At 60.6% G+C, this 48,617-nt stretch carries 44 protein-coding genes and 1 pseudogene; 23 read left to right on the top strand and 22 right to left on the bottom strand.

Annotation, left to right across the window (positions count from 1 at the left end; translation table 11 throughout):
* The first annotated feature begins 41 nt into the window (after positions 1-41).
* Entirely contained in the window at positions 42-572 is a 531-nt protein-coding gene (locus WC811_RS17725; protein ID WP_372646678.1) for a hypothetical protein, read from the top strand.
* 13 nt (positions 573-585) lie between these two features.
* Here WC811_RS17725 and eno read toward each other — a convergent pair whose 3' ends face one another.
* Complete coding sequence (gene eno / locus WC811_RS17730) at positions 586-1,872, bottom strand: phosphopyruvate hydratase (RefSeq protein WP_372646679.1); 1,287 nt, start codon at positions 1,870-1,872, stop codon at positions 586-588.
* A 290-nt stretch (positions 1,873-2,162) separates the two neighbouring features.
* Here eno and queC point away from each other — a divergent pair, with 290 nt between their 5' ends.
* Positions 2,163-2,864, top strand: coding sequence for a 7-cyano-7-deazaguanine synthase QueC (queC, locus tag WC811_RS17735; RefSeq protein ID WP_372646681.1), 702 nt, complete (start codon positions 2,163-2,165; stop codon positions 2,862-2,864).
* Positions 2,865-2,885: 21 nt separating this feature from the next.
* Here queC and WC811_RS17740 read toward each other — a convergent pair whose 3' ends face one another.
* The gene (locus WC811_RS17740) at positions 2,886-3,593 is read right to left on the bottom strand and encodes a queuosine precursor transporter (protein ID WP_372646683.1); all 708 of its coding nucleotides are present in this window, start codon (positions 3,591-3,593) and stop codon (positions 2,886-2,888) included.
* A 50-nt stretch (positions 3,594-3,643) separates the two neighbouring features.
* Between WC811_RS17740 and queE the strand changes: the two genes are divergently transcribed.
* The 3 genes from queE (at position 3,644) to queF (ending at position 5,217) form a co-directional block, all read left to right on the top strand.
* Positions 3,644-4,276, top strand: a complete 633-nt coding sequence (gene queE, locus WC811_RS17745) for a 7-carboxy-7-deazaguanine synthase (protein ID WP_372646684.1) — start codon at positions 3,644-3,646, stop codon at positions 4,274-4,276.
* Between the two features lie 86 nt (positions 4,277-4,362).
* The gene (locus WC811_RS17750) at positions 4,363-4,749 is read left to right on the top strand and encodes a 6-pyruvoyl tetrahydropterin synthase family protein (RefSeq protein ID WP_372646685.1); all 387 of its coding nucleotides are present in this window, start codon (positions 4,363-4,365) and stop codon (positions 4,747-4,749) included.
* Between the two features lie 6 nt (positions 4,750-4,755).
* Positions 4,756-5,217 (top strand): preQ(1) synthase, encoded by a 462-nt coding sequence (queF, locus tag WC811_RS17755; RefSeq protein ID WP_372646687.1) that lies wholly within the window; start codon positions 4,756-4,758, stop codon positions 5,215-5,217.
* Between the two features lie 53 nt (positions 5,218-5,270).
* Here queF and WC811_RS17760 read toward each other — a convergent pair whose 3' ends face one another.
* From WC811_RS17760 to WC811_RS17770, 3 genes are all read right to left on the bottom strand, one after another.
* Positions 5,271-5,561, bottom strand: a complete 291-nt coding sequence (locus tag WC811_RS17760; RefSeq protein ID WP_372646688.1) for a hypothetical protein — start codon at positions 5,559-5,561, stop codon at positions 5,271-5,273.
* Positions 5,562-5,800: 239 nt separating this feature from the next.
* The gene (locus tag WC811_RS17765; protein WP_372646689.1) at positions 5,801-6,724 is read right to left on the bottom strand and encodes a pirin family protein; all 924 of its coding nucleotides are present in this window, start codon (positions 6,722-6,724) and stop codon (positions 5,801-5,803) included.
* A gap of 43 nt (positions 6,725-6,767) precedes the next feature.
* Positions 6,768-7,229, bottom strand: coding sequence for a thiol-disulfide oxidoreductase DCC family protein (locus tag WC811_RS17770; RefSeq protein ID WP_372646690.1), 462 nt, complete (start codon positions 7,227-7,229; stop codon positions 6,768-6,770).
* Between the two features lie 192 nt (positions 7,230-7,421).
* On the opposite strand from WC811_RS17770, the gene WC811_RS17775 reads away from it, so the two are divergent.
* The 3 genes from WC811_RS17775 to WC811_RS17785 all read left to right on the top strand — a co-directional run bounded on the left by WC811_RS17775 (position 7,422) and on the right by WC811_RS17785 (position 9,329).
* Positions 7,422-7,847, top strand: coding sequence for a lysozyme inhibitor LprI family protein (locus tag WC811_RS17775; RefSeq protein ID WP_372646692.1), 426 nt, complete (start codon positions 7,422-7,424; stop codon positions 7,845-7,847).
* A 276-nt stretch (positions 7,848-8,123) separates the two neighbouring features.
* Positions 8,124-8,621: a DUF992 domain-containing protein gene (locus tag WC811_RS17780; RefSeq protein WP_372646693.1), complete on the top strand. Its 498-nt coding sequence runs from the start codon at positions 8,124-8,126 to the stop codon at positions 8,619-8,621.
* 321 nt (positions 8,622-8,942) lie between these two features.
* Positions 8,943-9,329 (top strand): hypothetical protein, encoded by a 387-nt coding sequence (locus tag WC811_RS17785; RefSeq protein ID WP_372646694.1) that lies wholly within the window; start codon positions 8,943-8,945, stop codon positions 9,327-9,329.
* Between the two features lie 20 nt (positions 9,330-9,349).
* On the opposite strand, the gene WC811_RS17790 is transcribed toward WC811_RS17785, so the two are convergent.
* The 3 genes from WC811_RS17790 to speB form a co-directional block, all read right to left on the bottom strand.
* The gene (locus WC811_RS17790; RefSeq protein WP_372646695.1) at positions 9,350-10,048 is read right to left on the bottom strand and encodes a ParB-like protein; all 699 of its coding nucleotides are present in this window, start codon (positions 10,046-10,048) and stop codon (positions 9,350-9,352) included.
* Positions 10,049-10,181: 133 nt separating this feature from the next.
* Positions 10,182-10,493, bottom strand: a complete 312-nt coding sequence (locus WC811_RS17795; protein ID WP_372646696.1) for a hypothetical protein — start codon at positions 10,491-10,493, stop codon at positions 10,182-10,184.
* Positions 10,494-10,620: 127 nt separating this feature from the next.
* On the bottom strand, positions 10,621-11,649 hold the full coding sequence (gene speB, locus WC811_RS17800; protein WP_372646697.1) for an agmatinase: 1,029 nt from the start codon (positions 11,647-11,649) through the stop codon (positions 10,621-10,623).
* 206 nt (positions 11,650-11,855) lie between these two features.
* On the opposite strand from speB, the gene WC811_RS17805 reads away from it, so the two are divergent.
* On the top strand, positions 11,856-12,155 hold the full coding sequence (locus WC811_RS17805; RefSeq protein ID WP_372646699.1) for a hypothetical protein: 300 nt from the start codon (positions 11,856-11,858) through the stop codon (positions 12,153-12,155).
* A gap of 171 nt (positions 12,156-12,326) precedes the next feature.
* Here the strand turns inward: WC811_RS17805 and WC811_RS17810 are convergent, their stop codons facing one another.
* The gene (locus tag WC811_RS17810) at positions 12,327-12,578 is read right to left on the bottom strand and encodes a hypothetical protein (protein ID WP_372646700.1); all 252 of its coding nucleotides are present in this window, start codon (positions 12,576-12,578) and stop codon (positions 12,327-12,329) included.
* Between the two features lie 133 nt (positions 12,579-12,711).
* Between WC811_RS17810 and WC811_RS17815 the strand changes: the two genes are divergently transcribed.
* Entirely contained in the window at positions 12,712-13,059 is a 348-nt protein-coding gene (locus WC811_RS17815; RefSeq protein ID WP_372646701.1) for a DMT family protein, read from the top strand.
* Positions 13,060-13,095: 36 nt separating this feature from the next.
* Here the strand turns inward: WC811_RS17815 and WC811_RS17820 are convergent, their stop codons facing one another.
* Positions 13,096-14,088 carry a hypothetical protein gene (locus tag WC811_RS17820; protein WP_372646702.1) on the bottom strand — a complete coding sequence of 331 codons (993 nt, stop codon included), beginning with the start codon at positions 14,086-14,088 and terminating at the stop codon, positions 13,096-13,098.
* 239 nt (positions 14,089-14,327) lie between these two features.
* Between WC811_RS17820 and WC811_RS17825 the strand changes: the two genes are divergently transcribed.
* A complete protein-coding gene (locus WC811_RS17825; RefSeq protein ID WP_372646703.1) occupies positions 14,328-14,717 on the top strand; it encodes a YidB family protein in 390 nt (129 codons plus the stop codon).
* Between the two features lie 85 nt (positions 14,718-14,802).
* On the opposite strand, the gene WC811_RS17830 is transcribed toward WC811_RS17825, so the two are convergent.
* A complete protein-coding gene (locus tag WC811_RS17830) occupies positions 14,803-16,428 on the bottom strand; it encodes an isovaleryl-CoA dehydrogenase (protein ID WP_372646704.1) in 1,626 nt (541 codons plus the stop codon).
* A gap of 155 nt (positions 16,429-16,583) precedes the next feature.
* On the opposite strand from WC811_RS17830, the gene WC811_RS17835 reads away from it, so the two are divergent.
* Together WC811_RS17835 and hspQ are read left to right on the top strand one after the other, a co-directional pair.
* On the top strand, positions 16,584-17,645 hold the full coding sequence (locus WC811_RS17835) for a CoA ester lyase (protein ID WP_372646705.1): 1,062 nt from the start codon (positions 16,584-16,586) through the stop codon (positions 17,643-17,645).
* Positions 17,646-17,695: 50 nt separating this feature from the next.
* Positions 17,696-18,028, top strand: a complete 333-nt coding sequence (gene hspQ, locus WC811_RS17840) for a heat shock protein HspQ (protein ID WP_372646706.1) — start codon at positions 17,696-17,698, stop codon at positions 18,026-18,028.
* Between the two features lie 99 nt (positions 18,029-18,127).
* Here the strand turns inward: hspQ and WC811_RS17845 are convergent, their stop codons facing one another.
* Complete coding sequence (locus tag WC811_RS17845; protein WP_372646707.1) at positions 18,128-18,937, bottom strand: invasion associated locus B family protein; 810 nt, start codon at positions 18,935-18,937, stop codon at positions 18,128-18,130.
* A gap of 341 nt (positions 18,938-19,278) precedes the next feature.
* On the opposite strand from WC811_RS17845, the gene WC811_RS17850 reads away from it, so the two are divergent.
* Together WC811_RS17850 and WC811_RS17855 are read left to right on the top strand one after the other, a co-directional pair.
* Entirely contained in the window at positions 19,279-21,069 is a 1,791-nt protein-coding gene (locus tag WC811_RS17850; RefSeq protein WP_372646708.1) for an extracellular solute-binding protein, read from the top strand.
* Positions 21,066-22,601, top strand: a complete 1,536-nt coding sequence (locus tag WC811_RS17855; protein ID WP_372646709.1) for a class I adenylate-forming enzyme family protein — start codon at positions 21,066-21,068, stop codon at positions 22,599-22,601. The genes WC811_RS17850 and WC811_RS17855 overlap by 4 nt, the downstream gene beginning before the upstream one ends.
* On the opposite strand, the gene mfd is transcribed toward WC811_RS17855, so the two are convergent.
* Both mfd and WC811_RS17865 read right to left on the bottom strand, forming a co-directional pair.
* The gene (gene mfd, locus WC811_RS17860; RefSeq protein WP_372646710.1) at positions 22,598-26,086 is read right to left on the bottom strand and encodes a transcription-repair coupling factor; all 3,489 of its coding nucleotides are present in this window, start codon (positions 26,084-26,086) and stop codon (positions 22,598-22,600) included. The genes WC811_RS17855 and mfd overlap by 4 nt on opposite strands.
* A 9-nt stretch (positions 26,087-26,095) precedes the next feature.
* Positions 26,096-26,371 carry a succinate dehydrogenase assembly factor 2 gene (locus WC811_RS17865; protein ID WP_372646711.1) on the bottom strand — a complete coding sequence of 92 codons (276 nt, stop codon included), beginning with the start codon at positions 26,369-26,371 and terminating at the stop codon, positions 26,096-26,098.
* A gap of 200 nt (positions 26,372-26,571) precedes the next feature.
* Between WC811_RS17865 and recG the strand changes: the two genes are divergently transcribed.
* Positions 26,572-28,686 carry an ATP-dependent DNA helicase RecG gene (gene recG / locus WC811_RS17870; protein WP_372646713.1) on the top strand — a complete coding sequence of 705 codons (2,115 nt, stop codon included), beginning with the start codon at positions 26,572-26,574 and terminating at the stop codon, positions 28,684-28,686.
* 10 nt (positions 28,687-28,696) lie between these two features.
* Here recG and WC811_RS17875 read toward each other — a convergent pair whose 3' ends face one another.
* The 4 genes from WC811_RS17875 to glmU all read right to left on the bottom strand — a co-directional run bounded on the left by WC811_RS17875 (position 28,697) and on the right by glmU (position 34,361).
* A complete protein-coding gene (locus WC811_RS17875; protein WP_372646714.1) occupies positions 28,697-29,524 on the bottom strand; it encodes a DUF502 domain-containing protein in 828 nt (275 codons plus the stop codon).
* Between the two features lie 45 nt (positions 29,525-29,569).
* Positions 29,570-30,940, bottom strand: coding sequence for an SPOR domain-containing protein (locus WC811_RS17880; RefSeq protein ID WP_372646715.1), 1,371 nt, complete (start codon positions 30,938-30,940; stop codon positions 29,570-29,572).
* Positions 30,941-31,054: 114 nt separating this feature from the next.
* On the bottom strand, positions 31,055-32,875 hold the full coding sequence (gene glmS, locus WC811_RS17885) for a glutamine--fructose-6-phosphate transaminase (isomerizing) (protein ID WP_372646716.1): 1,821 nt from the start codon (positions 32,873-32,875) through the stop codon (positions 31,055-31,057).
* Positions 32,876-33,002: 127 nt separating this feature from the next.
* The gene (gene glmU, locus WC811_RS17890) at positions 33,003-34,361 is read right to left on the bottom strand and encodes a bifunctional UDP-N-acetylglucosamine diphosphorylase/glucosamine-1-phosphate N-acetyltransferase GlmU (protein ID WP_372646717.1); all 1,359 of its coding nucleotides are present in this window, start codon (positions 34,359-34,361) and stop codon (positions 33,003-33,005) included.
* 370 nt (positions 34,362-34,731) lie between these two features.
* Between glmU and WC811_RS17895 the strand changes: the two genes are divergently transcribed.
* A complete protein-coding gene (locus tag WC811_RS17895; protein ID WP_372646718.1) occupies positions 34,732-35,541 on the top strand; it encodes an SPOR domain-containing protein in 810 nt (269 codons plus the stop codon).
* A gap of 197 nt (positions 35,542-35,738) precedes the next feature.
* Here WC811_RS17895 and WC811_RS17900 read toward each other — a convergent pair whose 3' ends face one another.
* Positions 35,739-36,707: a neutral zinc metallopeptidase gene (locus tag WC811_RS17900; RefSeq protein ID WP_372646719.1), complete on the bottom strand. Its 969-nt coding sequence runs from the start codon at positions 36,705-36,707 to the stop codon at positions 35,739-35,741.
* A gap of 139 nt (positions 36,708-36,846) precedes the next feature.
* Positions 36,847-38,289, bottom strand: coding sequence for a malonyl-CoA decarboxylase (locus WC811_RS17905; protein ID WP_372646720.1), 1,443 nt, complete (start codon positions 38,287-38,289; stop codon positions 36,847-36,849).
* A gap of 87 nt (positions 38,290-38,376) precedes the next feature.
* Between WC811_RS17905 and WC811_RS17910 the strand changes: the two genes are divergently transcribed.
* The 3 genes from WC811_RS17910 (at position 38,377) to WC811_RS17920 (ending at position 41,743) form a co-directional block, all read left to right on the top strand.
* The gene (locus WC811_RS17910) at positions 38,377-38,871 is read left to right on the top strand and encodes a hypothetical protein (protein ID WP_372646721.1); all 495 of its coding nucleotides are present in this window, start codon (positions 38,377-38,379) and stop codon (positions 38,869-38,871) included.
* 389 nt (positions 38,872-39,260) lie between these two features.
* Positions 39,261-40,709: a YcjX family protein gene (locus WC811_RS17915; RefSeq protein WP_372646722.1), complete on the top strand. Its 1,449-nt coding sequence runs from the start codon at positions 39,261-39,263 to the stop codon at positions 40,707-40,709.
* Complete coding sequence (locus WC811_RS17920; RefSeq protein WP_372646723.1) at positions 40,706-41,743, top strand: YcjF family protein; 1,038 nt, start codon at positions 40,706-40,708, stop codon at positions 41,741-41,743. Before WC811_RS17915 ends, WC811_RS17920 begins: the two co-directional genes overlap by 4 nt.
* A gap of 41 nt (positions 41,744-41,784) precedes the next feature.
* Here the strand turns inward: WC811_RS17920 and mdoH are convergent, their stop codons facing one another.
* Both mdoH and WC811_RS17930 read right to left on the bottom strand, forming a co-directional pair.
* Positions 41,785-43,758 carry a glucans biosynthesis glucosyltransferase MdoH gene (gene mdoH, locus WC811_RS17925; protein ID WP_372646724.1) on the bottom strand — a complete coding sequence of 658 codons (1,974 nt, stop codon included), beginning with the start codon at positions 43,756-43,758 and terminating at the stop codon, positions 41,785-41,787.
* Positions 43,743-45,317, bottom strand: coding sequence for a glucan biosynthesis protein (locus WC811_RS17930; protein ID WP_372646726.1), 1,575 nt, complete (start codon positions 45,315-45,317; stop codon positions 43,743-43,745). Before WC811_RS17930 ends, mdoH begins: the two co-directional genes overlap by 16 nt.
* 300 nt (positions 45,318-45,617) lie before the next feature.
* On the opposite strand from WC811_RS17930, the gene WC811_RS17935 reads away from it, so the two are divergent.
* The 3 genes and pseudogenes from WC811_RS17935 to WC811_RS17945 form a co-directional block, all read left to right on the top strand.
* The gene (locus WC811_RS17935; protein ID WP_372646727.1) at positions 45,618-46,055 is read left to right on the top strand and encodes a hypothetical protein; all 438 of its coding nucleotides are present in this window, start codon (positions 45,618-45,620) and stop codon (positions 46,053-46,055) included.
* 360 nt (positions 46,056-46,415) lie between these two features.
* Entirely contained in the window at positions 46,416-47,690 is a 1,275-nt protein-coding gene (locus tag WC811_RS17940) for a porin (protein WP_372646728.1), read from the top strand.
* Between the two features lie 396 nt (positions 47,691-48,086).
* Positions 48,087-48,617 (top strand): annotated as a pseudogene (locus WC811_RS17945) (porin); the annotation flags it as partial.

The following is a 48,617-nucleotide window of genomic DNA, read 5'->3' on the forward strand; positions in this document are numbered from 1 at the left end:
GAGTTCCCGCATGAAAAAGGCCCCGAAAAACGGGGCCTAAAATGTCGATGACTTTGTTTTTCTTGCTTACGGATGAGAACGCGGTCGCGGATGCAGACGTTCCGCAGATCGAGGCAGGCGTCGATCATAGTCTGGCGTTAATTCGCCGCGCGCTGCCAGCGGCGTACAGCCCGATAAAGAAACCAAATACCGAAAAACGGCGACGCCAACGTCAGCACGATCGCATCCGACATCAATCCGATGCCACGACGCAGAGGAGCGATCGCCGCCCAACGCGACGGCTCGTCGAACTCCCCAGGAATGTATTCACGCGCTATCAAAATTTCCTGCGGGTTCGGCCTGTGAACGCGCCGAACCGTCCACGCCCTGCGGCGAAAGTGATCAATTCGACGCGGCCGGTTGAACACCTGCTGAACCAACAACCTCGACTGCCGCATTATTCCACCCTCTTACTCAATACGGAAATGCTCTTGGCGGCAGTTTGTTCCGACATCAGATTAGTGTCGAGGGTTGCAGACGATAGTGACCGAAAGTCGATGAGGCATTTTGCAATTACGCGTTCGCGCCTTTAAGCCCCCAAATTTCCTATGTCAAAGATTGTTTCATTACTGAACGGCCAGCATAAACCGCGACATCGCCCAGTTCTTCCTCGATCCGGATAAGCTGATTATACTTCGCTAAACGGTCGGAGCGTGAAAGCGATCCCGTCTTGATCTGACCACAATTGGTCGCAACGGCGAGATCAGCAATGGTTGAATCCTCGGTCTCGCCGGAGCGATGCGACATCACGGCCGTATAGCCCGCGCGCTGCGCCATGCTGACGGCGTCGAGCGTTTCCGACAGCGAACCGATCTGATTGACCTTCACGAGGATTGAATTTGCCGTCGCCTTGGCAATGCCATCCGCCAAGCGCTTCGTGTTCGTGACGAACAGATCGTCGCCGACGAGCTGCACGCGCTTGCCGATAAGATCGGTCAGCAGCTTCCATCCGGCCCAATCGTCTTCCGCCATGCCGTCCTCGATAGAGATGATCGGAAAGCGGTTGACGAGATCTTCGAGATATTTCGCGTTGGCCGCGCTGTCGAGCGACTTTCCCTCGCCGGCCAAAACATACTTGCCGTCCTTGAAATATTCGGTCGACGCGCAGTCGAGCGCCAGCATCACATCTTCACCCGGCTTGTATCCGGCTTTCTCTATGGCCTTCATGATGAAGCTCAACGCTTCGTCGGCGCTCTTGAGGTTCGGCGCGAAACCACCTTCATCGCCGACTGAGGTGTTGTGGCCCGCGTCTTTCAAATTCTTTTTCAAGGTATGAAAAATTTCAGCGCCCATCCGGATCGCATCGGCGCACGTCTCAGCCGAAACCGGCATGATCATGAATTCCTGAATGTCGATCGGATTGTCCGCGTGCGCGCCGCCGTTGATGATGTTCATCATCGGCACCGGCAGGATATGAGCGTTGACGCCGCCGACGTATCGGTAGAGCGGCAGACTGTTCGATGTTGCCGCCGCCTTCGCGACCGCCATCGACACGCCGAGGATCGCATTCGCGCCGAGCCGGCTCTTGTTGTCCGTACCGTCGAGCTGGATCAACGCCGCGTCGATGCCGCGCTGTTCTTCCGCGTCCATTCCGGACAGCGCGTCGAAGATCTCGCCGTTGACCGCGTCGACCGCCTTCAGCACGCCCTTGCCCTGATACCGGGACTTATCGCCGTCGCGAAGTTCGATCGCTTCGTGGGCGCCGGTTGAAGCACCTGACGGTACGGCAGCGCGCCCCTCCGACCCGTCTTCGAGCAGCACGTCCACTTCGACCGTCGGATTGCCTCGGCTATCGAGGATCTCGCGGGCAATGATATCAACGATGGCGGTCATGAGCGTTTCCGATATTTTCTGGTTGGCTTGTGCTGCTTGGCTTGTCGAGACGCAACGGCTGTGACAGGTTCGGGCGGGTTTTAGCCGCAAACTCTCTTAAGGCAAAGTCCTCGCGGGCAGTCGACGCCCTACCCGATAGGACATTTACCCAATAACCAAGGTAGACCAATGTCGGAAACGAAGATGTGGACCGGAGGAGCGACCCCGGTGGCGGTCTATATCGGCTGCCTGGATGGCGTCGACGCTACGGCGCTCTCTACCATACTTTATGACGGCAAGAGCCTCTGATCGTGTCAGAAACGTCAGCACTCGTTCTCTTCTCCGGCGGCCAGGATTCGACCGTCTGCTTGTCCTGGGCGCTGTCCCGCTACGCTCGCGTGGAGACGATTGGCTTCAAATACGGACAGCGCCACAGCGTCGAACTCGCCCAACGTGACATTATCCGCGAAAAGCTTGCGGGCCTTGGCGCAGCCGGAAAACACCTCGGCCCAGACGCCGTACTCGATCTCCCGGCGCTTCAAAGCATCAGCGACACGGCTTTGACGCGTGAAACGGAAATCACGTTCGCCGCAACGGGCCTGCCGACGACCTTCGTACCGGGCCGCAACCTCTTGTTTCTCACTTACGCCGCGGCGCTCGCCTATCGTCGCGGAATAACCACGCTGGTTGGCGGCATGTGCGAGACGGATTTTTCAGGCTATCCCGATTGCCGCAACGAAACCATCCAGACTCTCGCGCAAGCGATCTCGCTCGGCCTCGCCACCCCTGTCGCCATCGAAACGCCGCTGATGTTCATCGACAAATCCGCGACATGGGAATTGGCATCGAAACTCGGCGGCAACGATCTCATCGACATCATCATCGAAGACACGCACACCTGCTACATGGGCGACCGCACGAACCGTCACGACTGGGGCTATGGTTGCGGCATCTGTCCGGCGTGCGAACTTCGCGCCAACGGTTGGACGCAATGGCGCGCGCAAAAGACCTGAAGCACGCCGTCGACCTCATCCTTAAGCATCAAGCTTGAATGGATTGAAGTCCGTTTCACGATCGAAATAATCCTCGTTCTCCGCTCGCTTCAGCGCAGTGACGATACGCACCGTGATCGGCAGGAAGGCGATCTCGACAAGCGTTTTCACCACGAACTGCGAAATCATCAGCGTCACGACGAGATCGTTCGGCATGATCCCGGAGTTGAGGAATGCGAGTGGATAGAACAACGACGAGTCGACCGCCTCTCCCGCAATGGTCGAAGCCACGAACCGCCAGCTCATATTGCGGCCTTCGCTCCGGACCTTCATCTTCGCCAGCACGTAGGAATTGATGAACTCGCCGCAAAAATACGCAATCATCGAAGCGCCCGCGATGCGCCACGTGTTACCGAACGCAACCTCGTAGATATGTTGGTTGGGCCATGTCGGCGCCGGCGGGAGCGCCACGACGACGGCCGCCATGACCGCCGCGAAGATGAGTGCCGCAAAGCCCGTCCAGATCACACGCCGGGCGCGGGCATAGCCGTATACCTCGGTCAGAATGTCGCCGAAGATGTAGGAAATCGGAAAGAAAAGAACGCCCGCCCCGAACGTCACCGGCCCGATGATCGGCAGCGTCAATGTCGCGGCCTTGGCCGGGCCTATCAAATTCGAGCATATCAGGATGACCACGAACGCGACCATCACCAGGTCGAAATAGCGGTAGTTTCGCGGTTCGGTCACCATTACCTCCAGCCAGACTTGACTCGCGCGACGCGCCCCGTAGGTATCCCGGCATGTATGCCATCAAGGAGATGTTTTATACGCTTCAAGGCGAGGGCGCGAATGCCGGGACGCCTGCGGTGTTTTGCCGGTTCGCCGGGTGCAATCTCTGGAGCGGCCGCGAGAAGGATCGCGCCAGCGCCACCTGCCAGTTCTGCGACACCGATTTCGTCGGGACGAACGGCGTCGGCGGCGGCCGCTTCGAGACAGCCGAATCCCTGGCCCGCGCCTGCCGCGCAGCTGCCGCCCCCGCAACGGACGCACCGAAGTTTGTCGTCCTGACCGGCGGAGAACCGATGCTCCAGGTCGACCAGGAATTGATCGATGCGCTTCACGCTGAAGGCTTTCGCATCGCCATCGAGACCAACGGCACGCTTCCGGTTCTCGACACCATCGACTGGATTTGCGTCTCGCCGAAGGCCGGTTCGGACCTGAAGCAGCGCCACGGGCACGAGCTGAAACTCGTCTTTCCGCAAGTCGGCGTCGACCCGGCCAAATTCCTCGCTCTCGCCTTTGAGCAGCGCTTCCTCCAGCCCATGGACGGGGCGGCTCAGCAGGCGAATACCGAGGCGGCCATCGCCTATTGCAAGGCCAATCCGGCGTGGCGACTGTCGGTTCAGACCCACAAACTTCTCGGAATCCCTTAACGAACAGGGTTTCCGCGCCGGTTTGGCGCGGATTAAGGCCTCGACCGGGGGTGGCGCAGAGGTCTGAAATCCCCTATTTGAGCGCCATGCAAATTTATAAGGATTTCCGGTTCGAGGCGGCCCATTTTCTGCCGTCGGCACCTCCAGGCACCGCGAACGCTCGCGTGCATGGCCATTCTTTCCGCGCGCGCGTCGTCGTCGAGGGCGAGCCAAACCCAAGCACCGGCTACATCTTCCATTTTGACGAACTGTCTGCGGCGATCCACGAGACCGAGGAAGCGCTCGATCATCGCATGTTGAACGAGATCGACGGCCTTTCGGCGCCGACACTCGAACGCATCGCCATGTGGATCTGGAATCGGCTCTCGAACCGCGTGCCGGGGTTGACTCAAGTCGAGGTCCATCGCGACAGCTGCAACGAGGGATGCATTTATCGCGGCCCCGCACCTGACGTTCGCTTGGCTGCGGAGTAACGAGCCATGACGGCAGGCAAGCCGGACATCACGCAGCTTGGCAAGCAGGTCGGAATTCCCGAAAGCCCCGAAAAGGCCGAGCTTGAGCGTGTTCCCAATCCGCACGTCGATACGGACTATGTCGCCCGCTTCACCGCTCCGGAGTTCACGTCGTTATGCCCGGTGACCGGTCAGCCCGACTTCGCGCACCTCGTGATCGACTACGTGCCGGGGAAATGGCTGCTCGAAAGCAAGTCGCTGAAGCTTTACCTCGCAGCGTTCCGCAATCACGGCGCTTTTCATGAGGATTGCACCGTTGCGATCGGAAAACGGATCGCGGAGCTGATCAAGCCGAAGTTTCTGAGAATTGGTGGCTACTGGTATCCGCGCGGCGGCATCCCGATCGACGTCTTCTGGCAGACGGGAACGCCGCCCGGCGACGTCTGGCTGCCCGACCAAGGCGTTCAGCCCTATAGGGGACGAGGCTGAGCCCGTCCCCCTGATGGCAAGCGCACCGCTACACCTGAACGGTGGAGCAGATCTCAGTAATAGTGACGGCGGCGCCAATACCGGTGACGATAACCGTAAGGGCGACCGTAGTACGGACGGCCATAACCATATCCGTAGTAAGGGCGATACCCGTAGCCCCGACGCCAATAGCGGCGATGATAGCCATAGCGGCGGCGATAGTAGGTCTTTTCAACAACACTGTGGCCGCTCTTTGCAGCCGCATCGACGGCGGCAACGTTACCACTAACCGCAGCGGCCTGAGCACCGGTGGCGGCGAAGCCGATACCCAACGCCAGGGCGGCGGCCAAAAACAGATTTCGCATTTCGGTCTCCCAAGATTTCTGTCGCTTCACGAGTTTCGCTTGGTCCGCTCATTCGCAGCCGACACGGCAACGGGGGAGAGCGAACCGTGTGATCCGCACCCACCGCGGACCGCCAGCTTGCCTCTTTATATGTGGGTCGTACACGCCGGATTTGCGACGCCTAGCTGAACCTAAGCTGCAAGCGGTCAGATAAAGCCTCCGGAACCCCCGGGCTTGCGACTAAGGAACGAGCCAGCCGGTCAGCGATCTTCCGGTAGCGGAATGAATTCCTTGTCGTCGCCCGGAACGATGTCGAAGCGGCCCTGGCGCCAATCATTTTTCGCGGCGTCGATTCGATCCTGCGAACTCGACACGAAGTTCCACCAAATGTGGCGCGGCCCGTCCATCGGCTCGCCGCCGAGCAGCATCAGTCGCGCATTCGATTCCGCGAGAATGGAAATACGATCGCCGGGCTTGAAAACGAGAAGCTGGCCCGCTTCGAACGCCTGGCCCGCAACGTCGATGCGACCTGAGGCGATATAAATCGCCCGCTCGTCGTAATCGGGGTCCAACGGCAGAACGGCGCCCGGCGCGAGTACCGCTTCGGCATAGAAGCAATCGTGTGGAAACGTCGCCGGAGACGTCTCGCCGTAAAGGCTGCCCATGATCACCCGCACGCGCTTCCCGTCGCCCTCCAATCTCGGAAGCACGCTGACGTCGTGATGCGCGAAGCTCGGCGCGCTCTCTTCATGCGATTTAGGAAGCGCCATCCACGATTGGATGCCGAAAAGATTTTGCCCGGTGGATCGTACGTCCGGCCCTGTCCGTTCGGAATGAACGATGCCCCGCCCGGCTGTCATCAGGTTGACCTCGCCGGGACGAATGGAGAGCGCTGAGCCAAGGCTGTCGCGGTGCGTGATTTCCCCGTCGAAGAGGTACGTGACGGTCGCAAGCCCGATGTGGGGATGTGGCCTGACGTCCATTGCCTTGCCGGCCAGGAACTGGGCCGGTCCCATCTGATCGAAAAAGATGAACGGCCCTACCATCTGCCGCTGCGCCGAGGGCAGCGCGCGCCGCACTTCGAAACCGCCAAGGTCCCGGGCTCGGGGCACGATCACCTGCTCGATCGCATCGCAGGATTGCCTATCGCCTGGAATGGGATCGTTGTGCGTCAGCCAGCTCATAAAGATCTCCAGAATAAGAAATGCCCGGGGTATGCGGCGCGCATCATGACTCGACGAGAAAGCGCTGCGCCTCGCCCCCTTCCGGACGGCGACACGTCGACCGTTGCCCAAACCACGTCAGCCTGTTGCGCTGAACCCAATCGTAAACCCGATCGCCGATTGCGTCGGGCACGATACGTCCCGCGACTCCCAAGGCCCGCCACGGTTGCGGCATCGACTTGGCCGCCGCAAGAACACCGGCCCATCGGGTGTGCGGTAAGCCATCAGTCAACACCATGAACGTATCGAACGCCTCGGCGTCGAGACCGTAATGGCCGTAGAGCGCCCGTGCCAGCGGATCCTGAATGACGGCGAAACGGCTTTTACCCATCGGATCGCGATCGAGCATCCATTGCACGCCACGCGAGCAGAGCACGCACAGGCCGTCGAAAATGACGATCGGGCGCGCGTCATCAAATGCGGGAACTGCCGGATCGTTGCGATAGCTGTAAGCCGTGGCTCGCATGATGTCCCGAAATCCTAGCCGTCATCGCCACACGCCGGCAAACCGCGTTAGCATGGATAAAAGATAGCAATTGCCGGCAAAATTTCCATTCGCCATGCTTCCGAAAGCTACCCCAACGCCACCTACCGATAGAGTGGCGCTCCATCTAATCAGTCTCCTCGATCCACCCGTCCCGTTTGCGGAGTTCCCCCAATGCCTCGCCTCGCCCTGAAATATCGAATGATTCTGCTATTCGCCGGATTGGCCAGCCTGACTTTCGCCCATCCCGCTGCCGCCGAAACAATCGACTGCGCCAACGCGATGGCGACCGTTGAACTGAATTTCTGCGCCGACAAGGAGTATCAGGCGGCCGACAAAGCACTGAATGCCGAATACGCCTTGGCGCTGAAATCCGTCCGCTCCCGCACTCTCGAAAGGCCTTACGATGCGAAAAGCGCCGAGGATGCCCTGAAGACCGCCCAACGTGCCTGGATCGCCTATCGCGATGCCGACTGCAAAGGCGTCGTGGCCCAAGTGTGGACCAACGGCACCGGTGCAACCTCCGCGATACTTATGTGCATGACCGACAAGACGCAGCAGCGCACCAAAGAGTTGAATGCACAATTCCAGGAAAACTAGGACGACCGAATCGCGACGCGCCTCCTGATGAAAGCGTCTGCTCTCGTCAATTATCCAAGACGTTCATCCCATAGTTGATAAGCATCAATTGAGCCCCACTTCCGACGCGGATATTCCTTCACCACATGTGTTGCCGTGGTTGGGCCTCCAGTTTAGGAAGTTAAGTCGCGGTATCCACACGGGGCATGAAACACCCAAATCCATTCGGCTTTTTATCCACGTCGTTCGGCGCCAATGGTGGCTTCGCACGACCGAGCGATGTCAGGAGAGACGACCATGAGCCTTTCGACAACCCGCCAGCGCCTGCTAACGGGCGCTGCCGCCCTGCTCGCGACGGCCGTGGCGGCTATTTCGCCGGTGCTTGCTGACCCGCCGAAGATCGCAGTTGGCACCTTGACCTGCCACGGCCACGGCAGCGTCGGCCTCATTTTCGGGTCGAAGGAGAACATGCGCTGCGAATTTCAGACTGCACTCAGCGGCCGGGTCTTCCCGTATAACGCGTCAATCACCAAGGTCGGCCTCGACATCGGCTTCACGGGTGCCAGCACGCTCGTTTGGACTGTTCTCGGCTCGACGACCGATATGCCCGGCAGCGCCCTCGAAGGCGGCTACGGCGGCGTCACCGCCGGCGTCGCAGTCGGTATCGGCGCCAACGCGAACGCGCTCGTCGGCGGCTCCAATCAGTCCGTCGTTCTGCAGCCGGTCAGCGTCGAAGGCCAAACCGGTCTCAATCTTTCTGCAGGTGTTGCCGGCTTGACGCTCACTCGCCTGTAATACGTTTACAGATCATCCGTATCGCCCTCCCGTCAGAGCGTTCGAGCAGACTCTGGGAATGGAGCGCTGAAAGATCAGCGCTTCACCCAAAGCGAGCACCGGCCCGATTGATCTTCCCCGCCAAATCAGCGCTCCGCACCCCGTGTGCGGGGCGTTTTTCATTTGGGCCGCCATTTGCTGCTCCTACCCAGACGAAAGTCGGAATTGTCACGACTCAAGCTGTGCATACGGCAGCAAGTGAGCATATCCGCAACATTTTTTAGCCATGCGAATCAATTGGTTTGGTCTAGGAAGACTCCCTAAGCTGCGAGGAGAGAAACGATGACGGACCTATCCAAAAACGTCGAAGAAATGTTGAGCCGCCTTGCGGACAACGCCCGCACCGAACAGGATTTCGTCCAGACTCTCTCTGACGCTCTCCGTCGCGTCGACGAGCAATTGCTGCGCGATGTTCGCAACGTTTCGCTTCAGCACGAGCTTCGCCGTGAGGCCATCCTCGGCGAACTGCAAGAACTGGCGACACGTCTTTGCGCTCTCCCCGTCAGAGGTCCTGCACCTCATGTCGAGACGATCGACCAACATGGCCACCCGTCCCAAGCCGAAATCGAACCCCCGCACTCCATGACCGCGGGCGCGGATTGGCGTCAGGCCGCCCAGAACATCAACAACGATGAGTTTGACTTCCGGTTCGCCACACCGCGGCACTGATCGAACGACCAGCCGCAGCCTTACCGGCTGATGTATCCGGGCATCCGGACAGCCTCACGCGACCGGGCAAGCCACATGGCTCGGTCGTGGGCATAATCGAAATCGCGCCGCACCGTCGATCTCGGGATTCGAGTGCGGAAGAAATCCGCCCAGCGGAATTCAGCGAAGGGCTTTCCCGTTTTCGCAAACCCACCGGCCTCCCGTACCGACCACGCAAGGTCTCGGTATGGATCGCAGCGCAAGTCGTCCAGCCGTTCGGGAAGCTTCGTCGGCGGGACGGCACGGCCGTGTCCATCATAGGCGTGCAGCAGTCCAAGACCGGCCATCTTCTCCAGGAACGGCCTACGCGACAGATGCGAGAGGTCGCCGACAACCATAATGAAGGCCTCATCGACGTCGCTCCGAAGCAGCGCGAGGCCCAAATGATGATGATCGATGATGAAGAAGTCGTCGTTCGGCCCCCGAACCGCAGGTATTGGCCGATTTTCAAGAAAACGCCGCAGCTTCCGTGAACTCCGGGCGCGCCTCTCCACCTTTTCGCGCTTGGCCGCGACTGCCCGCATGCCGACCGCCATCTGAGTTGGCCGCAGATCTTCGAGGGGAACGCTCAGGAGTTTGCTCCTGCGTGGTTCGGCTCGAAGCGGCCGAAGAGAGAGTTGTAGGCCGGGAATAACTGACGGCCCGAACGCCGGTTCACGCGAGGCGGCAAGTAGAGACATGACTTCCCAAAGGCGAATTGAACGGTGGCCTATAATTTCGCCGCGATGGTTAAAATTTCATTGCCATCCGTTCGCCGTCCGGGTCTCGGGACCTGTCAAACACCCGAGAACACGATTGAATTATCGAAAGAATTTATCTTGCCGCAGTCTCGGAAACACCGCCTCGGCGTGCCACTTCCTTGGCCGAAACTTCACCGGCCGCGACGAGCGCGTCGACGCATCTTTTCGAGAGACCGGCACCGACGCCGCGCATACAAGACCTCACCTGCGAACCGTATGGGCTGTAGGAGCTGCAGTGGGCGTAATAGTCGCTCGCACAGGCCATCTGAACCTTCAGGCTAAGGGCGAAGGCATTCCCCGCCATCGGCACCGTGGCCGCTACTGCAACGATTGCGAAGATGGCTGAGCGCGAGGCCGCCCGGGGTACGCTTTTCAAAGAGGCCATGTGAGATCTCCTTCTCTTCTCCGAGGAGAGCCCCACCCGGGCCCTCGCTGCGAAGAGAAATAGCGGGAGACCACAACCTCCCGCTGTTCCCGAGGAAACCGATGCTCAGTCCAGGAATGATGACGCGTTAGTCGCCGCCCAGTTGGCCGTCGCGCGGCAACGGGTAGAAGACCGGCTCGGCACCGTTCTTCCGCGCAACCCGGCACACCTGGTCGTAAACGACCGTCGCGGCCGCGAGTGCCGTAATGCCACCCTGATCGTAGGCTGGCGCCACTTCGACGACATCGCAGCCGACGATTCTGAGGCTGTCGAGCTTGCGCAGCATCGTCAGCAATTCCCGCGTCGCCAATCCGCCCGCCACCGGCGTGCCGGTTCCGGGTGCAAAGGCCGGGTCGAGGCAATCAATGTCTATGGTCAGATAGCACGGCGTATCGCCAGCCAGTTCCGTGACCATCGCCGCGACTGCGGCCGCACCCTTCTCAGCAACCACCATGTTGTCGAAAATGTTCATGCCCTTCGCATCGTCGACCCATGTCCGGATGCCAACCTGGCTCGACGTGCTTGGAACGATCAGCCCATCGTCGATCGCCTGCGCGAACATTGTCCCGTGGTTGATTTCGATGCTCCCGTCCTTGCCGACGCGCGGTGTCCAGGTATCGGTGTGCGCGTCGAAATGGATGAGTGTCAGGGGGCCGTGCTTACGAGCGTGCGCCTTGAGCAGCGGATAGCTGATGAAATGATCGCCACCCAACGAACAGAGGAACGCACCGTCCGAAATAGCATTGGATGCCGTCTCTTCGATAGCGGCAGGGATCGTCTGCGGAAACCCATAGTCGAGCCACGCATCGCCGAGATCGACGAGATGCACATAGTCCAGCGGATTGAAGCCGCCCGGATAGGCTTTGAGTTCCGCGAGCTGTGCTGACGCACTTCTAACCGCGTCGGGACCGAGCCGCGCACCGGGCCTGTTCGATGTCGCGATGTCGAGGGGAACGCCAAGAATGGCGAAATCGCCCGCCTTCGCTTGCTTGACGCGAGCGGCCCGCAAAAATGTATGCGTTCCTGAATATGTCTGTTCTGAAGAGAGGCAGGCTGGAGACGGCGAAGCGGAGCTATAGCTCGCATGCGCGCCGCCGGGCGTGTTCCCGGGAAGCATGACGACCTCGATTGTATACGATGTCGTCCGGCCGACACCTCCACAATCCACCCGGCTGAACCGGTGCCTCCGTTTCGCGGCGAACCCCAGAATGCCTGACCCAATAACCCAGTCAAGCCCGGAAACGCATGGCAGCCCTTCGAGCCCTGAACCCATCCTGCTCCGGCCGCGTTAGGGCAAAGTACAAGTCTCAATAGGTACGGATCATGCCCCACATTATCGATCTCAATTCCGAACGAAGCCTGCGAGCCGACCGCGAGGCAGAGCTTTTACGCGCGGATCTGCTTGGCAAATGCGCGGCCGCCATCGATGCGATGGGCGACGCTGTGGCGGGCTTCGCTTTGGTTGTGTGGGACAAAAATGGAGAGATGCGCACTGCATATGACGCATCCAAAGGCCCGATTGGACCGGCGCTTCTGCCGACACTCGCATCGGATGCCTTGAATCGCCACGTCGCGGTTATGTTGGCAAGGGCCGAAGACATCGACGACAGCGGAGCGAACTGACAATCATCAGGCGCAAAAAAAAGAAAACCCAGAGCTTGGCTCTGGGCTTTGGCACTGAGTTTGAGTGCCCGCGAGATCAGTGCAGAAATCCGAACAGATGCAAGCCAACGATAACGACCAGCGGAACACCTGCGAGCCAAAGAATAATATCGCGAGTCATGCGTCTCTCCTTCAATGTTTGAAATATTTGGTTGGCGGCAGAATGGGAGGGTCTTCGGGTGTCTCGTCGCGAGCCTCTTTCGAGTTCGCTGCCTGAGCGAGCGCGAGCAGTGCATCGAGATGACGACGGGCATCCGATAAATGCCTTTTGGCTTCATCCCGGCGCAAAACGACACTATTTTGCGCAGCTCCACGCAATTCGTTCTCTAATTGCCAAAGCGTTTTGAGCAGCTTCGGAACTGACTCCTTGATGCTCTGGGACATCCGGCAACCTCCTCAATGTCACTTGAAGGGTAAACGCACGCCGATAATTTCCGGTTCCGTTTCCCAATGATCCGTCGTAGGCGCTTGTTTCCGATCGAACGATCGCCTTGGAACACCCACAAACGGACCTCAGATGATCCCTCAGTCGATACTGCCCATCGTTCTTTTGACGTTGTCGAACGTCTTCATGACCTTCGCCTGGTACGGTCACCTGAAATTTACCAACAAGCCGCTCTGGCTGGTCATTATCGTCAGTTGGGGCATAGCGTTCTTCGAATATTGCTTGGCTGTCCCGGCCAATCGCTACGGGAGCGCCGTCTATTCACCTGCCGAGTTGAAGACGATGCAGGAGGTGATCACGCTCACCGTGTTCGCGATTTTCTCGGTCGCATATCTCGGTGAAACGCTCACCATCAACCACGCGGTCGGATTTGCGCTGATCGCATTCGGCGCCTTCTTCGTTTTCAAAGCGCCGCTGTAAGAACGATCGCAGCAGCACGGCGGCGTCGCTTCGGCCTCACTTGCTAAATGGCACGCTTAGCTGGAACTTGCTGCTGAGACTTTGGCTGTCGTCCGTTGCACCGAAATTATCGACATCCGCCGAGACGCTGAGCGAATAGGCGTCCGGCTTCGTATACGTAACGCCAGCACCCGCCGATTGCGCGGGATCGAAGCCCGGATCGACACCCTCCTTGTGAGAGGTCGAGATATCGAACTCTCGCTCGTAGGTGAGAAACGGAGAGAACGTCGTCCCGTCATCCATTTTGAAGGAATGATTGATCTTCGGCGCGAGAACGACGGCCCCTCTTTCGGACGCACCGGAGCTGGCCGCAAATTCGCTGTTTCCGGCCTGCCATTCCGTGCGCGCATCCAGACTGAGCAAGGGCGTCGCTTGCAATGTCACGTACGCCGAAGCTTTCTGATCCTGTTCGACGCCAGACGTCGACGCAGACCTCGCGTCACCATGTTCCACCGACACGCCGAACGTCGTCGTCTTGTTGAATTTGTAATCGGCGCCGACACCCGCCCGCGTCGACTGATCGCGCGCGCCGTCATAACCCTCGACGTCGATATTGGTCCACACATCGACCGGCGTTTTCCGAGCGACGGGCGCTTGCGGTAAATCGAAGTTTGTAGCCGCGGGCGCATACTCGGGCTGCTGAATGGTCGGTGACGCACTCCGCGCATTGTAATCGCGCCAAGTACCGAGGCTTGTTCGCACTGAAACGCCAGTGTCGGTCGTGCTGAACTGGGCCGGCAGATCCTGAGGGTTGGTCGCGATCCACGGCAGGGCGTCCGATTGCGCCGAAGACGCCTCGCTCGCCGATTGCTCCAAGATGGCCGAGTTAAAATCGATCTCGGGTTCGACCGTCTCGCAAGTTGTGAAATCCGGCGCGTCGGATGTCGACAAGACATCGATGCAGCCTTCGGCTTTGACGGCCGCCGTAACGGCAAACACAGCGGCGAGGCTCGCAAAACCGAGGCGAAGGCCGCGGTGCCCCAAAGCCATTTGTTGAGCTTTTATGATCATCACTGCGGGTTAACCAGGAACTTTGATGATCATGTGGCGGTCAGGTGAATCGCCGCGCGTGGAAGACCTGCTATGTCCTTCGTTAATAGATCGTTTCACGCGCTGTCATTTAAGCGGTCACTGGATGTTCCCGCGAAAATCGCTACAATGAACCGGCGGCCGCAGCGGTTTACGCGCGCGCAATCGGCGCCGAGTTTGATGATAGGAAAGGGCAGAACATGACGTGGAGCGACGCACTCAAGGGCGCTGTTGGAAACCTCGTCGGACAAGCCGAGCAAGCCGCTCTGCCCGACCTCGTGAAAGGCGTCCTCGGAACCGAAGGTCTGCAAACGATCCTCGCCAAGCTGCAAAGCGCTGGCTTCGAAGATCAGGTCCAGTCGTGGTTCAACAAGAATAAGGACAGTCTTCCGATCACCGCCGATCAGATCAAGACGGCGCTCGGCGACCAGCACGTTCAACAGATCGCCAAGTCGCTCGGCATTCCCGTCGATGCAATTCTTGCCGCGTTGGCCGCGAAACTCCCGGAGATCGCCGACGCCGCTGGCCCTGCCGCAAATCCGTCGGCTCCCGCCAACACCGGAGCCGTCGCGGATCCCAAGGCCAGCTGATCGTAGTCATAATTGGCGTCGTGCTCGATCGAAGTGTTGAAACCTCGACGGTCGGCACGACGCACGATAACCATCGCTCGCCGCATCATTCCAACACCGGTGCCGCGCGCTCGATGATGGCCCTGGTGTTTGTGCCTGATGGCAGAAGCCCGAAAGCTCCTCCCATATCGCCGGAAAGTCTCGTCCCACAAAAGGCGTCCGATACCTCACTCGGTGCGTGCCTGATGAGAAGCGACGCTTGCAGTGCAACGACGAGGTTTCGAACGAACATTCGAGCCTGCGATTCATCGAGGCTTTGCACGCTCTCCTGAAGCTTTCCAACAAATGCGCCAAGCCGTCGATCCGCTTTCGCGGATTCGCTCAATTCGTCGGCCAGCATACCCATCGCCGATTTCGACCGCGCAAGCGCCCTGAGAACATCAAGGCACATGATGTTGCCCGATCCTTCCCAAATCGAATTGACCGGAACCTCGCGGTAGATCCGCGCCAGATTGAAATCTTCGACGTAGCCATTGCCGCCGAGTACCTCCATCGCCTCGGCGGCGAATGCCGGCGCGCGCTTGCAGATCCAGAATTTCGCCGCTGGCGTCACGACCCGCCGAAACGCCAGCGACGCCTCGTCGTCTTCGTCATAAGCACGCGCGAGACGCATCGTCAGAACGGTAGCGGCTTCGGACTCGATTGCGAGATCGGCGAGCACATTGGCCATCAAGGCTTGATCGACGAGGAATTTCTGAAACGTGCGTCGATGATGCGCGTGCTGGATGGCCTGCGCCAATCCCTGCCGCATCAGTCCCGATGATCCGATGGCGCAATCGAGCCGCGTATAATTTCCCATCTCGATGATGGTCGGAATTCCTCGGCCCTCTTCGCCGAGAAGCTCTCCATGAGCGCCATCGAGTTCGACTTCGCTCGATGCGTTCGAGCGATTGCCAAGCTTGTCCTTCAAACGGCGAATGTGAATTGCGTTGCGTTCGCCCTCGGGCGTCCATCTCGGAACCAGAAAGCACGTCGGTCCCGCGGGCGTCTGCGCCAGCATCAGGAATGCGTCGCACATCGGCGCCGACATGAACCACTTATGGCCCGTAAGCCTGTAGAAGCGCCTATCGCCCGCTGTCCTGTAATGGTCCGCCCGCGTGACGTTGGCACGCAAATCCGAACCGCCCTGATTTTCCGTCATGGCCATGCCGATCAGCGCCGACGTCTTTTGCGCAGCGGGCCGGAAGCTCGGATCGTAATCGCGGGAATAAATTCGCGGCAGCCATTCGGCCGCGATCGACGGCGCTTGCCTCAGCGTCGCGACCGCCGCGTAGGTCATAGATACCGGGCAGTAAACACCGCTCTCGATCTGCGCCAGCATGTAGCCGCCAGCCGCCCGCGCGACATGCGCCCCCGCCCGAGGCGCGGCCCATGGCCCGGTATGCAGGCCTGATTTGATCGCCAGCCCCAAGAGGGCATGCCAGCTCGCGTGAAATTCAACCTCGTCGAGCCGGTGTCCGCAGCGATCGAATGTCTTCAGCACGGGGACATGGCGATTGGCATCCGCCCCCGCCGCGATCATCTCCGCTGTCCCGAGGCGTTCCCCGAGCAGCTTCAGATCTCCGGATGCCCACCCCGCATTCTCCCGTTTCAGGGCATCCTTCAGGACCGCATCGCTCGAAAATAGATTATAATTCTCAAGCGGCGGCGGCTGGTTGGTGACCTCGATCATCGGCCCTCTTCATTGTTGACCGGAGCCCATTGTAGAACGATCGCACGAGCCCCGCGAGCCGCACCCGCCGGGCGAAAAAGGCGCCCCCGTTGACAGCGGCCACCCGTCCCATAAAGGTGCATGATCTTCCAACCGTTTGAATAGGATAGCAGCTGATGGCTTCGACGCGTACGCCCGCCAAGCACTTTTCGCCTCTCGCCATCGGCGCACCCGAACCCTTCCGCACCCTCCCCGTCAAGCTTGAGCGCATGATCCACTTCGTGCCGCCCCATAACGAAAAGATCCGCGCCAAGATCAAGGACCTCGCGACCCAGGTCGACGTCGTTCTCGGCAATCTCGAAGACGCTGTCCCGCTCGACCAGAAGGAGAACGCCCGTAAAGGCTTCATTCAGATGCTGCGCGACAACGACTTCGGCTCGACCGGCGTCTGGACCCGCATCAACTGCCTGAACTCACCTTGGGTTCTCGACGACGTCACCGAAATCGTCTCGAACGTCGGCAACAAGCTCGACGTCATCATGCTGCCGAAGGTCGAAGGCCCCTGGGACATCTACTATCTCGATCAGCTCCTCGCGCAGCTCGAAGCCAAGCACGGCGTCACGAAGCCCATCCTGATCCACGCCATTCTCGAAACCGCCGAAGGCGTCAATAACGTCGAAGCCATCGCTGCGGCATCGCCCCGTATGCACGGCATGAGCCTCGGCCCTGCCGATCTCGCCGCATCCCGCGGCATGAAAACGACGCGCGTCGGCGGTGGCCACCCCGATTACGGCGTTCTGGCCGACGCCCAGAAAGACAATCCCGCCGCGCAGCGCGCCTTCTACCAGCAGGACCTCTGGCACTATACCGTCGGCAAGATGGTCGACGCCTGCCTCGCCTATGGTCTGAAGCCTTTCTATGGCCCGTTCGGCGACTTTTCCGATCTTGCCGCCTGCGAGGCACAGTTCCGCAACGCCTATCTTCAGGGGTGCCTTGGGGCGTGGACATTACACCCGACGCAGATCGAAATCGCGAAACGCGTGTTTTCGCCCGATCCGGTCGAAGTGAAATTCGCCAAGCGCATCCTCGACGCCATGCCGGACGGCACCGGCGCGGTGATGCTCGATGGCAAGATGCAGGACGACGCCACCTGGAAGCAGGCGAAGGTCATCGTCGATCTGGCCAAGATCGTGGCTTCGAAAGACGCCGAGCGCGCTGCACTTTATGGCGATCTCTAGGAGGCCGGCATGGACTTGCGCCTTTGCCTCAACCGCCACACATTCACGCCATGAGTGACATCAAGCACGCGAAATTCTCGATCGGTCAGGTCGTCCGCCATCGTCTTTATCCGTTCCGCGGACTGATTTTCGATATCGATCCCGAATTCGCTAACACGGAAGAGTGGTGGCTTTCCATTCCGGAGGATCTCCGCCCCCGGAAGAACCAGCCCTACTATCATCTCTACGCGGAGAACGCGGAATCGACCTATCTCGCCTATGTCTCCGAGCAAAACCTGCTGCTCGACGAGAGCCAACAGCCGTTACGCCATCCCGATATCGAGGATCAGTTCATCGTCGACGGTAACGGCGGATATCGCCTCCGTCCCGAAGCCACCAACTGACCTCGTACGCCCCGCATCCACACCGGAAATAGAAAAGACCGCCCCGGCGAAAACCGGGACGGTCCAAATCTCGAAGCCGAACGGCCTCGTAAGATTGCCTTACTTGCTCTTCGTCGAGCCTGTCGTTGTCGGCGGCGCACCAGGACCGTCGAGCGGCAGGTTCTTCAGTTCGTTGGCCTTCCACTTGTCAGCCACCTGTTGCTGACGCGCCCGGATCTGCTGCATCAGAGAGCTGCGAGCTTCGGCATATTTCTTGTTGTCGACGGGCGGGCCGGCTGCAGCCTCGTTGTATCCGTCGAGCGGAACCGGGAAGCCGATCGGCTGCGCCGCAGCGTTCATGGCGAGAACCATAATGCCGCCGCCCTTCGCCATTTCAGCGAGGATCTCAGGTGTCGCTTCCGTCTCGGCCGTGCAGCCTGCCGGGTGGCAAAGTGCGTAACGGAGTTCGATCGGGTGCAACTGCTTTTCGTCGATCTTGTCGCCCTTCGCGGCGGCGTCCCACTGCGGCTTCGTGTAGACAGCGGCACGGATGCCCGGCGGTATTGCCATGCCGAGGGGAACCATGATCATCAGCGATTTCTTGTCGGAGCCTTCGACGGTGCGAATGGCCGCGGAGACGAGAACCATGCCCGTATTGCCGTCGAGACGCTCGTGATGCGTGAGACAAAGCGACTTCTCACCCTTGACCTCTTTGCCGTCGGGTCCCTTCGTGACGACCGGAGCTTTTTCGCAAAGCTTGACCCAGGCGCTCTGGGGCTTTGCGGCTGCCGTTTTGGCGGCGGGCGCGGCGGCGGCTGGAGCTTTCTTATCCGCGGCCTGTGCCCCGACCGGAACGGTGACCATAGCCACCGCGATCGCAACGGCTGATACCAGCGCCCTGTTCCTCGCGCGCAATACTGCGTTTGCCATCAACGTAAAAATCCTCGCTTGTTTTGAACCGGCCCTGCCAGCTCGTCCCCTCATAGACGCCGCGCCAAATGCTCAATACTAAGCCGGCGCAGGCGCGGCATATTCCTCTGCCACTCCAGAGGCCGAGTAAGGCTCCGAATACGGCAATCCCGTGGCCGGAGCGAGCCCCAATTGGGGGCTTCTCAGCACCTTGCGCCAACGTGGCCCGCGTGCAACTGCGACAAGCTGGACAGCAGCAGGAGACCGCCGCTAGAACACCCCTATTGCCCGGACAACAGGCGCCTTAGTCCCAGGATTATCACGTGATACCAACCCGATGGACGAATCTTCAGGTGCCGGCGATGTCATTCGGGAAATTTTCGCTCATCGTACTGCTCCTGGTCACGTGTGGCTGGAGCGTCAACGCGGAGCCCGTTCGCGCCATCGCGCTGCACGGAAAGCCACTCTTCGCCGACGATTTTACAGCGTTTCCTTATGCCAATCCAACGGCGCCAAAGGGCGGCAGCCTGACGCTCGGCGTTCTCGGTTCCTATGAGAACGTCAATCCGCTGATCGTCGGCGGAACACCCGCATCCGGCATTCGCGAATTCGTCATAGAGGGGCTGATGGCGCGCAGCCTCGACGAACCTTTCACCCTTTATGGCCTGCTCGCCGAAACGATCGACATCGCCGACGACCGTAAATCCGTGACCTTCACCCTCAATCCCGCCGCCCGCTTCTCCGACCGCACACCGGTCACGCCCGACGACGTCATCACATCGTTCGAGCTACTGAAAGAGAAGGGTCGCCCCAACCATCGCACCTACTTTGCGAAAGTCACGAAAGCCGAAAAGATCGGAGATCGCGGTGTTCGCTTCACGTTCGAGGACGGAACCGACCGCGAGTTGCCGCTGATCCTTGGCGTCATGCCGGTTTTCGCCGTTCACGCAACGACGCCCGAGAAGTTCGCGTCCGCATCGATGACGCCGCTCGTTGCGTCCGGCCCCTACACGGTCTCGAAAATCGATGCCGGTCGCTCGATCATCTACAAGCGCGATCCCGATTATTGGGGCAAGGACCTTGCCGTCAATCGCGGCCGGTTCAATTTCGACGAGATCCGCTTCGACTATTATCGCGACGCGTCGTCGATGTTCGAGGCCTTCAAGGCCGGCAACATCGATTTGCGCCTCGAAGAAGATCCTGGCCGCTGGGCCACCGGTTACGATATTCCCTCCGTCCGCGATGGCCGCATCATCAAGGCCGAATTCGACATCGGCCTTCCTGCCGGTATGACGGCGCTGGTCTTCAACACCCGCCGGCCGATCTTCGCCGATCCGCGCGTCCGCCGCGCCTTGATGACTCTCTTCGATTTCGAATGGTGCAACCGCACGCTCTACAACGGCCTTTACAAGCGCACGGAAAGTTATTTCGAGCGCTCGTATCTCGCTTCGACCGGACGCCCGGCCGACGCCTACGAACGTGCGCTTCTCGCACCCTTCCCCGACGCCGTGCGGCCGGAAATTCTCGAAGGGACCTATCGCTTTCCGACTAGCGACGGCAGCGGCCAGGATCGCCCCAACCAGAAAGCGGCATTCGCGCTTCTGAAAGAGGCGGGCATGGTCTTGAAGGGCGGCCGTATGGTCAACGGCAAGACTGGCGAACCGCTGACGTTCGAAATTCTCGCCAACAGCAACGCCCAAGAAGCCTTGCTATTAAGCTATGCGCGCAGCCTCGCGCCACTTGGCATTGTCGCACGCGTCCGCGTCGTCGATAGCGCGCAGTACCAAGGGCGCCTGACCGACTTCGACTACGACATGATCCAGAACACCTGGCCGTCGTCGCTGTCGCCCGGCAACGAGCAACTTTTCCGCTGGTCGGCGAAGACCGCGGACTCCAAGGGCTCGTTCAATTTCGCCGGCGTCAAAAATCCGGCAGCCGACGCCATGATCGACGCGATGCTTGCGGCGAACGGCGAGACCGATTTCATTTCCTCGGTTCGCGCCCTCGATCGCGTGCTTCTTTCAGGCGACTATGTCGTGCCGCTCTTTTACACGCCGCGACAATGGGTGCCCTATTGGGCGCGCCTCAAACATCCCGACAAGACACCGCTCTTCGGCTATTCCGTCGATACGTGGTGGAGCGAAACCAAATGACGCCCGCCGACATCACCGCCTTCAATATGGCGGAGTATGCCATCGGCCGTGCGGCACACCGAACACCTGATAAAACCGCACTGCTGGTCTACGACACCTCGACGCCAGAGCATCCGCAAGAAAGCTGGACCTTCGCCAAACTCGAAGACGCCATTCTCCGCTTGGCGGCTGGACTCTCGGCGCACGGCATGAAGCGCGGTGACCGCATCGCCATTCGGCTCGGAAATTCGAGTCAGTCAGCGTTGCTGTTCTTCGCCGCGATAGCCGCAGGCTTCGTCGCCCTCCCCTTGTCCGATCAATTGACGCCGCCCGAATTGAAATCGCTGCTCGAAGACAGCGGAGCCGCTGCAATCGCAACATCAACGCCCCTCGCCGCCGATGTCATTCCACCGGACATTGTCGTTCTCTCGCCAGACGATATCGCGGCGCTGATGCGCGGTTCAGTAAAAGCGGATTACGCAACGACCAACGCCGACGATCCTGCGTTCTTGATCTACACATCCGGTACGACATCGCGACCGAAAGGCGTGCTGCACGCTCAGCGTTCCGCCAGAGGGCGAAAGCCGATGTATCAAGGCTGGTACGGTATCACGGCCGACGACCGGATGCTGCACGCGGGCGCCTTCAACTGGACCTTCACGCTCGGCGTCGGCCTGACCGATCCGTGGGCCAACGGCGCCACCGCCATCGTCTGCACCGGCGACAAAGCCCCCGAACTTTGGCCAAGCCTCATACGCGCGACCGGCGCCACACTTTTCGCCGCCGTACCCGGCGTCTATCGCCAGATTCTGAAATACGCTTCCCCCGAACAGGGCAGCCTCGGCGATCTTCGCCACGGCTTGATGGCCGGAGAAACACCGCCGCCGGGATTGATAGAGGAATGGACCGCCGCCACCGGACTTCCCCTCTATGAGGCCCTCGGCATGAGCGAAATCTCGACCTACATCTCGACCGGACCATCCGTGCCCTACCGCGCCGGAACCATCGGCAAGGCCCAGGCCGGACGCCGCGTTGCCATCCTTCCTGCCGAAGGTGGAAACCAGCCGCTGCCCACCGGCTCAGAAGGCCTCATCGCTGTTCACCGGTCCGATCCGGGATTGATGCTCGGCTATTGGAACCGGCCAGCCGAAGAAGCGGACGTGCTGCGCGGCGACTGGTTCGTCGGCGGCGACTTAGGCGCGATCGACTCCAACGGCTATGTTACGCATCTCGGACGTGCGAACGAACTCATGAATGCAGGCGGCTATCGCGTATCACCACTCGAAATCGAAGCCGCGCTTGCGGGTTGTCCCGGCGTCGCCGAAATAGCGTGCTCGGAAATTCGCGTTCGCAGCGATGTCTCCGTTATCTGCGCGTTCATTGTCAGAACTGAAGGCGGAACGATTGACGCCGATGCGGTCAAAGCCTTCGCCGTCGAAAACCTCGCGGCCTACAAGGTCCCGCGCGAGATTGTTTTCGTCGCCCACCTGCCGCGAACGCCCAACGGCAAGGTGCAACGCAAAGCCCTCGCTGCATTGATGTTTAAAGCCTAAGCAGCTTTCTTCGTCTTCGCCGCAAGGTCGGCAAACTGCTGCACAAGCGCACGCACGCCCTTGAGCCGCGCCTCCGGCAGATCCCAATTGGATCGATAGACCAGTCGCTGATCGGGCTGCACCTTCAGCAGGCCGCGCGAATTCTGCACGAACGCGATAAGCCCTTCTGGGTTGGCGAACTTGGCTTTGTGAAGCGTGATGACCGCGCCCTTCGGCCCAGCATCGACCTTCGCAATCCCCGCCGCGCGGCAAAGCCCTTTGATCTCCATGACATCGAGCAGATGCTCGACTTCCGGCGGCAAAGGTCCGAAGCGATCGACCAGTTCCGCCGCAAACGCATCGATCTCGGACCGCGTCTCAAGACTCGATAGTCGCCGGTAGAGGCCAAGACGAAGCTGCAGATCGGCGACGTACGTCTCCGGGATCATGATCGACGTTCCGAGCTGGATCTCAGGGCTCCACTTGTCGTCGGCTTCGAGGTCGCCGCCCTTCATCGCCGAAACGGCCTCTTCGAGCATCGATTGATAAAGCTCGAATCCGACCTCGCGAATATGCCCTGATTGTTCTTCGCCCAACAGGTTGCCGCCGCCGCGAATATCGAGGTCGTGCGACGCCAGCGAAAAACCGGCGCCGAGCGTGTCGAGAGATTGAAGAACTTTCAGCCGCTTCTCCGCGCCCTCCGTCAGCTTCTGGCCCGGCGGCGTCGTGATGTAAGCATAAGCTCGCGTCTTCGAACGTCCGACGCGACCGCGAAGCTGATAGAGCTGCGCCAAGCCGAACATATCGGAGCGGTGAACGATCAGCGTGTTCGCATTCGGCACGTCAAGACCGGACTCGACGATCGCCGTCGAAAGCAGAATATCGTACTTGCCCTCGTAGAATGCCGTCATGACATCTTCGAGCTCGGTCGGCGACATCTGCCCCGTCGCTCGCGAGAAGGCGAGGTCCGGCACGGCCTCGCGCAAAAACTCCGCAATGTCGTCGAGATCGGAAATACGCGGCGCTACGTAATAAGTCTGACCGCCACGGAACCGCTCGCGCCGCAGAGCTTCCTTTAAAATCACAGGATCAAATGGCGAAATGAACGTGCGCACCGCAAGCCGATCAACCGGCGGCGTCGTGATCAGCGAAAGCTCGCGCACGCCCGTCAATGCCAATTGGAGTGTTCGCGGGATCGGCGTCGCAGACAGCGTCAGGACATGGACGTCCTCGCGCATCTTCTTCAAACGCTCTTTGTGATTAACGCCGAAGTGCTGCTCTTCGTCGATGATCAACAGCCCGAGACGCGCAAACTCGATGGACTTGCCAAGCAACGCGTGCGTGCCGACGACGATATCGATATCGCCGGACTTTACGCCGGCCTTGACCTCGGCCAGTTCCTTCGTGCCGACCATCCGAGAGGCCTGCGCGATCTTCACCGGCAATCCCTGAAAGCGTTGACTGAACGTCCTGAAGTGCTGCCGCGCGAGCAACGTCGTCGGCACGACGAGCGCAACCTGCAATCCGTTCATCGCCGCGACGAAAGCGGCGCGAATAGCAACTTCCGTCTTGCCGAAGCCGACGTCGCCGCAGACGAGCCGATCCATCGGCTTGCCCGACGCCATGTCTCCAAGCACCGCGTCGATGCTCGCCGCCTGGTCTTCCGTCTCTTCGTAGGGAAAACGCGCAACGAATTCGTCGTAAGCACCTGTCGGTGGAATAAGGACCGGTGCTTCCTTCAGCGCGCGCAGCGCCGCGATCTTGATCAGCTCATTGGCAATCTCGCGCAGCCGTTTCTTGAGCTTAGCTTTGCGAGACTGCCAGCCGACGCCGCCAAGCCGATCGAGTTGCGTATCGCCCTCATCGTTCGAACCGTAGCGCGACAGCAATTCGATGTTTTCGACGGGTAGAAACAGCTTGTCACCGCCCGCATAGTGCAGCTCCAGACAATCATGCGGCGCGCCGAGCGCGGTGATCGTCTGCAGACCGGCGAAGCGGCCAATGCCGTGGTCGCTGTGAACGACGAGATCGCCGACCGAAAGGCTCGTCGCCTCGGTCAGGACGTCGGCGGCCTTTTTCGCACGCCGTCGCTGGCGCACCAGCCTATCGCCCAGAATATCCTGCTCGGCGATAACGGCGAAGTCCGGCGTCTCGAAGCCTTCCTCGATGCCGAACACCGCGAACGCCGTCTCCTGCGGACGCATCGCCTGAACGTCGGCGAAACTCTCGGCCTTCACGGTGTCTTTGAGGCCGTGATCTTCGAGCAGCGTAATCAGGCGCTCGCGCGCGCCAGGCGTCCAGCACGCGAGTAAGACGCGTCGATTTTCACCGTGAATGCGCCGGATATGTCCGACGACCGCATCGAAAACATTCGCGTCCGGATTGGCGCGCTCGGCGGCGAACGTGCGACCCTGCTTGCCATGCATCGCATAGACGTTCGCCGAACCCGGATCGTCGAACGGCGTCAGCCGCGAGACCGTCCGCGCATTGAGAGACGCCGACCAATCTTTGCCGTCGAGAAACATCCGATCCGGCGGCACGGGTTTGTAGGGCGGCGCGCCGAAGCGTTGACCTTCGAGGGAATCGACGCGCGCCTCGTAATGCTCGCGGACCTGTTCGAAGCGCTGCTGCACGGCTTCGTCCGCGTTATGATCAAAGCTGACGCCTACACCCGGTAAATAATCGAACAGCGTCTCAAGGCTCGGATGAAACAGCGGCAGCCAATGCTCCTGCCCCACATAACGCCGCCCGCTGCTCACCGCTTCGTAAAGCGGATCGTCGCCCGTATTGCCGCCGAACAGTTCGACATAGCGCGTGCGAAACAAAGCTGTCGCCGCTTCGCCATACGCCACTTCACTGACGGGCATGAGCGAGAACTTCGGCACGGCTTTCAAAGAACGCTGCGTCTCGGCGTCGAAGGCCTTCACGCTCTCGAGTTGGTCGCCGAAGAAATCGAGACGGATCGGATTGCTCCGCCCCGGTGGATAGAGATCGACGATGCCGCCACGCTGCGCATATTCGCCTGGCTCCATCACCGTGCTCGACCGGTCGTAGCCGTAGGATTCGAGCCGCTTGATGAGATCGGCGGGATCGAGGCGCTGGCCCGGCGCGATGGTTCGCACGGCACCTCGGATGAAGCTCCGCGGCGGCACGCGCTGCAAAATCGCGTTAACGGTCGTCAGCACCAGCGTCGGCTTCTTGCGCCCGCCAACGGCAAGCCTGCCGAGCGCCATGATCCGCTTCGAGACGATCTCGGGGTTCGGGCTCGTCCGGTCGTAAGGCACGGTATCCCACGAGGGGAACGGCACGATCGCGATGTCGGGCGCGAAGAATGTCACCGCCGCCTGCAACTCGTCGAGCCGCCGGTCGTCGCGCGCGACATGCAGATGAATGCCCGGCTGATCGTCGAACCGCGCGGCCCTCGTGACGTCGGCGATCACCCGGCCGTCGAACCCTTCCGGAACGCCTGAAAATATCGCGCGTGAATTTTGAACTTGCGTCGCCATCAAATCGTCTTAGCTCGCCTCGGCCCGCAGACCATGAAAGGCGCGAATGTCATTCAAAAGATCTTCGAACTCGATGCCGCCGAACCCCTCACCCGAAAAGATCCATTGCTGCAACGACGGATCGGGCATGGTCAGGAAACGCTCGAAGCGCTCAATCTCGTCCGCAGAATAGCCTGGAAGCCGGGCATCCGCATATCGCCCGACGAGCACGTCCATTTCCTTGGTGCCCCGGTGGTGGGCGCGGTAAGACGCACGCCGCCTGCGCGTATCCAGATCGTCGGTCATGGGCAGTCCGGGTTGTATGGCAATGGTATAAAGCCTCGCTGGCAGCTTGACTGAGCGCCGGCTGGCCGTCACGGTGCGCTATTCGCGAAAGGCTCATATAGCGCCCGCCGCTCGCGGCGCATAGCGCGCCCAGCGATGCTTATTGCCGCGACCTTGGGTAGCGGCCGCGAAACCGAGCAACCGCGAGCCCTTTTTCACCGATGCGACCAGCCTTCCTGAACCCGCTTTTCGCATCGGCGCAGACCCTGGCCGGCATCGGCCCGCGCCTCATCCTGCTTTTGAAGAAATGCCTGGTGCTGCCACCGGGCGTATCCGAGCCCCGCGTCGTCGACGTCCTGTGGCATATGCCGACTGGCGTCATCGACCGGCGCAGCCAACCGACGCTGTCGGAAGCCATCCCCGGAACCATCGTCACGCTTGAGCTTCGGGTCCTGAAGCACAAGCCTTCACCCCGAGGCAACACCAAAGCGCCCTACAAAGTGACGTGCGAAGATGATACCGGCCGCATCGACCTCGTCTTTTTCCACGCCGAGCACAAGTTTATCGAGCGTCAGCTTCCGGTCGGCGAAATACGCTTTGTCTCCGGCCGCATCGAGCGTTACGGCGACAACTTGCAAATGTCGCATCCCGATTACATCGTGTCACCGGACGCGCGAAACGAGATGCCGCTGCTGGAACCCGTCTATCCGTTGACGGCCGGGCTCTCCGGAAAAATCGCGGTGAAAGCCGCGCGTCAAGCCGTCGATCGCGTTCCCGAGTTTCCGGAGTGGCAGGAAACCCAGTGGCTCAAGGCGCGCGACTGGCCGCCCTTCAAGGATGCCATTTCCCGCGTCCACCAGCCGGCAGACGCTCAGGATGTTTCGAGCGGCGCTGCACCCTGGCAGCGTCTTGCCTTCGACGAGCTTCTGGCCGGGCAGTTGGCCTTCGCGCTTGTCCGGCGAACCCTGAAAACCGAACGTGGGCGACGTCTCTCCGGCAATGGCGATGTCCGCGCTCGCATCGCAGCCGCATTGCCATTCTCGCTCACGGGATCACAAAAAACGGCGCTCGAAGAAATATCGGTCGATCTTGCGGCTTCACACCGAATGCTCCGCCTCCTTCAGGGCGACGTCGGCTCCGGCAAGACCGTTGTCGCGCTGATGACGATGGCAATTGCGGTCGAAGCTGGAGCGCAAGCGGCTCTGATGGCTCCGACCGAAGTCCTCGCTCGTCAGCACATCGAAACCATCGCGCCGCTGGCGGAAGCCGCTGGCTTGCGTCTCGCGCTTCTCACGGGCCGCGAAAAAGGCAAGGCTCGTGACGCTGTGATCTCGCGCTTGGCCTCGGGCGAAATCGATATTCTCGTCGGCACGCACGCGCTCTTCCAATCGGATGTGCTGTTCAAGGATCTCGCCGTTGCCGTCATCGACGAGCAGCACCGCTTCGGCGTGCATCAACGCATGGCGCTGCAGGCGAAAGGTGCGAATGGCGACACAAACGTGCTCGTCATGACCGCGACGCCGATCCCGCGCACACTTTTGATGACGCACTACGGCGATCTCGATGTTTCCAAGCTCACCGAGAAGCCCGCCGGACGAAAGCCCGTCGTCACCAAGGCCGCGCCGATCGAACTGCTCGAACGCCTGATCGACCGCATCCGCGTCCAGCTCGAAGAGGGCGCACAGGTGTATTGGGTTTGCCCGTTGATCGAGAGTTCCGAAATGATGGATCTCGCCGCAGCCGAAGAGCGCTTCGCCTATCTGCGCCAACTTTTCGGCGATGTCGTCGGCCTGCTGCACGGCGGGATGGCCGGGAAAGACAAAGACGAGACGATGGCCGCGTTCGCCGCCAACAAGCTGAAAATTCTCGTCGCGACGACGGTCATCGAAGTTGGTGTCAACGTGCCCAACGCCAACATCATGGTCATCGAGCACGCCGAGCGCTTTGGACTGGCCCAACTCCATCAGTTGCGTGGCCGTGTCGGTCGCGGTTCGCGTGAATCGTTCTGTATGCTGCTCTACAAGGCGCCCCTCGGCCTGACGGCAGAGCAACGCCTCAAGATGATGGAAGACACCGAAGACGGTTTCAAAATCGCCGAGAAAGATTTGGCGCTACGCGGCGGCGGTGAAATTCTTGGCGCCCGTCAGAGCGGCGCCCCCGGCTTTCGTATCGCTGAGGTCCCGGGCCGGGAGGCCCTACTTGAAGCTGCGCACGACGACGCTGTTCTGATACTCGAACGCGACCCGAACCTTATGTCGCCGCGGGGGCAAGCGCTTCGGACCCTGCTCTATCTTTTCGAGTGTGACGAAGCCGTCCGCCTTTTCCGCGCTGCCTAGACTGCGGGCCTTAAGTCGTGGGTTTGTCTCCGCCGCGCCGGAAGCGCGACGACTTTTGCTGCGCCGCTGCCAGCAGCTTCAGCTTCTCCTGCTCGGTATTCGGCATGACAATGCCGCCCGAAAGAATGATCTTCGCCGCCTCCTCGACCGTCATATTGAGGAACACGACGTTGCTGCGCGGCACGAAGCAGATGAACCCCGTCGGCGGCACGATGCCCGTCGGCATGAAGACAGTCAGAAGATCGCCTTCACCGCCCGGCTGGATATCCTTGATCTCGCCCGTCGTCTCACCCGTAACGAACACTAGGCTCCAGATTTCCTTCGAGGGAAATTCGATCATTCCCACCTTTTGGAAACTCGGATTCGATCCCGTCGTCGATATGACGCTCTCAAAGATCTGCTTCAGCGCGCCGTAGACGTTCCGGACAATCGGTGTCCGTGACATCATCAGCTCGCCCGAAGAAACGAGCGTGCGGCCGAGAAGGTTCGCGGCAAGTGCCCCGATCAACGTCAACCCGACGACCGCGATCACCAAGCCTAGGCCCGGCACTGGAAACGGCAGATAGGTATCGGGATTGAAGGACAACGGCAGCAGCGGCTTGATCCAGGCATCGATCCAATGGATCACGCCCCACATGATCCAGAGCGTGATCGTCACCGGCCCAACGATGACGAGGCCCGTCAAGAAGGCGTTTCGGATTCGCGAACCGAGCCGCCAGCCGGTCTTGCCGCTTTCACTGGCGAGCCGCTTGAGGCCCGCCGTCAACTGCGCTTCGGATTGAGGAACACCCGGCGTACGCCGGGGTACGGGTTCTGGATCGTCCGGGGGAGGAACCATACTCTCCTACTCGAGCATCATGCCCGACAGAGGACCGGGCTCCCCTCAGTTTGTCACGACCAAGCAGTCAAGGCCACTGGTTCTAAGTTGGTTGCAGAGACTACGTGGTTCATCTTGCGAGGCATAACCGCCGATCCGCACCCGGTAAAACGTGCCCATGCTGCCGATAACGGCTTGATCGACGATTGGCACATGATTGCCGAGTTCCGCGCCGTGTTCCGCAACAAGCTTCTGCGCCAAGGCCTCGGCTTCCGCCTTCGACCTCACGGCCGCGATATGAATCTTAAATTTGCCCTTCGTCAGAGCTGCCGCCTTCGGTCCGGCTTCAGGCGCATAGGACGCCTTCTCGGCCTTGACGACTTCCGGCTTCGTGCGAAGTGCAATCGACGTCCCGCTGCTCCAGCTCGATGTCTCTGGCACCGACACCGTCACCGTCGTCGATGCCGTCGTCACGGTGACGGGTTGGCTCGCGTCGGGCGCGGGAGCCGATGATCCGCTGCTGAACATATTGGAGAAGAAGCCCGACACGTTGCCTGGAATAGCCGTGACGGACTGTGTGAATGACGATCCGGTGCTGGGCGCGGGTGCCGCCGCCGGCTCAGGAGCCTGCGCCGACTGGCCCCAACCGAAAAATCCCCCGATACCCGATGAAGCAGGCTTCGCGCTTTCGCTCGCGACACCTGCCGCCGCAGCCGACTGCAGCGTCGTCTCGCCATTGACCGCTGGATTGCTGATCGCCGCCGAAGCCCCTTGCGCACCGCTGGCTTTCTGTGCGCCCGCTGCCTCCGCGATGGCCGCGGCCGAAAGTCCCGCCGATCCAGCGTTCGGACCTGAAGCGGAATTTGCAGCAGCCGGTGTTGCTGTTGCGTCAGCAGTCGCGGTCGGCGTCGTCGGAGTTCCAATTGCGCGTTGATCCGGCATGCTGCCGGTATCCTGAAGACCAGCCATCCGATAGGCCTCGGCGCGCTCAGCGATTGCCGACTTCTGGTCGTTGGGGCTCAAGCCGTTCTTCAGCCAGATCGCGCCGGTGAGATCGGAGATCGACTGACCTGGCTTGTTGTCCTTCTTGTAGGCGAGGCCGCGCGTCATCAGCGCCTTGGCCATCTCCGAGGATGTCAGCGCGCCGGACTTCACCGCAGTCGAGAGTTGAGCAATCGAAGATGGATATCGGCCTGCAGCAAAATCCTTGAGACCGCTATCATAGGCTTTTTTCGCGGCATCAGCCGCTGCAGCCTTTTGGGCGCCGTCGTTACCGGCTCCAGGTCCTTGAGCAGATGGTCCGGAGGGTGTTTGTTTGCTCGCTTTTGCTTTTGCTGCTTCGCCAGCGGTTGGCACAGCCGAAAGGACGGCTGCAAATACGCACGCCACAGTGGCAGCGGGCACCAACCGGCGCGCGAGCACATGGAATTGCGTCATTTCCCCTACCTTCCCCATTGGTCGCGTTCTTGAGTGGCGTAACCCTCCCCCGTCGCTATCGCACCAGCGGAAGGCGGCAAATTGAGGGCCCCATCCCCAATTTACAGCTTTGGGCTATTCCACCGTCACGGACTTCGCCAGATTTCTTGGCTGATCGACGTCGGTGCCCATCAACACCGCCGTTTGATAGGCGATGAGTTGAGTCGGTACAGCATAGATCATCGGTGCGACAAAAGGGTCAACCTTTGGCATACGGATATACCCGGTAAGTTTGCAACCGGCCTTCTCGGGATCGGCATCCGAGATCAAAATCACCTGCCCGCCGCGCGCCGCAACTTCCTGGAGATTCGAAACCGTCTTTTCGAACAGCTCGTCCTCCGGCGCCACCACAACCACCGGCACGGTCTCGTCGATCAGGGCGATCGGCCCATGCTTCAACTCTCCCGCCGCATATCCTTCGGCATGGATGTAGGAAATTTCCTTGAGCTTCAACGCGCCCTCAAGCGCGATCGGGAAGCTCGCACCCCGCCCGAGGTAGAGCACATCGTCGGCCTTCGAAAGATCATGGGCGACGGCCACATAAGCCTCATCGCTTCTGAGAATGGACGCGACGTGCCGCGGCACCTCCATCAGAGATTTGACGAGCGCCGATTCCTGTTCCGCGGTGATCGTCTCCCGGGCGCGGGCAATTGCGATTGCCAAGCATGCCAGAACCGAAAGCTGGCAGGTGAAGGCTTTTGTCGAAGCCACGCCGATTTCAGGTCCTGCCAGCGTCGGCAGCACAGCGTGCGATTCACGCGCTATGGTCGAGGTCCGGACGTTGACGATGGACGCGATCCGCTGCTTGTTGGCCTTGGCATACCGCAGCGTCGCCAGCGTATCCGCCGTCTCGCCCGACTGCGAGACGAAGACGGCGAGGCCGTTCTCGGGCAGCGGCGCTTCGCGATAGCGCATCTCCGACGCGACATCGATTTCGACCGGAACGCGCGCGAATTTCTCGATCCAGTACTTCGCGACCAAGCCGGCGTAATAGGCCGTGCCGCACGCCGAGATCGTGATGCGGCTGATCTTCGACAGATCGACGCCGAGGTCAGGGAAGCGGACGCGCGCCGTCGTCATATCGAGGTAATTCGCCAGCGTGTGCGAAATGACCTCCGGCTGCTCGTGAATTTCCTTCGCCATGAAGTGGCGATAGTTGCCCTTGTCGATCAACAGCGCGCTCGCGACGGCTTTGACGAGAGGCCGCTCAACCCGGACCCCGTCGAGATTGAAGATCTCGGCTCCCGAGCGATGCAGAACGGCCCAGTCGCCTTCTTCGAGATAAGTGATCGTATCGGTGAACGGTGCCAGTGCAATGGCATCCGAGCCGAGATACATTTCGCCCGATCCATGCCCGATCGCGAGCGGCGAGCCCTTGCGCGCCGCGATCATCAGATCGTCCTCGCCCGCGAAGATGATTCCGAGCGCGAACGCGCCCCGGAGATGCTGCAAAGCACTGCGGACGGCCGCGACCGGTTCCGCGCCTTGATCCATCTCGTCGGTGATCAGATGGACGACGGCTTCCGTGTCTGTGTCCGTCTCGAACTTGTGCCCTTTGGCTTCAAGGCTCGCCCGAAGTTCGCGAAAATTCTCGATAATGCCGTTATGGACGACTGACACCTTTCCCGTCATATGCGGGTGGGCGTTTCGCTCCGTTGGCCGCCCGTGGGTCGCCCAGCGCGTGTGCCCGATCCCGGTCCGCCCCGCGAGAGGCTCGGTCAGCAATCGCTTTTCGAGGTTCCTGAGTTTGCCCTCCGCGCGTCGGCGTTCGATGGCAGGTCCCTCGACCGTCGCGATGCCAGCCGAATCATATCCCCGGTATTCAAGCCTCCGGAGGGCATCGACCAGATTGGTCGAAACCGATGATTTCCCAAGAATTCCAACGATCCCACACATTTTGGACCGGCTCCCCAAATGCGTTCCCCAATCCGACGATGGGGCCGGATAAGGTACTTCTCAAATCAAAGAATATTTCAAAGCAACGCACGCGACTCGCAGTCTATTTTACTGTCTTGGTTAACAGTTATTTCTTTTGCGCCGCTTTGCGTCGAGACATCATGATGCGGAACTTGTCCGCCCATCCCGGACGCTCGTCCTGGGCGGATCGCGACAAGGCCAGCGCTCCCGGATTGACATCCTTCGTGATGACGCTGCCCGAGCCGATGTAGGCGCCCTTCCCGATTGTGACGGGCGCCACCAGCGACGAGTTCGAGCCGATAAAGGCCCCCTCGCCGATCACGGTCTTCTCCTTGTTGAAGCCATCGTAATTGCAGAAAATCGTCCCCGCACCGATGTTGGCCCCCGCGCCGACGTTGCCGTCGCCCAGATAGGAAAGGTGATTGGCTTTTGCGCCCGTGCCCAGCGTGGTCTTTTTCACCTCCACGAAGTTGCCGATGTGGACGTCAGCCCCGAGGTCCGCGCCGGGGCGGAGCCGCGCGAAAGGCCCGACGCGCGCACCCGTCCCGATTGTTGCACCTTCGAAGTGACAGAAACCGAGAATGCGAGCGCCAGCCTCCACCGTCACGCCGGGCCCGAAGATAACATTGGGCTCAAGGATGACGTCCCGCCCGATCTTCGTGTCGAAGCTCAGCCAAACCGTCTCCGGCGCGATCATCGTCACGCCCTCGCGCATCATGTCCACCCGCGTTCGTGCTTGCCAGACGGCTTCCGCCTGCGCCAATTGCTCGCGCGTGTTAATCCCGAGAACGTCGTCCTCGTCACACACAACCACAGCCGCGCGGATGCCGAGCTCCCGTCCGATCGCAACCACATCTGTCAGGTAATATTCGTTTTTGGCGTTCGCGCAGCCGATGCGCGACAGAAGACCGGACAGGTCCGGCACCCGGAACGCCATGACGCCGGAATTACACAATCCGACTTTCTTCTCGGCGTCGCTCGCGTCCCTTTCCTCGCGTATCGCCATCAGCGCGCCGCCGTCATCGATCAGCAGCCGCCCGTATCCGGTCGGGTTCTTGGAACGGAAACCCAAGACCGCGATCCCAGCGCCATCATCAAGCGCCGCGCGGAGTTCAGCCAGCACGTCTGGCCGGACGAGCGGCGTGTCGGCGAAAAGCACGATGACGTCGCCGGTGTGCTCCTGAAGAGCCGGTTTTGCCGCTAGAAGGGCGTCAGCTGTGCCTCGCTGGGTCGCCTGCTCGAAGATTTTCGCGTCCGGCACGATCCGCAATGCTTCTGCCGCAACCGCTTCGCTATCCGGCGCCACCACGACGGCCATCTTGCCGCCACCCAGTGACGCCGTTCCAAGAACATGCGCGAGCATCGACTGCCCGGCGATCGAGTGGAGCACCTTCGGCAGCGATGATTTCATCCGCGTGCCCTTGCCGGCGGCAAGTACGACATACAGACAGAGCCCGGCACTCATGGATGACCTTGCGTTCCAATTGCTACAGGAGCCGAAGCGCGAACGCCGAGTGAGCGTTGCCAGCGGCTGAACCTTGCCATACCGCCTGCGCTCCGTCTGCCGCAAGACCCAGAACCCAGGCGGCCTTGTCGCGTCATGTGCAGCGGCCCGGGCGAGGGGCCCACCGATACGCCAGGTCGCGTCTTTGCCCAAGAGTTACCGGCAGATAGCCGTTTTGCACCATCTCGGCGTCCGTCCACAGCTTCCCGCGCGCTTCCTGAACCACGCCATTGCGGCGAGCGCACGACCGACCCAACCTCGTTCAGACAGTGAAAACGATTCGGGATGATCCGCCTGCCGGACGCCCGCAAGGCATTAGGACGACAAACCCATGACCAAGCCCACAACCGATAAGCCGACGCGCAGGAAAGCCGACGCTTCGCCCTATTCGGCCGTCTGGACCGTGCTCGGCGTCGTGGGCCTCGGCTACCTTGGCATCGCGTTTTTCGCGCCGCATGTCCTGCCCGACCTGTCGTCCGGGCATCAGCATGCGACCGAAACCACGGTCATGAAGGTATCCGCCGACGTCGACACTGTTAAATCGTCACTGACGAAACTTGAACTCGACGTCGCCAGCATCAAGGCCGAAGTCACCGCTCAGGCGGTTCAGACGCAAACCCTTGGCTCGCAGCTGACCGCGCTCGACGATAAAATCCGGCTTGCGGAAGCGCCCCCAACCACCACGACAACGTCAGACGCCGGACAGCAACAACCATCCGGGACAGATGCCGCGCCGGCCGAAACAGCCGACATGAGCCCCGCACCACCGAAAATCATCAACGCCCCACCACGCGTCGGAGCGCCGATCGAGACGGGCAGCGTCAATTCAGCCAACAGCAAACCGATTTCCTTCGGCCCCGCCATCGTAAAGCCGGAGCCGCGGTCTGTCGGCATCCAGCTCGCGACCGATCCCTCCATCGACGGGCTCCGGATCACGTGGGGTGCGCTGTCGCAAATTCATTCCGATCAGCTTAGCCATTTGAAGGCCCGTTACGCCGATCTCGGAACTGCGACCAATCCGAACTTCGGCCTCATCGCGGGACCGGTCAAATCGAGGGCCGAAGCCAAAAAGCTTTGCAAGGAACTCGCCGCCCAATCGGTCAGCTGCAAGATCAGCGAATACCGCGGCGCGGAACTCTAAGCCGAACAGCCAGCGCACACGTCGCGGCGGACGGGATCTCATCTCATAATCCCGTCCGAACCGCCATAGCGCCGAAGCGGGCGCCGCTACGGCCGGCCATTCATCCGGGTCTTTCCAAGTGATGCGATCACTGCCTACCGGGGCACGCAACCGCCTTTACGCAAGGGCGGCGGCCCTCTGTCGGATTCTGGCCGCGATCAGGGACTTGCGGTGTTGAACGTATCGCACTGATCCATCCGGCCCGACTGCAAACCGGCCTTGAACCAATAGACACGCTGCGCCGCCGTACCGTGCGTGAAGGCATCCGGAACGACACGGCCCGTCATTTTCTTTTGAATCATGTCGTCGCCGATCTGAGATGCCGCGTTCAGCGCCTCTTCGACATCGCCCGGCTGCAACCGCTTCTTCATCTGATCGTTGAGGTTCGCCCAAACACCCGCAAGACAGTCAGCCTGCAATTCGGTCCGAACCTGGATCTGATTGGCCGTCGTCTCATCGCCCGCGTTATCTTTCAACTCCTGCACCTTCTTGAGAATGCCGAGTTGGTTCTGCACGTGGTGCCCGACCTCATGCGCGATCACATAGGCCTGAGCGAAATCCCCGGCGACGTTGAACCGGCGCTTCAGCTCATCGTAGAACGCGAGGTCGATGTAAACCTTCTGATCCAACGGGCAATAGAACGGTCCCATCGCCGTCTGGCCGACGCCGCACTGTGTCCGTGTCGCGCCGCTGTAAACGACGAGCTTCGGATCAGGATAGTCGCGACCGAAACTCTTGAAGACCGACGTCCACACATCTTCGGTATCGGCAAGCACCTTGCCGATGAACGCCTTCTCGGCATCATCATTGTTCGCTGTTTGCGTCTGTGGCGAACCGGGAAGTCCTGGAATATTGTTTGAAGGCGCTCGATCCGGCCGCTGCGCCTGAGGCATCTGCGGCATCTGAATCTGGTTGTTGGTCCCGAGCAGGACATCGAGCGGATTGATGCCAAAGAACAGCATGACGGCGCCGATGATCAGCAGCGTCGTGATGCTGAAGCCGCCCTTGCCAATCGGAATCTGGATGCCGTTGCCACCAGGAAACTGAAATCCACCACCGCCGCTTCCGCCCTGACCACGGCGGTCTTCGACGTTGCTGCTTTCCCGGTCGTTCTGATCGTAGCGCATCGCGGACCTTCAAAATGACGAACGCATCACGGTCCGACGTTCGAAAACAGCGCGGCCCGCGACGCTTGCGGGCTCATACTGCACGGGCAAATGGCCTTTACAAGGGCATCTTTTGGGTCTCGGCGATAGGGCCGCCCAGTTACGACTGGGGTTCATCGCCCCGAACGCGTTTCGTCTTCGCAGCTCCCGGCAACGCCAGGAGATCCGGCACCGCGGCCAGGCCCTTCACTTTCGGCACCGGCCGCAAGAGCGCACGAACCGCGCGCGAGGCGGCGACGGTCCCCTCGTCGGCATAAGCCTCATGATTGCGCTCGATCTCGGCGAGATCGTAGCGGTAATTGACCATCAGCCCATGCCCTTCGCGCAGACCTTTTTCGGATGTATCGCCCAACCAATTCAGCCGTTCGAGCCGGGCGCCGTTACCGAGATGGAAGCGCGCGACCTGATCGACCGGCCGGTCATCGCTCGAACGCGCCATCAGATAATAATGAGCCGCTAGCCCCATCAGCGCGGATTTGAGTTCATCCGTTCCCGCGACGTCCTTCGCGATCTCATCCGCCCACCTTGGATCGCGCAGACGCCCGAGCGCCTTGCGATCGTCGGCGCTCAGCGGCACATCGCTCCCGCTTGCCAGCGCCCGATCGACCCAACGTGCGAAGCTTGGTGCCGGTGACAGAGTAACAAACGTCTTGAGGCTCGAAACGTCCCGCGCCAAATCTTCGACGACCTGCTTCAGAAGGAAGTTGCCGAAGGAAATTCCTTTCAGTCCTTCCTGGCAGTTCGAGATCGAATAGAACACCGCCGTCGTCGGCGCCGCGTCATCTTCGGCGCGACGCCCGTCGAGCACTGTCGAAATTGCGTTGGGCATGTCCCGCGTCAGCGCAACCTCGACGAAGATCAGCGGCTCGTCGACCAGGGCCGGGTGAAAGAAAGCGAAGCAGCGCCGGTCTTTGGGATCGAGGCGGCGGCGCAAGTCGTCCCAGCCACGAATTTCGTGGACCGCCTCGTATTGAATGATCTTCTCCAGGATCGCAGCTGGGGTCTGCCAGTCGATCCGGCGCAGAACGAGAAAGCCGCGATTGAACCACGACGTCAGCAGCCGTTCGAGATCGCTGTCGACAGCCGCTAGCGCGTCATCCGACTTGATGTGACGAACGAGATCGGATCTGAGCGCCACGATCTCGGCCGTCGCGCCCGGCGCGAGATTGAGCCGCCGGAAGAATTCGAGCCGTGGGCTGTAGGATGCCTTTTGCAACCTCGCGAGCGTCTTGTCTGACGGTTGATCGAGATAATTCCGCGCCGCTTCGGAAACACTCGCGGCGTCCGGTTGCAGATCCTCGGCGAGAAAATGATAGAACGTCAGCCGTTCTTCGCTGCTCGCCTTCTTGAGCTGATTGAGAAGCTGCCGCGCGATCGCCACGCCCGAAGCTTCGCCGCGCCCCGACATCAAAGCCCGCGACAGGACCTCGATCGACTCGCCCGGCCCATCGCGAAACAGTGCCTTCGGGAGCAGTGCGCGCCCCTGCTCGGCGACCGTCGCCATCAAATCCTGAAAGAATGAGACGTTGACGCGTTCTGCCATGGGTCGGCTCGGGCTCCCTCTGCGTTAATCTTTGCTTAACCGTATAGGTCGAGCATCCCGTTGCTACTTGTATAGGGCAATTTCGTCATGACCGATCGCTTTTCATCCGGATCATCGTCAAGTCTCGGCGCGGCAAATAACGACACCGGTCGCGTGGCCTTTTGTGGCCCCTATGTGCTCTCCGCCATCACGGGCTTCGGCATCGCAAAGATCGAAGACGTGATCCGCGAAGGCCGCGAGTTGCCGCCACATCGTAAGCCCGTAGTCCGCGGCACCTACTCCGACGAGGTCGAAGCCGCACTCGCCTATTTCGGTTACCGCATGGAGCTGAAAGAAAGCCACATGCACCGCGCTCGGAAGGAACGGCCGACGTTCTGGACCTGGATGCAGAAACCCCGCAGCGCTTGGGCCTACTATATTCTTGCGATCCACAAGGGCAAGGAAGGCCATTGGATTCTCGTGAAGGGCGTCAAGATGTGCGACACCTTCACCGAGGGCAAATGGACGTTCGTCGTCGACGGCCCGCACCGCGGCTGCCGGATCATGGAAATATTCGAGGTCCGCAAGGCCCACGACGCCTGACACGCGAATGCGGGGCCCGCGAGTCCGTCCTCTCGTCATCCTCGATCAAGCCCGCCACGAGGCGTGCGATGATGACGGCGCCATGAACGCGGCGTGAACCCGCGCTTCAGGGCCTATTCAAACCTTGAGCCTATGTTCTTCGCCAATACTGGTCGTGGACTTGGCAAAGGAGATAGAAGGCCGTGTCCGAATTCATTCGCTCAGGCGCCATCATGCTGATGGCCGTCGTCGTCTTGGCTGCTGGCGTCGCTGTCGTTTTTTACGGCTAAGCCGCCGCATTTGATATGGCGCAACCGGTGCTCCGGAAACGTCTTGTCGCGGTCGGCAAGTTACGCCACTTAAAGGGAGCCTCCGGGCTCCATTTCTTTTGGCGACATGCGCGGCATCAATTGGCTGACATTTCCTATTCCCATCTTTTGAAAGATGCGCAAACGCGCCTGTCCGATTATCTGACGCCCTCCGTGCGGCTCGGAGTGACGGGCCTATCGCGCGCCGGTAAGACCGTTTTCATCACCGCGCTGGTCCGCAACCTCGTGAGCGGCGGCCGCCTGCCGTTCTTCGCAGCCGATGCCGAGCATCGGATCGTTCGCGCTTACCTTGAGCCGCAGCCAGACGATAGCGTGCCCCGCTTCGATTACGAGGCGCACCTCGGCGATCTGCTGTCCTCGCCGCCCACCTGGCCCGAGAGCACGAAGCGGATCTCGGAATTGCGCGTGACGATCGAATACCGCTCGGCCTTCGCCCTGAAACGAATGGTCGGCCTCTCGAAGCTGCATCTCGACATCGTCGATTACCCGGGCGAGTGGCTGATCGACCTGCCGATGCTCGAACAGGATTATCGCGCTTTCTCCACTGGCGCCCTGACGTTCGCGGCGTCCCCCTCGCGCGCCGTATTCGCAAAGCCGTTTCTCGACTTTCTTGCCGGAACCGACCCGGCTGCCGCCGAAGACGAGCAGATCGCGATCACCGGCTCCAAACTCTTCACAGCTTATCTGCGCGCGACGCGCGACAGCGGCGCGCAATCCACTCTCGCGCCGGGCCGCTTTCTGCTGCCCGGCGAACTCGACGGCTCGCCGCTACTGACATTCTTCCCGATGCCGCTGACGTCGGATGAGCGTTTGCCGCGCGGATCGCTCGCGGCGATGATGGTCCGCCGTTTCGAAAGTTATAAGGCCTCCGTCGTCAAACCGTTCTTCAACGATCACTTCGCGAGGCTCGATCGCCAGATCGTCTTGGTCGACGTGCTGACGGCGCTTCATCGCGGTGCCGACGCAGTGGCTGATCTCGAACGTGCGATGACGGATATCCTCCATGCCTTCCGACCCGGCGCCAATTCGTGGCTGTCGATGTTTCTCGGCCGACGGATCGACCGCGTCCTCTTCGCCGCGACCAAAGCCGATCATCTTCCGGCATCCAGCCACGACCGGCTCGAAGCCATTCTCAAGGAAATCGTCGAAGATGCCGTCAAGCGCGCCGAGACCGAAGGCGCAGGCGTTCAAGCGCTAGCGCTGTCAGCTCTCCGCGCCACCCGTGAAGCAACGGCCAAACAAGGCGGTGAGATCCTTCCCTGCCTGCGGGGAACGCCGATCAAGGGCGAGCGCATCGGTAACATCACCTTCGACGGCGTCGCCGAAGCCGCGATTTTTCCGGGCGACCTTCCGATAGATCCAGCAGCCGCACTGGACGCCGCCCGCCGGGCCAAATCGGCCTCTCTCGAACTTGTCCGCTTCGCGCCCCCCAAACTTGCCGACACACTTTCCGATGGCAAATTAGCCGCGTTCCCGCATATCAGATTGGATCGCGCGCTCGATTTCCTGATCTCGGATTATCTCGCATGAGCTTCGAGGACAACACGCCGCCGCCGCGAAAACCCCGTGTCTTCAAGGCGGACGACATCACCGAAGATGCGGAATTCGCCGATGCCGACATCCCCGCCGGCGGCGCCGTCTCGTCACGTCGTTCGGATGCGCCGTCGCGCCGGCTGAGCGTCAACGATATCAATCGCGGCTTTCGATTCAGCAGCGTTCTGTTTTCCGCGATGGCAGCTCTCGCGTCGATCGCAGCCGGGCTGTGGTTCACACGCTTTGTTTCCGTCGCGCTCGAACGACAGGACTGGATCGGCTGGGTCGCATTCGGGCTGATGGTCGTTATCGCCCTCGCGCTCGTCGGGATTGTCCTGCGCGAACTCTTAGGATTTCGCCGCCTCGCCCGCTTGGCGAAGTTGCGCACGCTCGTCAGGGCGACGCTCGCCAAGCCTGACGCTGCCTCCGAGCGAAAAGCCGTCTCAGCCCTTCTCGCCCATTATCGCGGACGACCCGACCTTTCGTGGGGCCTTGCCCGCGTGAAAGACCATTCCGGCGACGTCCTGGCTCCCGGTGAATTGCTAAGACTGTCGGATCGCGAATTGCTTCATCCTCTCGATGGCGAAGCCCGCAAGGTCATCCTTGCTTCGGCGAAGCGCGTCGCAACCGTCACTGCGCTATCGCCGATCATGTGGATCGCCATGGGCTTCGTGCTGGTCGAAAACGTCCGCATGTTCCGGGCAATCGCCGGACTCTACGGTGGCCGTCCCGGCATCCTCGGAGCGCTTCGCCTCGCCCGTAATGTCGTCGGCCACGTCATCGCGACCGGCGGCATCGCCATGACAGATGATCTGTTAGGTCAGTTCGTCGGCCAGGACGTCCTGCGGCGGCTATCGCGCCGGCTGGGCGAAGGCGCTTTCAACGGCGCGCTGACCTCACGCCTGGGCGTCGTTGCCGTCGAGGTTATCCGCCCGCTGCCCTATCTCGATTCCGAGCCCCTGCGCGTGCGCGAAATTTTCAACGAACTCATCCGTTCGTTGCGCGGCGCCGATAAGCAGGCCGAAGGTTAAGGGTCGGAGACACACGACGTTGACCTGTGAACGCGTTAGGCCTAGGCCGCAGCCGCATCCGGTTGGGCGCTAAGACCGCCGGGCGTCGCGATTTTCCGTTCCCAGTCCCTCGACCGATGTCCAGCGTCGACGAGCACGGGCGGCGGCCTGCGATCCTCGTTCGTCGCCAGCGCCCAGCGCTCGATTGGTCCGGCCCGGCGCGAGGTCAGCCAACTGACCGGCCCCGCCAGCACGAGACCAAGAATCACCGGCGACATCCATGCCAGAAGCGCCGGAGAAACCGTCCAGGCGATAGCGCCCGCGATGCCGCCGATGGCCGTGTGCCAGCGTGCGAACCACATGGCATCGTCGAACGTCAACGCGCCGTCATTACGTTTCTGCGGCTTCCAGCCTGAATCGCGCCCGGCGAGAATTTCAGCGGACCCGACCGTCTGCGTCACCATGAAGATCGGCGCGATCAGCATCGAATAGACCGTCTCGATCAGCACACCGATCGTCACCTGCACAGCGGCAAAGAAATTTCGTTCTTTCCGCGCCTGCTTCCATGCGAGCACGAGCCCCAGCGCCTTCGGTAGCAGCACCACGATCATCGTTCCGAGGAACAGCCGCAGCGCCGCGCCCGGGTCGATCGTCGGCCAGATCGGGAACAGGGTCTTATCGTCACGGAAATAGCTCGGGATCATCTGCTGTCCTTGCAGCGCCAGCACAACACCGACGATGAGCGACAACGCCCATACGCCCGAGATCAAATATGATGCGGCTCCCATCCCGAGGTGCAAACGTCCCATCGGCGTTAGTCCCGGCTGCGAGACGATCGCCAAGTGCTGAAGGTTGCCCTGCGCCCAGCGCCGGTCCCGCGCCACGACATCTATGATGTTCGGCGGCATGCCTTCGTAAGACCCTTCCAGCGACGGCATCATGTGGACGCCGAAGCCCGCTCTCTGCAGCAGCACCGCCTCGACAAAATCGTGGCTCATGATGTGACCGCCGAAAGGTTTGCGGCCCGGCAGATCCGGCAGTCCCGCGGCGGACGCGAAAGCAGCCGTACGGATGATCGCGTTGTGTCCCCAGTAGTTGCCCTGATCGCGATGCCAGAACGCCAGTCCGGCGGCGACCGCGGGTCCATACGTGTTGCACGCAAATTGCTGCAGGCGCTGGAGAAGCGTCTCGCCGCCGACGAGTCTCGGCACCGTTTGGATCAGTCCGGCTTTCGGATCGGCTTCCATGGCCGCAGCCAGCGAGACGAGCGTGCCGCCCGACATGACGCTGTCGCCGTCGAGAATGATGAAAGATTGATAGTCCGCGCCGAACCGCTCGACCCAGTCGGCGATGTTGCCGGACTTGCGCGCAGTATTCTTCAAACGCCGGCGATAATAAACGGTCGCGACGTCCTCCAATTGCGCCGATAACGCCCGATAGACCGCCGCTTCCTTGGCGCCCGCGTCATCGCCGCGCGTGTCGGAAAGCACAAAGATGTCGAAGTAGCTGTTGCGCCCTAGGTCGGCAAGCTCGCGCGCCATCGCCTCGATGGCGCCAGCGATCTGCGCCGGGTCTTCGTGATAAACGGGAAACAACAGCGCCGTCCGCGCGGTCAGCACAGATGTCGGCGGCGGTGGTTCGATCGTATCGGGTTGCTCGCCGACGAAGAGCGGCAGGAAGCCGAGCGAGGCACTCATACTGCCGATCGCAATCCATCCGAACGCGACGGTTGATAGGATAAGAAAGAGAAACTGAACCGGTGTGATGACGACGAAAGACAGAATGCTGAAGAGCTCGTGCCCGAACGCTGCCGTCAGTACAGCTGCGCCGGCGAAAATCGCCGTGCGTGGCACCCAGTATCCCCTGCGCTTGATTTCAACGCTCGCCGCCGGCGGCGACGCGAAATCTTGAACCGGCATGGCGAGCGGAGATGATGGCGGCAGATGCCACCACGGCCCGGCATCCGGCGACGCTTTCGAATATGAGGTCACTTCTGGCGCTTCGCCTATGAAGTTCTCGTTTACGGCTTTGTCCATCGATAGAGCCAAGTCTCCGAGACGGGTTGCTCCCCAGCCTTCAGAACGCAACGAAGTTCGATGAGTTCATTGTCGCCCGGAACTAAATTGAATGAGACCCGGACGCCGGAAATCTCGGCGTTACGCTGGATATTGACGTTCGAGACCTGACCGGCGCTTGCTGACAAATCCACGGCTGGCAGGTCCTTCGCATCCTTGACCGATGGCCCTGCCAAATCGATGACAAACACGATGATGCCCGGCTTTTTCCCATTCCCTACACGCGTCTTGACGACGCGGGCACCCGACCACGACTCCGGCACGTCCGCGCCCCAGTAGATTCTATAGTTAAAGAGGTGGGGACCGCCCGCAGCCAATTCCTTCGAAGGCTTCCAGTAGGCAGCGATGTTATCGTGAATTTCATCACCGACCGGAATTTCGACGAGCTCGACAAAACCTTCGCCCCATGGCCCGGCTGGCTCAACCCATACCGACGGCCGCCGCTCGAAATGGCTTTCGAGATCTTCATAGTTGTGGAAATCGCGGTCGCGCTGCCAAAAACCAAAGCCCTTCGGATCCTTGTCCATGAAGGCGCTGAGTTGCAGCGTCTTGGGATTGTTCAACGGCCGCCAAAGTCGCTCGCCGCTCCCGTTTACCATCGCCAGCCCTTCGCTGTCATGAACGGCAGGTCGAATATCTTCGACGCGGCGCTGGCTCGACTGGCCATGAAAGAACATGCTGGTCAGCGGCCCGACGCCGACATGGCTCAGCGCGACACGGGGATATAAAGTTGCCTCAACATCCATGACCGTTGTTTCTCCCGGCGTGATCGAAAACCGGTAGGCGCCGGTCGTAGATGGACTGTCGAGCAACGCATGGATGACCAATTCGGTTGCAATCGGCTTCGGCCGCTCGATCCAGAAGCTGCGGAAGAATGGAAACTCCTCCCCGCCTGGCTGCGCCGTGTTGAGCGCCAATCCGCGGGCCGACGTCCCGTAACCTTCTCCACGCCCGACCGCACGAAAATAGCTCGCTCCCTGAAAGACCATATATTCGTCGTACGCATCGGCACGATTGATCGGTCCGTGGATTCGAAAGCCCGAGAATCCGAACGGCGCTGCCTCCGGTCCCGGCCCGATGAGCGGCCCGAACGAGAACAGCGAACTATCCGCTATCAGCCGCGACGCCTTGCCGGCATCGACGACCCAGAGATCGACCGGAACGTCGTAGAGCCATCCCATCGCGAATGGCTGGACTTGAAAGTCGAGATGATCGCCCTTCCAAAGCGCTTTCTCCGAGCGAAAGCGGATGTCGCGGTACTGCTCGTACGTAAGCTTGTTGAAGGGCTGAGGCAGATCCATCGCCGGCTTGACGAACGGCTGGTCTGATAGCCGCTTGGCTTCGGTCTTTACCGTCGTCGCGCCAAATGCTGTGCCCTGCTGGCTTTGCTGTGGCCCCGGGGACGCCGCATCCGCGTGTGCGGCAGTCGCGGCCAACGCCATCTTGGCGAGGCCCATGGCAAAAGTTCCCGCGACCGCCTTCTCAAGCAGTACCCGGCGATCGATAAATTTTCCTGTCATTTCCGATATCAGCCAACCCTTGCGGTGCGCATGCCCTAACCTCACGCTTTCTCACAAGCGCGCTGAAGGACTGTGCCACTCTGCTATCCAACGATTGTGGCAGATTTTCCACGCGCGGGTGGATGCCTGTGACTTTCTCGTCAATGAATTATGAACCGTCCGCAACCCGCCCTTCGCGCCACGAGCCCCGGACGGGCGTCGCACGATCCGGCTCGAAGATACGTTTCTTCGCCACATATTCGGAAGCTATAACATGACGGGGGGCCGCCACGATGCCCGCGCGGCCAAAGAGGGAAAGCGATGTCGCAGTTTCAAGAAAGCACGCTCGTCGAGGCGATGATGTCCGTCCGCGGTCAGATCGATTTCCTCTGGCAGTTTTTTGTCACTGTCCACATCGCATTATTCGCTCTTCTCCTCATTTATGACCACGCCGTCGAGGGACTGAACATCGTTGCGAAGTTTTTTGCGGTCTCGGGCGTCGCTGTTTTTGAGTGGATAAACGGCAAGGCCCTGGCAAACGCCTACCTGCTGCTCGACGCGATGCAGGAGCAATTTCGCTGGAGCTTCGGCCAGGCCGATCGCTTCCATCCCCTATTTTATGAGCGCTTCGTGCTCGCGAGTTATGCAGACCGGCCAGAAATGGTCCTGTTGACGCACTCGTCCGCACTGGTCGTTATTCTCTTGGCGTTTGCATCGCGGCGTTTTATTCGAAGTAGAACAAAGGGCCAGCACCCATAGTGTACTCCGTCCCGTGACGACCGCGCGCCTATCCCTCAGCGAAGAACACATTTCCGGGATGGGGGAAGAAAGACTTCGTCTGAATTTGGATGGTCGAGTGGCCATCGTGTGGCAACATCAACGCTCGTGACTTTTCCGTCACAAATCCCGGCAATTCCACAGCCAAACACCCATCCACTATTCCCCGACCGAATCAGATCTGCTTAAAACATAACCCTGGGCGGTGATTCGGGGGGAAACCCGTTGGCCGCAAAGACGGGTTTGAGGACGGGTAAATAGCACCACGGAAAGAAGAGTGTTGGGTCGAACGGTCACGTTCTGCCTGTCATTCCTCAAGTCGAAGCAGACGGGAGTAGTTCTATGAACAAGTACAGTCTGAGTGCCCTGGCGGCGGCAGGCCTGATTGCGGGCAGCCTGTCAACCGGCAGTGCATCGGCAGCTGATCTCGGGGGGAACTGCTGCGCAGACCTCGAGGAGCGCATTGCAGAACTTGAATCAACGACGGCACGCAAGGGCAACCGCAAGGTTTCTCTCACCGTGTCGGGCTGGGTTGGCCAGCAGGTCATGTGGTGGGACGACGGCTCTGAGTCGAACGCCTACGTCACAGACCTCGGCTCAACACTCGGCAGCCACGTGAAGTTCACTGGCCAGGCAACGATTATGCCCGGCTGGACGGCAGGTTACGTCCTGCACATCGAAGCCATCGGCTCCGACAGCTTGACGACCAGCCAAAGCCAACCCGACGGTAAGAACGCTCTGACCGGCACGTCTAACGGCGTTTCGACGCTGCAGTCGTTCTGGTTCATCAAGAGCGATCAGCTGGGTAAGGTCTCGGTCGGCAAACAATCCGACGCGGCTGACAACGCGGCAATCTTGGTTGACGGCTCGGGCTCGCTCGTTCCCGCCAACTGGGTGGCGTTCGACGTCAACAGCTTCGGTATTCGTACCAAGGACGATACCCTGTTCGGACACTGGGGCGGCGATTACTGCCAGTCTGCAGGCGGGGCTTGGGGTGACTGCGCGGGCGTTCCCCGCAATACCGTTCGCTATGACTCACCTAGCTTTGGCGGCTTCTCGGTGTCGGCATCGTGGGGTGAAGACGACATCTGGGCCATCACCACGCGTTATGCCGGTGAATGGGCTGACTTCAAAGTCGCTGGTGTGGCTTCATACTTTGAGAGCACCGACGAAGCCCTTAATGGCGCCGTGATCAACAACACCCAGCAGTACTTCCAGGCTGGCGCATACATCGAACACACCCCGACAGGTCTGTTCGCTTACGGTGCCTACGGCCACGACGATTACAGCGATGGTAATCTCGGGTCCTCGCAGACCTGGTACGGCAAAGGCGGCATCCGTCAGCGCTGGAACCCACTCGGCCACACCGTTCTCTACGGCGAGTACGAAAACATCAAGGGATCAGGCGCCTTCTCGCAGTCTGAAAACTTGGGACTGGACGGCGCCACCCACGATCGGACTGAGGTCATCGGCGGCGGCATCGTTCAGGAAATCGACGCAGCAGCTATGTCGATCTGGGTCAAGTATCGTCACCTTGACTACAGCGATAACAATACTGAAGGCCAAGGCTATCAGGACTTCCAGTATGTCGGCATGGGCGCTCTGATCAACTTCTGATCGCCAGCTAAAGACCAAGCCAAATCAAAAAGGCCGCTCCCTCGGGGCGGCCTTTTCATTTGTGTGCACAGCAAATCCACCTGATGCGTGGAAAACTCATTTTCCGGCCACAGACCCGTCGCACGAAAATAATGCGTTTAAAAACAAGTATTTGGACACATTTTGGGCAATCGCCCAACAATACGGCTAGTTGCCCCTGCGCCACATTGTCGGATTCGTCGCTGTGTTTTCGCAAACCGCAATTGTTGCAAAACGACGAATCACAGACTTTCCCCTCAAGCGGCGGAGTCACTTGGCAGGTGTTACGCCGTGGATCGCTTGGGAAGCGGCCGACAATACGGCGAACGCCAGGTACCGCGTCCACTACTAGAAGTGATGAAGACGGGAGAAGGTAGAATGAGGAAATATGGGGTAGGCGCCATGCTCGTTGCAGGCGTTCTCGTTGGCGGTTTCGCCACGAGCGCCTCTGCAGCGGACCTGGGCGGCAATTGCTGCGCGGACCTTGAAGAGCGCATTGCGGAACTTGAAGCAACGACGGCACGCAAGGGCAACCGCAAGGTTTCTCTCACCGTGTCGGGCTGGGTTGGTCAGCAGGTCATGTGGTGGGACGACGGCTCTGAGTCGAACGCCTACGTCACAGACCTCGGTTCAACACTCGGCAGCCACGTGAAGTTCACTGGCCAGGCAACGATTTTGCCCGGCTGGACGGCAGGTTACGTCCTGCACATCGAAGCCATCGGCTCCGACAGCTTGACGACCAATCAAGCCACGCCAGACGGTAAGAACGCTCTGACCGGCACGTCTAACGGCGTTTCGACGCTGCAGTCATTCTGGTTCATCAAGAGCGATCAGCTGGGTAAGGTCTCGGTCGGCAAACAATCCGACGCGGCTGACAACGCGGCAATCTTGGTTGACGGCTCGGGCTCG

Origin of the sequence: Hyphomicrobium sp. (assembly GCF_041659645.1) — a bacterium.
GTDB lineage: Bacteria > Pseudomonadota > Alphaproteobacteria > Rhizobiales > Hyphomicrobiaceae > Hyphomicrobium_B.

Bases quoted from the DNA above. Each gene is read 5' to 3' on its own strand.
- WC811_RS17725 (WP_372646678.1), top strand. From the start codon at position 42: ATGTCGATGACTTTGTTTTTCTTGCTTACGGATGAGAACGCGGTCGCG.
- eno (WP_372646679.1), bottom strand. From the start codon at position 1,872: ATGACCGCCATCGTTGATATCATTGCCCGCGAGATCCTCGATAGCCGA.
- WC811_RS17740 (WP_372646683.1), bottom strand. From the start codon at position 3,593: ATGGTGACCGAACCGCGAAACTACCGCTATTTCGACCTGGTGATGGTC.
- queE (WP_372646684.1), top strand. From the start codon at position 3,644: ATGTATGCCATCAAGGAGATGTTTTATACGCTTCAAGGCGAGGGCGCG.
- WC811_RS17750 (WP_372646685.1), top strand. From the start codon at position 4,363: ATGCAAATTTATAAGGATTTCCGGTTCGAGGCGGCCCATTTTCTGCCG.
- queF (WP_372646687.1), top strand. From the start codon at position 4,756: ATGACGGCAGGCAAGCCGGACATCACGCAGCTTGGCAAGCAGGTCGGA.
- WC811_RS17760 (WP_372646688.1), bottom strand. From the start codon at position 5,561: ATGCGAAATCTGTTTTTGGCCGCCGCCCTGGCGTTGGGTATCGGCTTC.
- WC811_RS17765 (WP_372646689.1), bottom strand. From the start codon at position 6,724: ATGAGCTGGCTGACGCACAACGATCCCATTCCAGGCGATAGGCAATCC.
- WC811_RS17770 (WP_372646690.1), bottom strand. From the start codon at position 7,229: ATGCGAGCCACGGCTTACAGCTATCGCAACGATCCGGCAGTTCCCGCA.
- WC811_RS17775 (WP_372646692.1), top strand. From the start codon at position 7,422: ATGCCTCGCCTCGCCCTGAAATATCGAATGATTCTGCTATTCGCCGGA.
- WC811_RS17780 (WP_372646693.1), top strand. From the start codon at position 8,124: ATGAGCCTTTCGACAACCCGCCAGCGCCTGCTAACGGGCGCTGCCGCC.
- WC811_RS17785 (WP_372646694.1), top strand. From the start codon at position 8,943: ATGACGGACCTATCCAAAAACGTCGAAGAAATGTTGAGCCGCCTTGCG.
- WC811_RS17790 (WP_372646695.1), bottom strand. From the start codon at position 10,048: ATGTCTCTACTTGCCGCCTCGCGTGAACCGGCGTTCGGGCCGTCAGTT.
- WC811_RS17795 (WP_372646696.1), bottom strand. From the start codon at position 10,493: ATGGCCTCTTTGAAAAGCGTACCCCGGGCGGCCTCGCGCTCAGCCATC.
- speB (WP_372646697.1), bottom strand. From the start codon at position 11,649: ATGCTTCCCGGGAACACGCCCGGCGGCGCGCATGCGAGCTATAGCTCC.
- WC811_RS17805 (WP_372646699.1), top strand. From the start codon at position 11,856: ATGCCCCACATTATCGATCTCAATTCCGAACGAAGCCTGCGAGCCGAC.
- WC811_RS17810 (WP_372646700.1), bottom strand. From the start codon at position 12,578: ATGTCCCAGAGCATCAAGGAGTCAGTTCCGAAGCTGCTCAAAACGCTT.
- WC811_RS17815 (WP_372646701.1), top strand. From the start codon at position 12,712: ATGATCCCTCAGTCGATACTGCCCATCGTTCTTTTGACGTTGTCGAAC.
- WC811_RS17820 (WP_372646702.1), bottom strand. From the start codon at position 14,088: ATGGCTTTGGGGCACCGCGGCCTTCGCCTCGGTTTTGCGAGCCTCGCC.
- WC811_RS17825 (WP_372646703.1), top strand. From the start codon at position 14,328: ATGACGTGGAGCGACGCACTCAAGGGCGCTGTTGGAAACCTCGTCGGA.
- WC811_RS17830 (WP_372646704.1), bottom strand. From the start codon at position 16,428: ATGATCGAGGTCACCAACCAGCCGCCGCCGCTTGAGAATTATAATCTA.
- WC811_RS17835 (WP_372646705.1), top strand. From the start codon at position 16,584: ATGGCTTCGACGCGTACGCCCGCCAAGCACTTTTCGCCTCTCGCCATC.
- hspQ (WP_372646706.1), top strand. From the start codon at position 17,696: ATGAGTGACATCAAGCACGCGAAATTCTCGATCGGTCAGGTCGTCCGC.
- WC811_RS17845 (WP_372646707.1), bottom strand. From the start codon at position 18,937: ATGGCAAACGCAGTATTGCGCGCGAGGAACAGGGCGCTGGTATCAGCC.
- WC811_RS17850 (WP_372646708.1), top strand. From the start codon at position 19,279: ATGTCATTCGGGAAATTTTCGCTCATCGTACTGCTCCTGGTCACGTGT.
- WC811_RS17855 (WP_372646709.1), top strand. From the start codon at position 21,066: ATGACGCCCGCCGACATCACCGCCTTCAATATGGCGGAGTATGCCATC.
- mfd (WP_372646710.1), bottom strand. From the start codon at position 26,086: ATGGCGACGCAAGTTCAAAATTCACGCGCGATATTTTCAGGCGTTCCG.
- WC811_RS17865 (WP_372646711.1), bottom strand. From the start codon at position 26,371: ATGACCGACGATCTGGATACGCGCAGGCGGCGTGCGTCTTACCGCGCC.
- recG (WP_372646713.1), top strand. From the start codon at position 26,572: ATGCGACCAGCCTTCCTGAACCCGCTTTTCGCATCGGCGCAGACCCTG.
- WC811_RS17875 (WP_372646714.1), bottom strand. From the start codon at position 29,524: ATGGTTCCTCCCCCGGACGATCCAGAACCCGTACCCCGGCGTACGCCG.
- WC811_RS17880 (WP_372646715.1), bottom strand. From the start codon at position 30,940: ATGACGCAATTCCATGTGCTCGCGCGCCGGTTGGTGCCCGCTGCCACT.
- glmS (WP_372646716.1), bottom strand. From the start codon at position 32,875: ATGTGTGGGATCGTTGGAATTCTTGGGAAATCATCGGTTTCGACCAAT.
- glmU (WP_372646717.1), bottom strand. From the start codon at position 34,361: ATGAGTGCCGGGCTCTGTCTGTATGTCGTACTTGCCGCCGGCAAGGGC.
- WC811_RS17895 (WP_372646718.1), top strand. From the start codon at position 34,732: ATGACCAAGCCCACAACCGATAAGCCGACGCGCAGGAAAGCCGACGCT.
- WC811_RS17900 (WP_372646719.1), bottom strand. From the start codon at position 36,707: ATGCGCTACGATCAGAACGACCGGGAAAGCAGCAACGTCGAAGACCGC.
- WC811_RS17905 (WP_372646720.1), bottom strand. From the start codon at position 38,289: ATGGCAGAACGCGTCAACGTCTCATTCTTTCAGGATTTGATGGCGACG.
- WC811_RS17910 (WP_372646721.1), top strand. From the start codon at position 38,377: ATGACCGATCGCTTTTCATCCGGATCATCGTCAAGTCTCGGCGCGGCA.
- WC811_RS17920 (WP_372646723.1), top strand. From the start codon at position 40,706: ATGAGCTTCGAGGACAACACGCCGCCGCCGCGAAAACCCCGTGTCTTC.
- mdoH (WP_372646724.1), bottom strand. From the start codon at position 43,758: ATGGACAAAGCCGTAAACGAGAACTTCATAGGCGAAGCGCCAGAAGTG.
- WC811_RS17930 (WP_372646726.1), bottom strand. From the start codon at position 45,317: ATGACAGGAAAATTTATCGATCGCCGGGTACTGCTTGAGAAGGCGGTC.
- WC811_RS17935 (WP_372646727.1), top strand. From the start codon at position 45,618: ATGTCGCAGTTTCAAGAAAGCACGCTCGTCGAGGCGATGATGTCCGTC.
- WC811_RS17940 (WP_372646728.1), top strand. From the start codon at position 46,416: ATGAACAAGTACAGTCTGAGTGCCCTGGCGGCGGCAGGCCTGATTGCG.